This is a genomic window from Streptococcus catagoni (assembly GCF_011421425.1).
In the GTDB taxonomy this organism is placed as follows: domain Bacteria; phylum Bacillota; class Bacilli; order Lactobacillales; family Streptococcaceae; genus Streptococcus; species Streptococcus catagoni.
Genome location: NZ_WPCW01000004.1, coordinates 1 through 57671, shown reverse-complemented (window position 1 = coordinate 57671; position 57671 = coordinate 1). Strand labels below are relative to the sequence as shown.

Genomic DNA, 57671 nt, shown 5'->3' with positions numbered 1-57671 from the left:
CTCCGTCAAAAGATGGAACCCTGTGTTGACCGCATTGAAACCGACGGTTTAGGTGGGATTTTTGGTATCAAAGAAAGCAAGGCTGACAATGCCCCTAGCATTCTTGTTGCTGCTCATATGGACGAAGTCGGCTTTATGGTTAGTCAGATCAAGGAAAATGGTTGCTTTGGCGTTGTTGCCATTGGTGGCTGGAACCCCTTAGTGATCAGCTCACAACGCTTTACCCTCTACACCAGACAAGGACAAGCTATTCCAGTGGTTTCTGGCTCTCTTCCCCCACATTTTTTAAAGGGAGCAAATGGTTCTTCGCAACTTCCTTCTGTTGATGATATGGTCTTTGATGCTGGCTTTACGGACAAGGCCGAGGCCCAAGCCTTTGGCGTAAGTCCTGGTGATATCATCGTCCCTCAATCTCAAACGATTTTAACCGCCAACCAAAAAAATATCATTTCCAAGGCCTGGGACAACCGTTATGGGGTTCTTATGGTCACTGAACTGCTGGAAGCTCTCAAGGATCAACCACTGGCTAATAAGCTCATTGCTGGGGCTAATGTTCAAGAAGAGGTTGGGCTTCGTGGCGCCCGCGTGTCCACCAATAAATTTGATCCCGAACTGTTCTTTGCAGTAGACTGTTCACCTGCTGGTGACATTAATGGCGGCCAAGGAGCCATTGGCCAGGGAACCTTAGTTCGTTTCTATGATCCAGGACATATCATGCTTAAAAACATGCGTGATTTTCTCCTAAGTACCGCCGAAGAAGCTGGGGTCAAATACCAGTACTACTGCGGCAAGGGAGGAACAGATGCTGGCGCTGCCCACCTTCAAAATCAGGGTGTGCCTTCAACTACTATCGGCGTCTGCGCCCGCTATATCCATTCCCACCAAAGCTTATATGCAATGGATGACTTCCTAGAGGCTCAAGCTTATTTGCAAGCCATCGTCAAAAAACTGGACCGTTCTACTGTTGATCTGATTAAGAAATACTAGACTAGAAAGGCTTAGCATTAACTTATGAAAATTGGCTTTATTGGTGTTGGCAAAATGGCTAGCGCTATTATCAAAGGACTAAAAGAAACCCAGCATGAGATCATCATATCAGGCTCATCTCTGGATCGCTCTAAAGAAATTGCTGAGGATCTGGGCTTAGCCTATGCACAATCTCATGAGGATTTGATTGCCCAAGTAGACTTCATCATCTTGGGCATTAAGCCTCAGGCTTTTGAGAGTGTTCTCAGCCCCCTTGACTTTAAACAACCGATCATGTCTATGGCAGCTGGGCTGACCCTAGATAAAATCAGTCAGATTGTTGGTTATAATCTCCCCCTCTTTCGCATTATGCCCAATATGAATGCTAATATCCTGCAGAGTACCACTGCCCTGACCAGCAATGGTCTGGTTGATCATGCCCTTTTTCTGACTGTCAAAGAAATGATAGATAGTTTTGGATCTACTTTTGAAATGGAAGAAGAGGATTTCGACACCTTCACTGCCCTGGCGGGATCAAGCCCTGCTTATATTTATCACTTTATTGAAGCCATGACCAAGGCTGGCCTTAAACACGGCATCCCTAAGGATCTGGCTCTAGAAATCGTGACTAAAACTGTCCAGGCCAGCGCCCAACAAATTATTGATGAAGGCAGCAAACCTCATGATCTCATTGATACCATCTGTAGCCCTGGTGGAACGACCATAGCAGGCCTTATGGAACTAGAAAGCACAGGTTTCACCCACTCTGTCAGCTCAGCCATTGACAAAACCATAGAAAAAGCAAAAAACTTGTAGAATTTTTTTCTACAAGTTCAGAAGGTAGACAAAGTGATGATTTCTTTTGATCATCACTTTTTATCTTACACTACTATCAGTGGCTGCCCCCACCAGCTAAGAAGCTCAGCCAGAAAACAGCAAACTCAGGCATCTAAGCGAGCTAAAACAAGACTTTCTGCTGTGATAAAAACACCTGAAACAGCATAGTTTTAGGTGTCAGACTGTAGATAAACCAAATTTACCTAGACTAATAGGCTAAGAAACTCTGCAGGCTATCAATAAATTTCCTATTTCTGCGAGCAACCGCGAGCTTATTAACGATACCTTCGCCGTACTGAAAGTGTCTAAAATGCCTTTAATATCAACGTTTTAGATACTCGGAAGCTTTCGACCCTAAGGCTCACATCTTAGGTATGGAATTCCTCGGTTTTCTTAAATAGTCACTCCCCTGGCTGTTTAGCCTACCTTCCCCCACCAGCTAAAAAAGTATTAAAAAAGTTGAAGGAAAAATTTTTCTTTCAACTTTTTCATTTTATTTTAATGTTGTCATCAGTATCATGATGATTACAGCAATGGCATTGTTGAGGAAATGGATAATCATAGTGTACTCTAGTTTCTTGGTCTTATGGTAGACGAAGCCTAGCACCAAGCCCATACCTCCGTAGACAATCCAAGAGCCAAGGTCAGTTGGCATGTGAAGGGCTCCAAATAAGAAGCTGGAAACAATCAAGCCCAAGCAAGAATCTAAGCCAAAGATCTTATTAAAGAGTAGGCCACGAAAGACGACTTCTTCCACAATAGGTGCTAGTACAGCTACCAACGTAAAGAGTAAGATGGGTGGTAGTTTGGCCTGTTCTAAGGCCATTTGGTTGGCTGTGTTAGCGTGAATCCCATGTTCCAAGTATAAGACGATGCCTCCAAAAGCTTTGACCACAACAAGGGCTGCGTAAGCTAGGCCAATCCACAAAATAGCTGAGTCAACCTCTACTTTTTGGCCATTTCCAACTAAATTAATTTTCTTGGCAAAATATAAGGTTAAAACTGCAATCAGCACAAAGATAGCTGTAAGCACTAATACCTGCCAGAAAGGCTGCTGCTTTTTGATCAAAAGCATGGGTGCTTGTTCGATGATGATAATAAGTATAGCTACTAAAAACCATTTGATTCCTGAAAATATTATCTTCATTTCTTCCTCCTACATGAGTTTTCCTAGGATAGTTTTAACTGTTATAAGGCCAAATAAGATGAGATATAAATCAATGATTAAAAATTCTAGCATTGACCACTTAATGGACCATATGGCATAAAGGACTAGACCCAGACTAATGACAACGAGTTGTAAAGACAAGATCACAGCACTAGCCAAGAGAAGAATCTGATTGTTCCTCTCATCATAGGCCTTCAGATAGGCTTCTTTGAGTTTTTTATTATTCCTTAGGAGATAGAGATTTCGTCCAACAATAAGCAAAAGCCCACTGGCAACCCCAATCAAAAAACCTTTTCCAAAAGAATGGAGCTTTAATTTAAAGACTAAAAATAAGGTCAAAGTGGCAAATAAAAATAGGAGCAAAGACCAAAATCTAGTGCTTTTTTTGTAGTCGGCTAAGGTTTTTTTACGTCTCCTTCTTACTAGTAGGTTTTGCAGCATTACTTCAACTCCTCTTCTTCATACACAAAAATGTCCTCAATGGCTACATGAAAATATCTGGATAGCTTAAAGGCCAAGTCCAGCGAAGCATTGTAGCGACCTTTTTCTAAGGATATAATGGTTTGTCTGGTGACGCCCACTTCTTCTGCAAGTTCTGATTGACTGATTTTTCTTACTTTTCGGAATTCTTGTAATCTATTTTCCATAATTCCTCCTTTTGTCAACTTAACTTTACATTAAAAGTATAGTTCACTTTACATTTTTTGTCAATAATAAAAGTGTAAAAAAGTTAAAATCTTATAATGCTGAGGCCTAAAAAAAATATTTTTGAGCTCTGAAAAAATTTTTTCACTTGGTAAAAGTGCTCTGATAGCTTTGCCATGGCAAGGAAAAAGACTAGAAAAGTAGCTTAGTTTTTCTCTTAGACTCTCAGGTCTTTTTCCTTGCCCATCAGCTTGGAGACATAAAAATACCTCTTAAGTAGATTTTGATTATTTACCATGTCTACTTAAGAGGTATCATATCACAAAAGGGAAGGGTCGGATTTTTTATTTACTATTTTTCAAACGTTCAACGTCACGCGCAATGCAGAGCTCTTCATCAGTTGAAATAACAAGTACTTTAACTTTAGAATCTGGTGTTGAGATCTCTCCACGGTAACCAAAAACATTTTTCTCAGGGTCAAGCTTCATACCAAACCATGACAAACCATCAACAACGTCTTGACGCATCAATGGACCATTTTCACCCATGCCGGCTGTAAATACCAAGGCATCAGCTCCATTTAAGACAGCAAAATATTGTCCAAGGAATTTCTTAATACGATCAATAAAGATGTTGTAAGCTAAGATAGCATTAGGGTTGTTTTCTTCTAGACCTGCTTCAATATCACGCATGTCACTTGAAATACCTGAAACCCCACCTAGACCAGATTTTTTGTTAAGCATGTTAACAACATCTGCAGCGTCTTTCAACTCAGGATCACGTTCAATCAAGTAAGGGATAATAGCTGGGTCAATATCACCAGAGCGAGTTCCCATCATTGGACCAGCAAGTGGTGTGAAGCCCATTGATGTATCCACTGATTGTCCATAACGGTTAGCTGTGATTGACACACCATTACCAATATGAGCTGTAATGATTTTTAATTCTTCCAGTGGACGTCCTAGCATTTTAGCAGCTTCACCAGCTACATACTTATGACTAGTTCCGTGCGCTCCATACTTACGAACCTTGTGTTCTGTGTAATATTTTTGTGGAATTGGATACAAGTAAGCATAGTCTGGCATTGTTGTGTGGTAGGATGTGTCAAAGACACAGACACTTGTAATGTCAGGAAGTAATTTACGGAATGCACGAATCCCTGCTGCTGCACCTGGATTGTGTAGAGGAGCTAGGGCAGATAATTCTTCTACTTGTTCAACAACTTTTTCGTCAACTAATACTGATTCTTTGAAGTATTCTCCACCAGCGACGATACGGTGACCAACACCTGTAATTTCATCGTAGGATGAGATAATACCAAAATGGAGTAAATCATTCAATAAAATTTTTACAGCTTCAGTATGATCAGGGATATCAGCAATATCTTCTTCTTTTTGACCATTGTATTTTACTGTAGAAATTGAATTTTTCAATCCAATACGTTCGATAATCCCTTGTGCAAGGACTGTTTCTTCAGGCATTTGATATAGTTGCCATTTAAGACTTGAACTACCAGCATTAATTGCAATTGTTTTCGACATTTTTTACCTCTCTTGGAATCGTTTTCTGTAATAAATACTATAACATTATAGCAGAATTATTATGAAAAGACATTATCTAGTTTCCACTTTTTGAACTGACCTATAAAAGAATGAACACTTTCGGCCGATTGAAGATCTGTTATAGGATAAACAAAAGTATCCCCTTTATCTTGTCCTTGTTTTTGTAAAACGATAATAGACTTAGCATTGGCGGGATCTCCAAATAGGGTCGGTGGCAAGGTAATAACTGCCCTGATTTGAGCATAATCTTTTAACCACTTCTTCAATAAATCACTCTGCTCACTCTTAAGAAGGTTGGCTGGGGCTAAAAAGATTGCCAAACCATTGGTTTTCAAGTACTTCAAAGACTGTTCCATCAAGAGATGATGGGCATAGGTATGACCCTTTTGACTGGCAACCTGGTAGCGACTGGCTATTTCATCATTAGGATAATAACCAATAGGTAAGTCGCTGATAATAACATCACTTTCCTTCAAGATTTGCGGTCTGACAGCATCTTCTTGGATAAAGCTAGCAGAAGAACCGACCACTTCAGCAATGCTTTCGGAGAGGTCAATAAGCAGGTCATCAACTTCAACTCCCAAGTAATGGATCAGTTTTTGACTATTATTTAACAGGGTCTGCGCCAAATTACCAGTACCACTGCCCATTTCAAGGAGATCAATCTCCTTAGAAGGGTTTAATTCTTCAATGATGAACAAAAGGATAAATCCAATGCTATCTGGTGTGAACTGATGATTAGCTTGGAGTTTTTCTGTTTGTGAAGCCTTGATAAAAACAAATTGGAAGGCTCGGCGCCACTCTTCTGCGGTCAACTGCAAGCTCTTTAGTTCTTTATTGTTTTTATCTACCTGTTCACTAGCTCCATCTGCCCCCAAATAGTAGGAGTTTTGCTCAATTAGAGCGTCATAGATGTGGGTCTTTAACTCATTTTCAATGACTTGACTGTTTTCGAGGATAAGCTCATAGGCTCTTTCAATTTTTTCAAAATTCATAGTTCTATCATATCAGAATAAGCCTTAAATTGAAAGAATATTAGGGTTTCTTAGGGCTAGCTTTGTAAGTAACATTTACAAATTCGTAATAATAAGCAGAACCTAGGGTTATTTTAATATGGAGTTTTCCCTTATCCAAACTATAAGCAGCTGTGCCCTCTTTAAAATGTTGCACACCACTTTTTTCTAACCTAGCATGCTGAAGATAGGAAACCATCAGGTGGGCCTGTGTATTAGCTAGCTGTGCTCTATATTCCTCTTTAAAGCCATCAACCTGTCTCAAATAACTTTGTAAGATCAGGGTAAAAGCCGAAAACATGACTATGGCATACAAAAGAATACCAGCTTTAACTGACTTTTTAAAAACCATAGATAAAATCCCTTACCATTCCATCCTCCCAGACTATTCTGATTCTGATCTTTTCTTTGCCCTCAGAATGTATCTGCGCAGCTGCTAAGTTCATCAACATGGGATGATAGCCCCTGCCATTTGCAGACATTTTCCTAAAGTCACCTTTTTTAGACAGAGTAAAAATGGAAGCTTTCCCTTCTTTTATGATCTGTAATTTATTGCCTTCGACTTTATAAAGATCTGCACCTTCTAACTCTGCCCTTAGCTGATGGGAAAAAAGTAGCCAACGATCCTGGTTATTTTGATGAAGGTAGTGAATATTTGAAAAGAGAGACTTGGTTAGTCCCTGATACACTAAGAGACTTCCTGAAATAATGAATAAGGCAAGCAGGCATTCTAAGAGGGTAAAGGCCTTAAGGTTTGATTGCTTGGACTCTAAGAATCTTTTCATTCTTTTCAATGATTGCTATTCCTTTATGATTTCTTTCTATGTTTATAGTGACCCCGTTGACAGAGATATTGTTTTCTTTTGTTTGGACTGCCATAATAGCAGCTGTTAAAACTTCTTCACGTTGCCTGGTCTTGGCCATAAATTTCTGATTAACTCTCATTGCATCAAGAAAGAGGCTGACAATGATCAGCAATATCCCAAGTGAAATAAGGCCCTCAAGAACTATGTAGGCTTTTACTAATTGTTTTTTTATAGGTACCACTTCCTAGCTGTAATTGATAAGTGATTCGATTTTCTCTTGTTGCAAATTCTATCCTTGCCAGAGAATGATTGCCTCCCAGCTTATTCAGTCTAATCTTTCCACGGTAAGTGAGCTTGACCGTCTTAGGAAGCTTCAGCTTGCTAGACCCATAGCTAATGTAGGCTTCTGTAAAGTTAAGATAGTCCATTTTTTGCTTTAAAACACTGAGCTTTTGTGAATTTTTGTAGAAGTGTTCAAAGTCAATAAAAAATAATTTTTCTTCTACCTTTGAATAGATAGCTGAAACAGAGGGACTTAAGAGGCCAATGGTGAAGGTAAGAATAAATAAAGACAGCAGACTTTCCAAGAGACTAAAAGCTTTAATTTTTGATCTGAGGGGTTTCTGATGAGTGTTTTTTATAATAAGCATGGTAAGCATCTACTTGATTTTGTGTTAGGTGGCCATTTCCAACTAATTGGGACAATTTAGCTTTTGTCCCCTGACTGAGTTCAAAAAGCTCGGCCTGATTTTCTACAATTTTGACAACTGCCCGGTTTCCTGAGTCGGTCACATGTTCTTTGTGCTTACTTAAATTCGGTATAAATAATAGCATTAAGACACTGATGACGATCAAAACCAGTAACATTTCTAAAAGTGTGAAAGCTTGTGCCCTCTGGTGTTGACATTGTTTGATGGTATTTTTCATATTAGATTTTTCCTCCCATATTGTCATAGATCGGCATTAACATAGCCGCATAGAGTAAAAGGATGATGATTGCTACTGCTAAAAAGATCAGCGGCTGTATCAACTGTGTTGCCTTATGCATGCGGCTGAAAAAATTTTCCCAGCTCAGCTGTGCATAAATGCTAAGTTCCTTTCCTAATTTTGATTTCAGATCTCCATATTCTATCATCAGGCTTAATTCCCTAGTGAAAAAGGGATATTCCTCAACTTTTTGATAGAAGGAGCTACCTTCTACAAGTGATTCTTGCATGTCTTGTCCAATTTCTCGTACCAGAGCTGATTTTTCTTTTTCCATAATAGCTAAGATAGTTGTTAATTCTAGGCCTTGACTAATCAAATTGCCCCATTCTCTTGCATAGTAGGCTGTCATGTAAAGCTTGACAAAATTCCCAAGAAAAGGAAGCTTACTATACTGACAAACTTGGGGTTTTTGAGGGTATTTGCGCCACCTAAAACTAAGTCCAAGCACTATAAGGAAGATGAAAAAAGCAGCCATAAAAAATAGGAAGGGAAAATAGCTTAGGAAAGTACTAAGATTATTTTTGCCCTCTATTTGTGGCAGTAAATACTGTCTTAAGCCAAATAGCATAGCTAGTAAAAAGCTGAGTAAGATAAGAGGATAGGTCAGAACTTCCACAGCCCTCTTTTTCAATTGGGAGAGGTTTTCCAGATAGTCCTTAATTTTAGCCAGGCTATCTTCAGTATTGCCATGGATCTCTGCAAAGCTAATCTGTGTGACAATCCTATCAGGATAGCCTAGATCATCTAGTATCTTTGCTAGACTTTGTCCATTTAGCATGTTTTCCTTCATGATCCTGATCTGTTTTTCTTCAAGTAGATGACTCTTCTCCAAGAAGGCTACCATTTCTCCTAGGCTAAAGCCACTTGTCTGCAAGTTGTATAGTAGTTGGATCAATTGATACTGCTTCTTATGGGATAATCTTTTCCATTTGTGCTTCTTGCCAACTGATATGTCCTTCTTCAAGTAAGAGATCAATTTCTCTATTCCATTGGTCAGGGTCGTGTTTTTCAAAATCCTTCTTGGCAAAATCAATTAAGGCTCCTCCTCCAATTAAGCGTTGATAGGCAATAAACTGAAGACAGTTATTGAGTTCTTCTCTTTTAACACCTAATTCCATTAGGCGGGCATAAACACCTGAGATGCTTTTGGCATGTATGGTCGAAAAGACCAGGGCTCCTGTCAGGCTAGCTCTAATCACAGCCTTGGCTGTCTCACTATCTCTTATTTCTCCAATAATCAGTAAATCTGGGCGATGTCGTAAGGATAACTTGATCAAGTTGTCATAGCTTAGCCCGATGCTAGTATTGACCTGTAATTGTAAGAGTTTTTCATCTTTTATTTCCACAGGATCTTCAATGGTGAGTACCTGACTAGAAGCTGATACTTGGGTGATCAGTTGGTACATTAAAGAGGTCTTTCCAGAGCCTACTGGGCCTGAAAAGAGATATAAGCCCCGTCCTTGAACCTGGCTGGCCACTATCTCATCCCTATCAAACCAGAACTTTAAGGTTCTTTTTTGGGAATAGAGTAGGCGAATAACCATGCTTTCTTTACCACGGTAATCACCAACGGTGGATAGTCTGAGTGACATAGGCTGATCTTGACCAATCTGATAGTCACAGGATCCTAGCTGACAGCGCCTTTTTTCTCCGATATTCATACCGGCAACAAATTTAAAATGGCTGATTAAGCTTTCTACCTGCTGAGTATCCAGTGTGGCAAAGGGCTGCCTCTGATCTCCAATTCGCATAGATATTTTATAATGATCATTTGTAGCTGGAATAAGGTAGATATCTTGTGCCTTTAATACAGTGGCTTCTTTGATCAGTTCTTTTCCTAAATTTTGAACCATTTTGTTCCTCCCTAACTTAACATTCGAAAAAAAAACAAAGTTTAAGCAAAACTTCGTTTTTTTAATAACTTTTCCTAGATGGTGGCTAAACTAAAAAGTGATGAACACGAGAAATCATTACTTTTTCGATATTTTTCTTAGAAATAATCAACTAAAAAATGATGATTCAAAAAAATCATCACTTTTTATGTATTCTACATTAGTACTTCAATTTACAAAGATAGGGGGCCTGTGGTGTTCCATTTCGTTGTTCAAAAAAGGAAATATTTTGGTTTTTAGGAATAATATCCTTGTCCTTAAGCAATAAGATAGAGTGGTATTGCTGTAATTCATCATCACAGTCTTCGCACCACCTAGTTTCTTCCTTAGTCCAGAAGGTGGCTAGTAAGTTTTTCTGGCTATGATATCTGGGAAAGGCCGTTCTCATTTTTTCCCATTCTTTTCGGTAAAATTCCAAGGCTTCTTGCCAATCTTGAAAGCTTTTTTCAAGAACAATATCTTCTTGCCAGCCTTCAATGAACCACCAGGGTTCCCAATCTCCGTACATTTTTATCACTTGATACATATAATAGTTTCCTTTTCTTTAGCCTATTATATCTAAATACTAATCTTTTTGAAAAAAATTTGCTCATTTTATTAGAAAAGTAAAGAAACAGTTATTTTCAAGATTTTTTCATTTTGCTTTTATTCAAAAAGTTTACTTATCACTATCAGCTAAAAAGTAGGCAAGGAAAGCACTAAAAAAGGGCCTGAGCCCTTTTTTCTTAGTTTTCTGAAATGCTTGTTGCTTCGGAAACTGTTTCTTCTTCAATGATTTCAACTTCATTAATAGCTTGTGGTTCAATGTTGCGGTAGCGTGCCATACCAGTACCAGCTGGGATGATTTTACCGATGATAACATTTTCTTTAAGACCAAGTAGGTGGTCTTTCTTACCACGGATAGCAGCATCTGTAAGAACTCGGGTTGTTTCTTGGAATGATGCAGCTGATAAGAATGAGTTTGTTTCAAGGGAAGCTTTGGTAATACCCATAAGAACTGGACGTGATGTTGCAGGAATTCCTCCAGAGATAACAATGTCCTTGTTAGCATCTGTGAAGTCTGCAATGTCAAGTAGAGTTCCAGGAAGTAATTCTGTATCACCTGGATCCATAACGCGTACTTTACGAAGCATTTGACGAACCATTACTTCGATATGCTTATCGCCGATTTCAACCCCTTGGCTACGGTATACTTTTTGAACTTCGGCCAAGAGATAGGTTTCAACAGATAAGGTATCACGTACTTCAAGGAGACGTTTAGGTTGGATAGAACCTTCTGTCAAGAGGGCGCCACGGTTGATTTCATCTCCAACTTCAACTTTCATGCGAGCTGTAAATGGAACCAGGTATTCACCTTTACCAGTTTTTCCTTCAACAAAGACTTTTTTGGTTCTTGTTGCAGCATCTTCTTCAATGTCAACAACCTTACCTTTAACTTCTGTGATAACAGCTTCCCCTTTAGGGTTACGTGCTTCAAAGATTTCTTGGATACGTGGGAGACCTTGAGTGATGTCGGTATTTGAAGCCACACCACCCGTGTGGAAGGTACGCATGGTAAGCTGTGTACCAGGTTCACCGATAGATTGAGCGGCAATGGTACCAACTGCTTCACCAACTTCAACAGCATCACCAGTTGCCAGGTTAATACCATAACAGTGACGACATACCCCGTGACGGGTTGCACAGGTAAAGACTGAACGGATGGTTACTTCTTCAACACCAGCCTCAACAATCTTACGAGCAATATCTTCAGAGATCAATTGATCTGCTCCGATAATAACTTCACCTGTTTGAGGATCTTTAACAGACTTACGTGTGTAACGACCTTGCAGGCGTTCTTCAAGTGTTTCTGTAACTTCTTTGCCATCAGTAATAGCACGGATAACAAGTCCACGGTCTGTTCCACAGTCATCTTCACGGATAATAACATCTTGAGCCACGTCAACCAAACGACGAGTAAGATATCCTGAGTCGGCTGTCTTAAGGGCTGTATCGGTCATACCTTTACGAGCACCGTGGGTTGAGAAGAACATTTCCAAAACGGTCAAACCTTCACGGAAGTTAGATAGGATCGGAAGTTCCATGATGCGGCCGTTAGGTGCAGCCATCAAACCACGCATACCAGCAAGCTGTGAGAAGTTTGAGATGTTACCACGGGCTCCTGAGTCCATCATCATAACAATTGGGTTCTTAGGATCTTGTGTTTCAATCAGACGTTTTTCAAGAGCTTCTTTAGCTTCACGCCAAGTTGTTGTAACAGCAACATAGCGGTCATCTTCTGTCATCAAACCACGGCGGAAAGCTTTATTGATTTCTTCTACACGGTGGTGAGCGGCTTCAAGAATTTCAGCCTTGTTATCAATAACAGGAATATCAGCGATACCCACAGTCAAACCAGCCAAGGTTGAATGATAGTAACCTAGGTCTTTCAAACGGTCAAGGAAGGCTGATGTTTCAGTTGTACGGAAACGTTTGAAGGTTTCAGCAATGATATTTCCAAGGTTCTTTTTCTTAAATGGTACATTGATTTCAAGAGTATCAATAACTTCTTGGATATCTTGTCCTGGTTCAAGGAAGTACTTGTCAGGTGTACCTTCTGTTAGGTTGGCATTATTAGGTTCTTGCAAGTATGGCAGATCATCAGGCATAATTTGGTTAAAGAGGATTTTTCCTACTGTTGTTACCAAAATCTTATGTTTTTGACTGTCTTTCCATGGCTTGTCAGGCATTGAATCTACTGCAATCCCAACACGGCTGTGAAGATGGACATAGCCATTTTGATAGGCCATAACTGCTTCGTCACGGTCTTTAAAGACCATTCCTTCGCCTTCACGTCCAGCATCTTCCATGGTTAGGTAATAGTTACCCAAAACCATATCCTGTGATGGTGTAACAACTGGTTTACCATCTTTAGGGTTAAGGATATGCTCAGCAGCAAGCATCAATAGACGGGCTTCAGCTTGGGCTTCTTCTGAAAGTGGCACGTGGATGGCCATTTGGTCCCCATCGAAGTCGGCATTGTAGGCTTCACACACAAGTGGGTGAAGACGAAGGGCTTTACCGTCGATAAGTACTGGTTCAAAGGCCTGAATACCAAGTCTGTGAAGGGTCGGTGCGCGGTTAAGTAGAACTGGGTGTTCTTTAATAACTTCTTCTAGGATATCCCAGATGCGTTCATCGCCACGTTCAACCATACGTTTTGCTGCTTTGACGTTACCTGCAAATTCACGGGCAACGATTTCACGCATCACAAATGGTTTGAACAGTTCGATGGCCATTTCGCGAGGGACACCACATTGGTACATTTTAAGGGTTGGTCCTACGGCAATAACGGAACGTCCTGAGAAGTCTACACGTTTACCAAGCAAGTTTTGACGGAAACGTCCTTGTTTCCCTTTAAGCATGTGGCTCAAAGATTTAAGTGGACGACTACCTGGGCCAGTTATTGGGCGTCCACGGCGTCCGTTGTCAATAAGAGCATCAACTGCTTCTTGGAGCATCCGTTTTTCATTTTGAACGATGATTCCTGGAGCATTCAGTTCTAAAAGACGAGCCAGACGGTTATTACGGTTAATAACACGACGGTAGAGGTCATTCAAGTCTGAAGCTGCAAAGCGGCCACCGTCCAATTGAACCATGGGACGTAAATCTGGTGGGATAACTGGAAGGATGTTTAATACCATCCATTCTGGTTTGTTTCCAGATTTATTAAAGGCATCAAGCACGTCCAAACGACGAACTGCCTTGATCCGTTTTTGTCCTGTTGCAGATTTAAGTTCTTCTTTGAGCTCTGCGATTTCCGCATCTAAATCAACGCGTTTCAAGAGGTCTTGGATAGCTTCTGCACCCATTTTAGCAACGAAGGAACCATAGCCATATTCTTGAACTTTTTCACGGTATTCGCGTTCTGTCAATAATGATTTTGGCTCAAGTGGTGTGTCCATTGGATCAATGACAACATAGGCTGCGAAATAAATAACTTCTTCCAAGGCACGAGGGCTCATATCAAGGGTTAAGCCCATACGTGAAGGGATACCTTTAAAGTACCAGATATGTGAAACGGGTGCCTTTAATTCAATGTGTCCCATACGTTCGCGACGAACTTTTGCACGGGTAACCTCAACACCGCATCGGTCACAGACTATACCTTTATAACGGATACGTTTATATTTACCACACGCACATTCCCAGTCTTTTGTTGGCCCAAAAATCACTTCATCAAAGAGACCTTCGCGCTCTGGTTTCAACGTACGGTAGTTGATTGTTTCAGGTTTTTTAACTTCACCGTAAGACCATGAACGGACCTTACTTGGTGAGGCTAATGTGATTTGCATACTTTTAAAACGATTTACGTCAACCACTAGTTTTACCTTTCTTAGTTATATCAATATACTAAGTTCTAGAGCCCAAAGGCTCTAGCTTAGTAAAGCTTATTGCTTAAGCAGATCTTATTATTTTTCTTCTATTGTTTCAGAAAGTTCAGTGCTTTCTTGGACTTGTTTTTCACGCGCCTTTTCAAGATCATCAACGTGCATAACATCGTCGTCTTCGCCTTCATCAAGGTCACGAAGTTCAACTTCTTTGTCATCTTCATCTAGCACTCTCATGTCTAAGCCAAGAGATTGTAATTCTTTAACAAGTACTCGGAAGGATTCTGGAACACCTGGTTTTGGAATTGGTTTTCCTTTTGTGATAGCTTCATAAGCTTTCAAACGTCCAGTAACGTCATCTGACTTGTAAGTCAAGATTTCTTGAAGGACATTTGATGCACCGTAAGCTTCAAGGGCCCAAACTTCCATCTCACCAAAACGTTGTCCACCAAATTGTGCTTTACCACCAAGTGGTTGTTGGGTAACAAGTGAGTAAGGTCCTACAGAACGGGCGTGAAGTTTGTCATCAACCATGTGGTGAAGTTTAATCATGTACATGACACCAACAGAAACACGGTTGTCAAATGGTTCACCAGTACGTCCGTCATAAAGAACAGTCTTAGCATCTGAATCCATTCCAGCTTCTTCTACTGTTGCCCATAGGTCTTCTGCGGTAGCTCCATCAAAGACTGGAGTTGCCATATGAATACCTAGATTACGGGCTGCCATACCAAGGTGAAGTTCCATAACTTGTCCGATGTTCATCCGTGATGGCACCCCAAGTGGGTTCAACATGATATCAACTGGTGTTCCATCTGGTAGGTAAGGCATATCTTCAACGGGAACAATACGTGAAACGACACCTTTGTTTCCGTGACGGCCGGCCATTTTATCTCCGACTTTGATTTTACGTTTTTGGGCAATGTAAACACGAACCAGCATATTGACACCTGATTGTAATTCATCTCCGTTAGCACGGGTAAAGATTTTCACGTCACGAACGATTCCGTCACCACCGTGAGGTACACGAAGTGAGGTATCACGAACTTCACGAGATTTATCTCCAAAGATAGCATGGAGTAGGCGTTCTTCAGCTGAAAGGTCTTTTTCTCCCTTAGGAGTAACTTTACCAACTAGGATATCGCCTTCTTTAACTTCGGCACCAATACGGATGATACCCATTTCATCAAGATCTTTAAGGGCTTCTTCACCAACATTTGGTACTTCACGTGTGATTTCTTCAGGGCCAAGCTTTGTATCGCGTGTTTCTGATTCAAATTCTTCAAGGTGAACAGAGGTGTAAACATCTTCTTTAACCAGACGTTCACTCATGATTACGGCATCCTCGAAGTTGTAACCTTCCCAGGTCATATAAGCAACGACTGGGTTTTGTCCAAGGGCCATTTCACCATTTTCCATTGAAGGTCCATCGGCAATGAAGTCTCCTTTTTCGACCATATCGCCAACCTTAACAAGGGTTCTTTGGTTATAGGCAGTTCCAGAGTTGGAACGACGGAACTTGGTTACATGGTAAACGTCCAAGGAACCATCTTCACGACGAACTTCAACTTTTTCAGCATCTGAGAAGACAACCTTACCATCATGTTGGGCAATGATTGCGGCACCAGAATCATGGGCTGCTTGATATTCCATACCTGTACCAACGTAAGGTGCTTTAGGATCAATCAATGGCACAGCCTGACGTTGCATGTTGGCACCCATAAGGGCACGGTTGGAGTCATCGTTTTCTAAGAAAGGAATACATGCAGTGGCAACGGCAACTACTTGTTTTGGTGACACGTCTACAAAGTCAACGACACTTGCTGAGAACTCTTGGTTGTTACCTTGGTGACGTCCCATAACAATTTCTTCTGCAAAGGTGCCATCTTCATTTAATTTAGAATTAGCCTGTGCAACAGTATATTCGTCTTCTTCATCGGCTGTTAACCAGACAATTTCATTAGTCACGACACCATTTTCACGGTCCACTTTACGATATGGGGTTTGGATAAAGCCGTATCTGTTCAAGTGTCCAAAAGAAGATAAGTTATTGATCAAACCAATGTTTGGTCCTTCAGGTGTTTCAATAGGACACATACGGCCATAGTGAGTGTAGTGCACGTCACGAACTTCATATCCCGCACGGTCACGTGTCAAACCACCAGGTCCTAAGGCTGATAAACGACGTTTGTGTGATAACTCAGAAAGTGGGTTGTGTTGGTCCATGAACTGTGACAACTGTGAAGATCCAAAGAATTCTTTAACAGCGGCAGTTACAGGACGGATATTGATAATTTGTTGTGGTGTTAAGACGTCATTGTCTTGAACAGACATACGTTCACGGACATTACGTTCCATACGCGCAAGACCAATACGGAATTGGTTAGCAAGCAATTCACCAACAGCACGGATACGACGGTTTCCTAAGTGGTCAATATCATCTACCTTACCAATACCATCTGAAAGGTTTAAGAAATAAGACATTTCAGCCAAGATATCAGCTGGTGTTAGGGAACGAACCTTGTCATCAGGTGAAGCATTACCTACAATGGTTACCACTTTTTCTGGGTCAAGTGGGGAAACAACCTTGAATTTTTGTATAATAACTGGCTCAGTTACAACTGCATAATCATTTGGTGTGTAGGCAAATTTGTTTAAGTCACCATCAATGTGTTCTTCAATGGATTCAATGACACTACGTGTCATTTCTGTTCCAGCTTCAACTAGGATTTCGCCGGTTTCAGCATCAATCAAGTTTTCAGCAATGACTTGGTTTAAAAGACGGGTCTTAATGTTGAGTTTTTTATTAACCTTGTAACGTCCAACAGCGGCCAAGTCATAACGACGAGCGTCAAAGAAACGGGCAATCAATAAAGAACGTGAACTGTCAGCAGTCTTTGGTTCACCTGGTCTTAAGCGTTCGTAAATTTCTTTGAGGGCTTCATCAGTACGTGAATCACTTGGATTTTTATGGATGTCTTTTTCAATGGTATTACGGACTAAGGTGCTGTCACCGAAAATGTCGATGATTTCATCATCACCTGAGAATCCAAGAGCACGAACCAAGGTTGTAAATGGAATTTTACGGGTACGGTCAATACGTGTGTAGGCAATGTCTTTGGCATCTGTTTCTAATTCTAACCATGCACCACGGTTAGGGATAACAGTTGAGCCATAGCCGATCTTACCATTTTTATCTACCTTATCATTAAAGTAAACACCTGGTGAGCGAACTAACTGAGAAACGATGATCCGTTCACCACCATTGATGATGAAGGTTCCCATTTCTGTCATAATTGGGAAATCACCAAAGAAGACTTCTTGGGTTTTGATTTCGCCAGTTTCTTTGTTAACCAAACGGAAAGTCACAAAGATTGGTGCAGAATAGCTTGCGTCATGGATGCGTGCTTCTTCTAAAGTATACTTTGGTTCTTTAAATTCATAACCCACAAACTCAAGTTCCATAGTATCTGTAAAGTTTGAAATGGGAAGTACATCTTCAAAAACTTCTCTTAGTCCAGTATCTAGAAAGTCTTTGAATGAGTCAGTTTGAATTTCAATTAGATTTGGTAAATCAAGAACTTCTTTGATTCTTGAAAAGCTACGACGTGTACGGTGTTTTCCGTATCGAACTTCATGTCCTGCCAAGTTTTTAGCTCCTTTTTCTTTTTACGATTTGCTCTTTTAAGCAAATAGGCTTCATTTATCATTTGTCCCAAATGTGAATTTTTAGAATCTTTAAATATAAGTAACAATTTACTTTTAAAGCAAAAATAGGCACAAAAAGAGCAGCTAAATCTGACTTTATCAGTGTGATTTAACTGCTGTTCTTCCTAGTTGGACAATATTTCAACTAGATTGGACGACAAATAGTTATTAGTATTATACACTATTTATCATTAAATATCAAGTCATCTTTTACTAATGTTAAAGCTTGACCAGGCTTTTTGATAGTCGCTATCTGTTCCTCCAATAGCAAACCTATAGGTCATAGGACCTGGTCCGTTCTTAGCCCAGAGGCTTGTGGTTGTTTGGCCACCAATAGTGATCTTACGTCCATTGACAGTAACTGCTCCTTCTGGTAATCCAGTTGCTTTCAAGACCTTGGCATGGATAACGTCCTTGTCTAATCGGAAACGCTTGTTAATGCCAAAGATATTAGGATCGGCCTGGTGGATAGCATTGACTAAATTAGCCATGTAATTAGAGTTGTTATTATAACCACTCATAGGTGTGAGTGAACTGTTATCATCATGGCCAGACCAACCACCTAGGGTAACTCTCGGTGTTGATAGCATTAACCAGACATCAGAATAATTTTCTGTGGTCCCGGTCTTACCAATCCAATCGGCTCCAGCTAGGGAAGGATTAAGGCCTCTCAAACGGTTTTTAAAGGTTGTGGTTATCCCTGAATCAATAGGTCCTCTAAGCAATTCCTGCAGGATGGTAGCTGTTGGTGCTGAAAAGATCCTTTGTGCTTTGTTTTGATGCTTGTAGACCACCGTCCCATCACTGGCAGTGATCTTGTCTATGGTATGTTGCCTTTGGAAGTTTCCATTATTTGCAATCATCTGATAGGCACCGGTTTGTGTGGCCACTGAAACATCAATCCCTCCACCCAAGGGGAGGCTTTCAATGGAGTAGTCAGGAATCCTATATCCCATCTTGGACATGTAGGATTGCACATCCACTTTTTGCTCTCTTAGCATCTTTTGTGTCCAAAAGGCAGGAATATTCCAAGAGGTATTCAGAGCTTCTTGCAGAGGCATCATGGCTGTACCTTCACTGTCTACGTGCATGATTTTTTGCCCACTAGAATAGGTTGTTGGATAGTTAGATAAGATTGTAGCACTGCCCATTAGTCCTTGGTCTATGGCTGGGCCGTAGGAAATGATTGGTTTTATACTTGATCCTGGGGATCGAACAGTATTAAAGGCATGGTTATTTTGGTTGCTATTATAGTCTCGACCACCAATAAAGCCAAGAACTGCTCCAGTTGAATTGTCTGTTAGGACATTACCAACCTCCACTCTGCCTGAGCCATCATCTAAAAGTCTGCCGTATTGGTCAACGGCATTTTGCATAGCATTGTAAATGGTCTTGTTAATGGTAGAGGTTACGGTATAGCCACCTTCTTGCAATTCATGCCTTGCCATTTCCTCATAAGCGGCTCTTGTTTTATCATTTTTCAGGTCATGAGCTGATATCTTATCTCTTTTAATCAGATAGTCATACATGGCCTTTTTAGCATCAGCCATGAGGGTAAAGTAGAGGTAATCGTGTTTATTAACAGAGACACGTTCTGGTTTGATAAAATCCTTCTTAATAGAGTAGGTTTTATAGGAGTCATACTCCTTTTTATTAAGAAATCCTGAACGGTACATGCTATAAAGGACATTTTGTTGTCTCTTAATACCAAAGGCCATATCTTCATCAGACTTTAATTGACCTGTTGATAAATAGGGTGAATAAACAATAGGACTCTGAGGTAGCCCTGCAATAAAGGCTGATTGGGGTATGGTTAGATCCTTGGCAGAAACACCAAAAATTCCCCTTGCGGCCTCTTCAATACCAGCAATGTTTTGTCCCTTATTGTTACGTCCAAAAGGTGAAACATTAAGATAATCTGATAGGATATCATCCTTTGTACTATAACGTTCTAAGGCCAAGGCATAGATAATTTCCTTTGATTTTCGTTTGAAGGTAGGATCATCACCTAGAACTTGTTGTTTGATCAATTGTTGGGTCAAGGTTGACCCACCACTAGATTCACCAAGTCCCACAACTGAGGCCAGGGTCGCTCTGAAAACAGCCTTAGGAACTACACCCTTATGGTGCCTGAAATTTTCATCTTCTGTGGAGACAATGGCTTTTTTAATATTATCTGAAATGGCATTATTAGCGACTGGTGTCCGCAACAAATCGGTATCAATCGGTGATATCAGACTATTATCCGAAAACTTAAGCTGAGAAATACGGGTAATGGTATTAACCTGCTTGAGCAAACTCTCTTTATCAGGAACCTTGACAGAATCAATCTGACTGGCTAAATAGCCAAAGGCCATCCCCGCACCCAGCATTCCTATTAAAAAAATGACAATATAGATAAAGTTGGTTAATAACTTTACTGTTCTTAGGATCACAGCAGCAAGATCTTTCCATTCTAAGTGCTGCGTTTTTTTACTTCTACTTTCTTTTTTCTCGTTCACTATAAAATACCTCATCTTCTATTATATCAAACTTTAGGAAAGCTTGCATAGGACTAGGTATTTTTGATATAATAATTTGCAAAACTATAAGGAAAACGGAGAAAGCCTATGAATATTTTTGAAGAACTCAAAGCTCGGGGCTTGGTCTTTCAAACGACCGACGAAGAAGCCCTTGTCAAAGCATTAACAGAAGGGCAAGTATCCTATTATACAGGCTATGATCCAACAGCAGACAGCTTACACTTAGGTCACTTAGTAGCCATCTTAACCTCTCGTCGCCTGCAAATGGCTGGGCACAAGCCCTATGCCTTAGTGGGTGGCGCTACAGGCTTGATTGGTGATCCTTCTTTTAAGGATGCTGAGCGTAGCTTACAAACTAAAGAAACTGTCCTTGAGTGGAGCGACAAAATCAAAGGACAGCTCTCAAATTTCCTTAATTTTGAAAATGGGGACAATAAAGCAGAGCTAGTGAACAACTACGACTGGTTCTCACAAATTAGTTTCATTGATTTCCTTCGTGACGTTGGTAAATACTTTACGGTCAACTACATGATGAGTAAAGATTCTGTGAAAAAACGTATTGAAACAGGGATTTCCTACACTGAATTCGCCTACCAAATCATGCAGGGATATGATTTCTACGAACTCAATAACAAGCACAATGTGACCCTACAAATTGGTGGCTCTGACCAGTGGGGCAATATGACAGCAGGTACTGAGTTGCTGCGCAGAAAGGCCGATAAGACTGGCCATGTCATGACTGTGCCATTGATCACTGATTCAACTGGTAAGAAATTTGGAAAGTCTGAAGGTAATGCGGTATGGCTAGACGCTGATAAGACATCTCCTTATGAAATGTACCAATTCTGGTTAAACGTTATGGACGATGATGCTATCCGCTTCTTGAAAATATTTACTTTCTTAAGCTTAGACGAGATTGATGCCATCGAAAAAGAATTCGATGCTGCGCGACATGAGCGCTTAGCTCAAAAAACATTAGCTCGTGAAGTTGTGACTTTAGTTCATGGCAAGGCTGCCTATAATCAGGCTGTCAAAATCACGGAACAACTCTTTGCAGGTAACATCAAAGAATTATCAGCAAGTGAATTAAAACAAGGCCTAAGCAATGTTCCTAACTACCAAGTGCAGGCAGAAGACAACTTGAACATTGTTGAATTGCTGGTTTCAGCAAAGATTTCACCATCAAAACGCCAAGCCCGTGAAGATGTACAAAACGGAGCTATTTACGTCAATGGTGAGCGTGTTCAAGACCTAACTTATCAATTACAAGATGAGGATAAAATTGACGGCCAACTAGCAGTTATCCGCCGTGGCAAGAAAAAATATTTTGTATTAACATTTAACTAACCTTAGAGAAGGTCATTACGTCTCTTTAACTACTGACATAACAAGGTCTCTAGGATTTTGGGATATCTTTAAATATTCTTAGATATCCCTCAAAAATCCACAAAACATGAGCAAAGTTACCACAAAAAAGGTTATCAAATCAAGGTTTGACAACCTAAAATAGTAGGATAAGGCTGAACAGATTGTTAATATGTTCAGCAGGCAAGAACTAGCGTAGTCATCAGCTACGCTTTTTAGTTTGCTGTAAATCCATTATATCGTGTTATCACGTGCAAATGTGTGATTCCATATGCGAAATACCTTTAAATCAAGATCTTTAACCTTTGCGTGTGCGGATTCACGCAAAAAGCAAGCGGAACTAATTTTAAGCAAACCAAAACCCTGACACAGGAACTGGGAAAAGCATAATTGATAAAATGGAAATTATGATCGCATACGGACACAATAACTAATTAAAAAAGCAAGAGTCGCCAGTGTCTGCTGATTCTTGCTTTAATGTGGAGTCATTATTTCATGGAAAGTTACTTGTGTTCCTTCTATTCTTGTCGATTGGACTGACTCATTATAAGACAATAAACTGAGAATAGAGGAGTTAATAATAGACGATTCCAAAACGGCATCTAATTTTCCTAAAACCTTGTTTACTATTGCTAGTTTCTTATAAAGGTTCAAGGCTTGCTTATCTTCTAGCAAGATTGGTAATTTTTTATCCCCTGCAATGCCATAAATCTACTCCTTATGATATTTTTCACCTTTTTCTATATTATAATCATTTTTATTTCAAAAAAAGAAAAATTATAACAAGAAACCGCCCTCAATTAAGAGAGCGGTTCAAAAGCTAGATTTTTTAAGTTAATTTTTTATAAAGAAAGGAAATGATATTCACCAGCAAGAAGATACTAATAAAGATCATTGTAATAGTTGCACTTGCTGGCGTTTCCCAGTAGTAGGATAGGAAAATCCCAAAAAACATGCCAATAAAACCAATGATAATTCCGATAAAAATAACGGAGGTAAAGTTCTTTCCTAAACGCATGGCAATGCTGGCAGGTAAGACCATAATTGTAGAAACTAGGAGCGCTCCAGCTGCTGGAATGGTTAGGGCAATAGCTACTCCGGTCACCACATTGAAAAGAAGTGACATTAAGCGAATTGGCAAGCCATCTACAAAGGCTGTATCCTCATCAAAGGTCAAGATATACATGGGACGAATAAAGAATAGGGTCAAAAGCAAGATAACAACTGCAATCACAAAGAGAGCAATGACCTGGTTCATACTAATGGTGATGATAGACCCAAAAAGATATTGTTCCAAGCTGACATTTGATGAACTGGTTGACTTACTCATAATAATCACAGAAAGCGCCAAGCCCAGGGACATTAAGATGGCTGTTGAAATTTCCATATAATGCTTGTAAACAACCCGTAGGTATTCTAAGACAAGTGCAGCCACTACGACCACCAGAATGGTTGTCCAGGTTGGGTTGACACCAAGCACCACCCCAAAAGCTACCCCAGCTAGGGAAACGTGACTGAGGGTGTCACTCATCAAGCTCTGCCGTCTTAAAATTAAAAAGATTCCTAAGATAGGAGCAAAAATACTAATAGCAATGACAGCCATGACTGCCCTTTGCATAAAGTCATAAGATAAAATTTCAAGCACCTTCTAAACCTCCTCATTTTCACTGTCGTGAATGTTAAAACAACGCCAAGGAAGTTTCTGATTACGGACTAAGTGGATATTGCGATCCGCATAATTTTTGACTTCATCAGGATCATGAGTGATCATCAGAACGGCTTTTCCATGTTTGTGGGCACTATGGTTCATCAGATTATAAAAGGTTTCAGTTGTCCCACTATCCATGCCTGTTGTTGGTTCATCAAGGACAAAAATGTCTGGGTCTGAAGCAAACATCCTAGCTATAACCACCCTTTGTTTTTGTCCGCCTGATAGGCTACCAATTTTCTTATGACGATTATCCCACATGCCCACTGATTCTAGACTGGCCTTGATATGTTCAGCATCATGCTGGTTCAAGCGTCTAAACCAACCACTGCGTGGATAACGTCCTGATTTTACAAATTCATAAACTGTTGAAGGAAAACCAGCATTAAAACTGGCTACTTGCTGAGGCAAATAAGCAATTCTCAGCTTCTTTCCTTCACTATTTTTTTTTGAAAAGATGACCTGACCAACCTTTGGGCTTAAAATACCTAAGGTGGCTTTGATTAGAGTCGTCTTGGCAGCACCATTTTCACCAGTGAGCGTCACAAATTCACCACTGTCCAAGTGGTAATTAATGCCCTCTAAAACTGGATCGCTTTCATACTGGAAAGACAAATTTTCGACTGTTAAATATCTCAACTCTTACCTTTCTAATTCTTGTGCAAAAACTGTCAAGAACTTTTCGACCACTTTTTCTTCTTCTTCAGAAAAATGACTGAGAAGTCTAGCATAGACATCCAAGGTTTGATTGTGGTGTTCAGTGTGTTCTTGAGCAATGGGTTTAGCTAAAGCTGTCAATTCAAAATAGGTCACGCGCGCATCCACAAGATCTTTTGTGGTTGCTAGCATATTTTGCTTCACTAAGTTCTTAATAGCTTTAGTAACTGCGGCCTGACTAATGTTTAATTTTTTGGCCAAATCTGTGTTTGTCAATTTTTCTTGTGATAAGAGCATCAGGATATGTTCTTGAGTGTTGGTTAGTTTAACATCACTTTGACAAACGCCAAATAATAATTCATGCTGATTTTCAGCTTTTAATAAAATATGATTCACTAAGTGATCAATTTTCTTTTCTAAGGTTCCCATAGTATCCCCCCTTTATTAACCAGTTAATTATAGCAAAAAGAAAGCTCCTAAGCAAATTTCCTCCTAGACTTAGAGGGTTCTCACCTTATAAACTTCCTTACAGAATCCTTTTAAACTATTGACCACACGGTTGGCCTGTCTTTCGTTTCGACATAGCGCAAAGACTGTTGGTCCACTTCCTGTCATCAAGGCCAAATCAGCCCCTGAGGTCATCATCTTATCTTTTATTTTTTGAATAAAGGGTTTTCTTGCGATACTAATATCTTCAAGAGAATTACCAATGGAAGCCTTTAAGCCTTCGTAATCATTCTTTTCAAGGGAGCTTACAATCTTAGCAATATCCACTCTTGAAATCTGATCACAGTCAATGTCTGGAAAAACTGTCCGTGTTGAAATGCCAAAATCTGGTTTGACCAGAACAACCCAGGATGATAAGTTGGCTTTGATCGGGGTCACTAGTTCCCCCTTACCCTTAACCTTGGCATAGCCGCCATGGAGACAGTAAGGCACATCACTGCCAATCTGCATACCTACCTTCACCATCTCTTCCTTAGTCAGCTCCAAACCCCAAAGCTTATTTAAGGCTCTAATGGTTGCGGCCGCATCACTTGATCCACCGCCCATGCCAGCACAAACTGGGATCTTTTTAGACAGATAAATAGAGACCCCAGATTGGATATGGTACTGGTCCTTAAGTAATCGCGCAGCTTTAAAGACATCATTTTTTTGATTGTTTGGCATTCTTGGATTATCAGATTCAACAATAATCTCATTTTCTTTTCGATCAGTCACTGTGACATAATCACACAAGTCAACACTGATCATTACCATGGACAAATCATGATATCCGTCTACTCGTTTTCCTAGAATATCCAAGCCCAAATTCAGTTTTGCAGGGGCTCTTTCAATTATAGAAACCATATAATTCTCACTCCCGTATGATATATCTTAAAATATACACAAACTTTCTGAAAAATTCAAATTTTAACCTCCTCTTTAGAAAGGCTATTAATATGAGACTAAACATTATCAAGTCCTAAAAATCCAAAAATCATACTCTAGCATTCATTAGCTAATTACGGTAGAATAGTAAGGTATATCAGTCAAGGAGAAATAGAGATGGCACGTTATTGGAGTAAGTATCCTGAAATCGAGAAAGAGATTAATGAAGTTTGCAGCCTAATTGAAAGCCGAACACAGGTTCGAAATGAAGAGATTGAAGAAGCCATTATCCAGCTTAGTCAAGCAGGGGGGAAATATCTTCGCCCGGCCTTCTTTTTCTTATTTACAAGGTTTGGAAATCAGAAACAAGAAAACCAGACTAGACTTGTTAAGATCGCAGCTTCTCTTGAAATTCTTCATATGGCCACCTTGATCCACGATGATGTTATTGATGATTCTCCATTGCGCAGAGGGAAGCCTACCATTCAAACCAGCTTTGGCAAAGATGTAGCTGTTTACACAGGAGACTATCTTTTTACCCTCTTTTTTGAATTGATTTTAGAAAGCATGGAAGGCACTCCTTTTATGGGAAGAAATGCCAAATCCATGAAAAAGATCCTAATTGGTGAGCTGGATCAAATGCATCTCTACTATAATCAGGAACAAAGCATCCGTGATTATTTACGTTCTATTTCTGGGAAAACGGCCGAGCTTTTCAAATTGGCCAGCCAAGAGGGAGCTTATTTTGGTGGAGCCAGTGAGGAGATTGTGCAATTGGCAGGACGCATCGGCTACTACATCGGAATGACCTTCCAAATCCTGGATGATATTTTAGACTATACAGCAGATCAAAAACGTTTTAACAAGCCTATCCTTGAAGACTTAAGTAATGGTGTCTACAGCCTTCCCCTACTTTTTGCCATGAAAGAGAGCCCCCAAGCCTTCAGACCTCTTCTTAACAAAAAGAAAGACCTATCAGCTGAGGATATTCAAAGCATTTCAGATATGGTGCTTACTTACAAGGGTGTTGACAAGGCTCAGGATCTGGCAAGAAAATACACAGAAAAGGCTATTAGCCACATTAAGAAACTGCCAGCAAGTAAAAGTCAAAAACAATTGTTGGAACTAACAAATCATCTATTGAAACGAAAAATATAAAGTAAAAGCCCAGAAAGTGCACTTTCTGGGCTTTTGTGTCTTATAAGAATTCCATAGCTAAAAACTAGTAGCCATCATCAATGGCCTTGAGGCGACGGTAGCGTTCACTTTCTGCCTTTAGCTGGCTAGGGGAACCTTGAATTTCTAAATGACCATCCTCAATAAAGATAATCTGGTCTGCTTTTTCAATATCTTTTAGGTGATGGGTTATCCAAATGACAGTCTTCCCCTCTAAAACAGTCATAAAGGTGTCCAACAAGGCTTTTTCCGTGATGGGATCTAAACCAACTGTCGGTTCATCCAAAAGAACAATAGGGGTATCTTGCAAGAGGATTCGAGCCAAGGCCAGCCTGTGACGTTCACCGCCAGAGAAACGAAGGCCAGCTTCATCCACCATTGTCTGCAAAGCATTTGGCAGAGCTTCCACCATTTCTTTGAGGCCAACCCTTTCAAGAGCTTGCCAGACATCAGTAGTTGAGGCCTCTTGATTGCCCAGTCTGATATTATTAAGCAGACTAGTATTAAAGAGATAAGGCGTCTGCTGGATCACACCCATATAGGATGAAATGCTATCACCTAAGCTTGCAACATCAAGACCAGCCAAGCTAATCCTTCCAGAACTTGGCTTTAAATCGCCACGCAGCAAGCTTGCCAAGGTTGATTTTCCAGAACCACTTCGGCCTAAAATAGCTAACTTTTGCCCCTGCTTAATGGTCAGATTAATATCTTCTAGAATCAGCTTCTCCTTTGGACTGTAGCGAAAGCTGAGCTTTTCCACCTTGATATCATAAGGGGCTTCGGGGCTTAAGCTAGTAAGTTCCTTCACTTCTTGTTCTGGTAGGTTATTGAGGCGTTCCAAGGAGTCCGCATAGATAGTGGTCTCCTGAGCTGCCGCTGATAAGCCTGCAAAGGCTTCAATCAAGGGAAAGGCTGATAGGACAAAGGCTGCTATCCAATTGGCTGCTCCGCCTCTATGCCCTGGAAACTGGTAACTAGCCCAAAAAATCAGTAAAACTGTTAAAAGACCAAAGGATAATTCAAAATAGAGTGTTCTCTTATTATTGAACTGCTTCATTTCTAGTTGAAGAGCTGACAGTTGATCTTCAGACCCTTCATGTAAGCGGACATAGTCCTGACCTCTTTGGCTGAAAATCCAATCAGAAATTCCCAAGACATTATCTGTCAAATCTCTGTAGAGTAGGTTTTTTAATTCTTTTTCACCCTTTTGCCTTGCCCCATTGACCACAATAGACCAAAGGGGGAAAAGAAAGACTAAAATTCCTAGATAAAGCAGCATCATTAAGGCAAACCACCAGGAAAAGAATCCAAGTGCAATGATGACAAAAACATAGAGGATCCAGGCAATGAAAGTTGGGAAAATGGTTCGCAGGTAAAGGTTTTGCACATGATTAATATCTTCTGCTAGCAGACCCATAATATCGCCCAGACGGTAATTTTTCCTTAAAAAGATGGCATCTTGTTCAAGGGTATTATAAAGTTTGAGGCGCAGCTTAGAGGTCATCTTCAATACCCAGTTATGACTGGTTAGTCTCTCAAAATATCTAAATATAGGCCTGCCTATTCCAAAAGCCCTTGTCAGTACGATGGGAACATAAACCAGTAAGATGTTACTGGGCAGAGATGCTGATTTACTAATGAGAAAGCCGGAGTTGAACATGAGGGCGCTGGCTGCAAAAAAGGTGGCAAAGCCTAAGAAGAGAGCCAAGCAAAGGCTAATCTTATATTGCTTGAAAAATGGTTTTACCCAGCTGTCTTTTTGGAACTTTTCAAGTAAGGGGATTTTAATCATTTTGTCCTCCCATTGCGTTTTTCAAGTGGTACAAATACCCTTTTTGCTGGAGCAACCGCTGGTATTGTCCGACTTCAACAAGTTGTCCATGCTTAAGTACAAAGATGAGATCCATCTCCTTCAGCCAGTGAAGCCTGTGGGTGGCAAAAAAGACAAGGCGGTCTTCCATAAGAGGGACCATTCTTTCTTTTAATTCCAACTCCGTTTCAATATCCAAGTGGGCTGTTGGTTCATCAAGCAGCATTATTTTCCTTTTTTGATCTAAAAAGGCACGGGCTAAGGCAATCCTTTGAGCCTGACCGCCACTTAGAGGACGCGCTCCATTTCCGACCATGGTTGCAAGGCCATCTGGCAGTTCTGAAAGTAAGCCTTCAAGTCCAACCACTCTCATAGCTTCTAGGATCTGGTCTTTGCTGGCATCTGGTGTGTAAAAACGGATATTGTCTTCAAGAGACATTTCAAAGACATAGGGATTTTGAGGAATGTAGAGCAATTGCTTGCGCCAATCTCCCTGGTTCATATTGCTTAGAAGCTCATCATTAACCTTAAAATACCCACTGCTAGGAGAGAGAAAGCCACTTAGGAGATTAATAAGACTGGATTTTCCAGAGCCACTCATTCCAATGATGCCTATTTTTTGATAGCCCTTGATGGTCAAGTCTGAAATAGTCATAAAGCTCTTGCCATCATATTTTAGGTCAATATCTTTTAAGGAAAGGCTGCTATCTTTTGTCCAAGTCCCCAAGGCCAGCTGCTCTTTTTCTGTACTTGGTCTTTGTAAAATGTTTTGAACAGCTTGGAAGGCATTTTTCCCATCTAAGGTGGCATGGTAATCACTGGAAAAATCTCGAACAGGGATAAAATACTCCGGTGCCAAGATCAAAACGGCTAGAGCTGGAAAAAGGAAGATCTCTTGGTTGATCAATCTCAAACCTAGGAGAACTGCCACAATAGCAACAGATAGGGTTGTGAAAAAATCCAAGGCAAAGCTTGATAAGATCCCTATTTTCAAGGCACTCATAGTGGCTCTCCTAAAAGACTCACTGCTAGAGTAGATACTCTTAGCATAGGCCTTACTGAGTCCAAAAAAGCGCAAGGTATCAATCCCCCTTAAAGAATCCAAGAAGTGATTTGAGAGGACTTGATAGGAGGCATATTGCTTATCTGCTTTAGCCTTCGCGGCTAGACCCAGAATAATCATGAAAATAATGATCAAGGGGAAAACCAGGAGTAAAACAAGGCCCGATTGCCAATCCAAATAAAAGATGAAGGCAAGGAGCATTACTGGTATGACCGTCATATTGACCATTTTGTTAAGCACCAAATGAAGATAGTTTTCAACCAAGGAAATACCATCTAAGGCCAGGGTGATGACATTTCCAGAGCCTTCTTCTTGAACAATCTGTGGCCCTAATTTAAATAACTTGACCAGCAATTCCTGCCTTAAAGCCTTAGCATGTTGGGCTGAGAACTTGTCTAAATAGTCATCTTTAATGTAATTAATCATATGCCTACCCAGATAAGAAAGCATAAAATATAGGATCGAACTCAGTTGTCCTTTTAAGTCCTGTCCCTGCCATAAGGCTGTAATGGTGGAACTTAAGAAATAAGCTTGACCTATAATAAAGATTGCCTGTAGGAAATCTAATCCTGCAAGCAATCCTAATGTTTTCTGAATACCTGATAAGCGCATAAGGGCTTTATCTAGCATTATTTTCTCCCGTTACAATAACTGGTAAGCTAACCCGTTTTCTAAAGATATAATAAGCCCAAGCAGTATAGGCTAACACAAATGGTACTAGGGTAATAGCAACCAATGACATAATCTTTAGGGTATAGGGTGATGATGAGGCGTCTTTGATTAGTAAGTCATATTTTGAGCTGATTGAAGAAATCATAACGCGTGGGAATAGACCTTGGAAAAGTAAGACAACAACAGTTACAAGGCTAAGTCCACTAGCAATAAATGCTTGCATTTCCTTAGCTCTGAAAGTAGCAATATGTGCAAAGAAAGAGAGCGCAACAATGATGACAAGTAGTCCTAGTGTTGCCATTGGATGATAGGTAAAGAAATCTGTCTTAAAAAAGAGCAAGATTGCAAAAACCACAAGTCCAAGATACAAGACATAGTACAAGAAACGTGCATAGTTATTAGCTCTTTCTCTGATAGGTCCTTCAGTTTTTAAGGCAATATAATTCAAACCATGTAAATAAGTCAACAAGAGCATAGCTACCCCCCCTACAATTGAAAAGAGGTTGAAATAATCTGTAAAGCCAGCTGACATATTAGCCTTAGCATCTAGAGGCATCCCTTGAACCAGACTAACAAACATGAGACCAAAGAAGAAAGGAACAATGGCTGAACCAATGGTTAAGGTCCAGTTCCAAATGTTTTTTTGTTCAAGTGGCACACTATGCCTAAATTCAAAGGAAACTCCACGAATAATGAGACCAAACAAGATAAGTAAGAGAATCAAATAGTAGCCACTAAAAAGAGAAGCATACCAATAAGGGAAAGAAGCAAACATGGCTCCACCAGCTGTTAGTAGCCACACTTCATTACCATCCCAAACAGGACCTATTGTTGAAACAATTTGGTCTTTTTCTGCTTCATTGTGGGATAGGGTTTGAACTGCCATCCCGACACCGAAGTCAAAGCCTTCTAAAAAGAAGAATCCTGAGAAAAGAAGACCTATTAAGAAGAACCAAAAGAATTGTAAACCACTCATTTAAAATGCCCCCTTTTCAAATGGGTCTAATGAAGAATGTCCTAGCAACTGCAATTGCTCTTCTTCATATTCTGGACCTTTGTTCAATTCACGAATGGATAGGATGACCATCATGGCACCTAAACCACTAAAGAGTAGGAAATAGACAATATTTGACGTTAAGAGTGATCCCACTGAAACGTTTGGTGAGATACTGTCTTTAATCCTGAACAAGCCATAAACTGTCCAAGGATAACGTCCTTGTTCGGTGATAATCCAGCCAAAGGTATTGGATAAAAATGGTGCAAAGGTTGTCAAAGCAACTATCCAAAGCATCCATTTATGCTTATAGAGTATTGGATTTTTCTTACGGGTTAAGAAGAGCCCTAAGGCAGAGACGCCAAGCATCAAGGTTCCAAAGGCTGCCATGGTACGAAAACCATAAAAGAGCAGGTTAACCATTGGGTAGTAATTGTCTTTACCATATTTAGCCACTAATTCTTTATTAACTGTATCCATACCCTTTACAGAACCTGATGGTTTACCATAGGATAAGATACTGAGCATATAAGGAACCTGTACGCCAAAGACTTGTTTTTTATTGGCTTCATCAGCCCAAGAGATCATTGTCCAAGCTGCTGGGTCGCCAGAATCTTCATAGTCCCCTTCCATGGCCGCAAATTTCATAGGTTGGTCATGGAGTAAGGCTTTCATTTGCAAGTCACCAGCACCAAGCACTGAGATAGAACCAAGAAGCCCTATCAACAAACCAAGTCTGAGTGATTTCTTGTAAATAGCTTGTACAGATTCTGTTAACTTTTCTTTCTTTAATAATTTAAAGGCTGCCATACCAGCTATAACAATCCCACCCATGGTGATTGCGCCAGTGATAACGTGACTAAATTCAAAGTAGAATTGATGGTTGTTAATTAAGGCTAGAAAATCCGTCATTTGAGCTCTGCCATTTTTAAGCTCATATCCTACTGGATGTTGCATGAAGCTATTGGCAATCAAAATCCACATGGCAGACATGAGTGAGCCAAAAACTACCAGCCAAATAAAGCTGACGTGAAGCTTCTTGCTGATTTTTTTGTTGTCCCAGGTAAAGAGCCATACGCCCAAGAAGGTTGATTCCAAAAAGAAGGCTAACAAGGCTTCTACAGCAAGGGGAGCTCCAAAAATGTCTCCGACAAAACGTGAGTAGTCAGACCAGTTCATGCCAAACTGGAACTCTTGGATAATCCCCGTTACTACTCCGACAGCGAAACTAAGAAGCATGATTTTGCCCCAGAATTTTGCCATCTTTTTATATTCTTCTTTTTTGGTGACGACGTAACAGGTCTCCATAATTGCCACGGCAAAACAGGTTCCAATTGAAAATGGTACAAAGAAAAAGTGGAAAACTGTCGTCATCGCAAATTGAAACCGTGCTAATGTTTCAATAGTCATAAAAAATCCCTCCGATTTTTTGTTTTAGGTGCATAGGTGGTTAAGAATCCATAGGATACTAAGACCCTATCTTAATGGTAGAGGTCAAAGCGACCCTTAGCTAATAACTCTTTTAAGCCGCCAATATCAACAAGTGATTTATTCATGATGCTTTTTTTGACAACTGAAGCGGGATAACCTTTGACAGCTTGTTTACCAACTAGACCAAAGGCGCGTGTGTTCCCAACTGAAGCCACTGTTCCTAGTGATTTGTAGTTAAAGTCTACAACTTCTTGACCTTTTAACTGACGAGCTAGGTTTTTAGCCACATGAGCTCCCATACGTGTTGCAATTTGAGCTGTTGTTGGGAAAGGTCTATTTGAGTCCTTATCCATGAAGACTGAAACATCCCCAATGATATAAACATTATCATATTTAGGGTCACGTAAATCAGCATTGACAACAACACGTCCACGGCATTCTGCAAAACCTGAATCTTTCATGACAGGGCTACCACTGACACCAGTAGTCCAAATGATTGTTTCTGCTGCAATGGAGTGACGTTCGGCATTTTCTTCTGGGCTATTAGCATAGACAACTTCACCTGGCTTAATTTCTTTAATCATAGCACCAAGTAATAAGTTTACGCCAATTTTTTTAAGTAGGTTAACACCATGATTGGCAAGAGAGTCATCAAACATTGGGAGGAGGCGTGTTGCTGCTTCCACACAAATGATTTCAATCTGATCAGGGCTAACACCTGCAATAGCACCGTAGCGTTTTCTTTCATCAATTAGGGCACCAGCAAGTTCAATGCCTGTGAAACCAGCTCCACAAACCAAAATACGAAGATAGTTTTTATCCTGTGTTTCACGGTACTTTTCCATCATTTTAAGGATATGACGATGAATATTTTCTGCTGTTTCAATGTTTACCATGTCAAGAGCATTTTCTTTTGCCCCAGGGATGCCAAAGGTTTCTGAACAAAAGCCAAGTGAGACAACAACATAATCATAGTGCAAACTACCATTATTTTTTAAGTCAACTGTATTGCTTTCTGGGTTAACTTTTAAAACTTCATCTTGTAAAAATCTTACCTTCTTTTTATCAATGACTTCATTGATTGAATAGGAAATCTTCTCTTTTGGAACAGCTCCTGCTGCCACTTCATGTAATTCAGTCGCTTCATAGTGATATTCATTACGATCCACCAAGGTAATATGAAAATCTCCCGACTGTTTTTGAAGGTTACGAACGGTCTTTAAGCCAGCGTAACCAGCTCCTAATACTAATATTTCTTGCATAAGAACTAATTCTCCTCTAAAAAATAATACCTATAACATATGTAAGAACCTGGGTCAAAGATCCAAGGGCTAAAATGCGAATGGCACAAATGAAGGTTTGACGCTTAATTTGTTTTTGCCAGAGTAATTGACTTTGTTTATAAATAAAAGGTATTAATAACAAGGTCAATAAAAGGGTGCTTGGTGCCAGCCCAAATAAAACTTCAAGTACAATAGCTACTATTGCTAATACATTTGCCAAACTAAAGAGCCATAAAGCTCCGTTTTTGCCTGTATAATGAACAAGGGTGTAACGGTGGTTACTCTCGTCTTCTTCTTTATCACACAAGTTATTTGCTAACATCAGATTAGCTATCCACAGGGTATTGGGTAAGGAAATTAAAAAAATCTTACCAATGCTTTCAAAATCCCAAGTAAAGTGCTGATAAGTGTTCAAATAAACACAGATCAAACTAATCATGAATCCCATGGTCAAACCTGAAAAGACTTCCCCTAACGGAAGACTGGACAAGGGTCTTGGCCCGTAGGAGTATAAAACCCCGACAGCAAAACAAAAAGATCCCATTAGCAGTAAAGGCCACCCGACAAGAAGTGTCAGAAGTAAACCCAGGCTAGCTGAAATCACAAAGAAAGCAATCAATAAACCTTTAATTGTTTTCAATGATAAATGTTCTCGACCAATAATATTGGTATCTTCTCGATAACCCAAATTATGGGCATTCTTATAATCGTTAAAATTATCCCAAATATCAACAAACATATTAAAGAAAAACATAGCGATAAAAAACAAGAGAACCTGGCTTGGATTGATAGACCCGTAGTAATAGTAACTAAAGCATAATCCGATTAAAAATGGTAAAACACTGGCTGTCTTAGCCTTTATTTCCACAAGTTCTAAGAAGACAGGAATTGTCATCACTAAAACCAACTCTCTAAATATACTTTAACATTACTATTATAAAGCAAAAATAATCATTTGAACACTAATTTAACTGAATACTTTCAAAAATTGTAAGAATTCTCCACATCCCCCTCCTTTCCAAGCAAAAAATAAAGTGACCCAGTGGTCTTGCCAGCATCAAAAAAGGAACCAATTTATGATTGGTTCTAAATACTTTATTTGATTGTCTGCCCACTATTCAACCAGCTCCACTAGCAAGTTTGGCCAGATGGCTTTCCAATTCTTTTTCATAATTCTTTCCCTGTAAAGGGCTCGCCTTAAGCTATCTTTTCTAAAATGAGGCGTTGGACTAACAATAAATTCCAGAATATCTTTTTCTCCGTAAGGTAAGTAAATCTCTAGTCGGTCATTTTCATCCAGTCTGGCTCCTATTGCTGTACACTTCTCAGGAAACTTTGAAATGGCGTCACGTGAACTCTTATATACTTCAGTATGAGGTGAGTGTATGTTCATATAATATTCATTCTTTATTTCCCAGTCATATTGAGGGTAGAGGACTTTTACCCTTGTTTCAATTTCTAGTGTTTCTTCATAAGAAATCAGTTCATCATAGAAAATAAGATCAACATCTGTACTTAAGGTCTTATGCACTCCTGACTGATAATTCCAAACATAATTTCTCAAAGTACCAGCACATAGCCAAGAATCTTTTAGATTCAACCCTTTAATCACCTTTAAAAGTGCCATCATCTCTGAATTGCTTGATATTAATTCGTATACTTTAGACATAAATACTCCAAAATGCATTATTGAGTATTATAACATGAAAGAGACTGAAGACACATCTTCTCTAAAGCTAGACCAAGGAGGATAAGAAGTCTGACTAAAAACAAAGACAAGGCTGAATTGCCCTGTCCTTATTAGTGATATTCTTAAAAATGCTAGGGATTTTCAAGTGAGCCTGTCCTCATTTTGAAATATTTTGTCAGGAAACACTTACTTTGATAGCTAAGTCTTCTTGTATTAGATTCTTTTTGCGCAGTTCTCTCATTTGTTTTTCTATCACATATGGATTGATTTCCTCTTAAGCATAATCTATTCCTAGCTTTGTGCACTTATTCATTGCAAATTATTTAAAGCTGTTAACTTCTAGGCACCCACAGTTTTTTAAACGATATAGACCAGCTCAAACTCTTCACAAACCACTTCCATGTCTTCTTTAAACTCTAGATTCAGTACTTGCAACTCTTTGGTAAAGAAAGTTTGATGGGCTTTTTTCCAAGATGCAAGCGTCCTATCATCTTCTCCTTCTTTGTAAGCATGTTCACTACTTACCTTATTAAAGGGGGTTACATAGACCTTGGTCGTTTTTGTGATACAGACTGGGTCATTTTGAGAATTTAAGATGATGTTGTATTCATTAACCTGTGGTAAGTCCTCTTTTTCAAGCTCGTAAAAGAGATAGGCACTTGTCGTAGCGCTTTTCTTTCCATCAAGGACTAATTGAGATAGTAAATCTGCGTCAAATCCAAATTGCCAGGCTTCATATTTACCATTTTCAATAGAGTTTTCCGTTATAAATCTTTGCCAAAGTTCTTGAACTTTTTTATTTGTTGTCATTTGTCACCTCTTATAACTTAATTGATAAATTAGCAATGTAGTCTGATCCGTATTGACTCAAACGATTTTTCTCATCTCTAGACTCATAAAAATCTATCATAGCAAAGCCATTTTTCAATTGTCCCTGAATTTGTTCTTCAAGGGTATGGCTAAATTCATAACCATATTGAGGGTCAATCCTTAGCTCACCTGCTTCTTCTAATAACCTGAAATTAAATGGTAGGCTGTATTTTAAGGTCAATTCTTTTTCAGACTGATCCCAGACCTCATCGCTATCATACATATAGACCCAGGGGTTCATGTACCCAATCATGAGTAGGCCGCCTTTTTTAAGAACCCGATAAGCTTCACTATACATATTGTCCAAGTCTTCAATATAGACATTTGATACAGGACAAAACACAATATCAAAACTATTATCCTCAAATGGAAATGTCTTGGTCATGTCTGCTTGAATCGTTTCTATGGCTAAGCCTTCTCGCCTTGCTATTTCTCTATCTTTTTCCAATTGAGATTCTGAAAAATCCATAATGGTTGTATCATAGCCATGCATGGCAAAGACTGCCCCTTGTTGACCTCCGCCGCAAGCTAGACCTAGGATCTTATGGCCTGCTGCTTTTTCAAACCAAGCTAATGGTACTAATTTCCCAACAGTAAGTGCCACTTCGAGTGCTTTGTTTTTCAAGCTCTGCAATTCTTCATGACTATAGGGAATAGTGTAAGGATTAGCCTGTCTAGTTGACACCCTATCCCAGCGTTCTTGATTCTGTTCAATGTATGTTTTCTTTCTTAGTCTCCTTGGGAGGTTAGACTAGAAGACAACCTCCAGATATATTTGTTTTCATGTAAACGCCTCCTTTCGTAAAATTACTTTCATTATAGCATGTTATATAGTGACACACCATCACTATAGTGGAACTAAAGTAAAAGCCCCCTTAGTAAGGGAAGGCTTTGTTATATCAACTAAGAATTATTTTCTAACATAAAGATGATTATCATCCTCACCACTCTGGCCTATTACAATAGTATCTTGGCTATTTAGTTTGGCATTATGCGGGTTAGCCATATTGGCTGGAATAACAATAAATGCAGCTCCTCCACCACTTCCATCAGCTGAACCTATGTTACCAAAGTAACATCCTGAACCTACACTATTCAATGAAATCATTACAGGAGCATTATTAGAATTTGTTGTTACTTGTCCATTTGATGCAATAACTACAGTCTTTCCTAAATCATTAGACCAGGTTCCAGATACTGAACTAAAATCACCAGCCGAAATCTAGACTCTTCTTATCTTTAAGATGCCCTAACTGTTCAAAGAGGATATCATATTAAATTTTCCCCCACGGTTCTTGTAAATAGGTTTCATAGGCTACTATATTAACTGACAGAGTGATCTCCTTACAGTTTTCTTATTTTATAAAACATCCATTAACTATGTTTTTCATACCAATCCAAAGCATCTTGCTCCATTTGTTTGACAAAGGCATCTTTCCCATTACAGTAAGCATCGATGTCATAAGGATATGTCTTGGCTAGTTGACTTTTTAGTTGACTATAGTCCCTACTTACAGATGAATGAGTTCTCAGATAATCCCTAAGTGCTAGGTGGCGTTTAATATCATTCTGATTCGATTCTTCAAATACATGAATATGATGTGTTCTCAAATCTCCCCCCTTACGGAAAAATCGTCTGCCTGGTATCCCATTTTCCCCCAAAGATTGGTAACCCAGTGCCTCAAAATTTGGAATGACACTGTCAACGTCAGAAATCTTTTTGACAACAGGCATGATGTCAATAATTGGCTTTGCAGCTTGGCCCTCGACTGAGGTACTGCCAATATGGTGGCAAGCCAGTAGACTCTCGCCAAGGATGGCTTTAATTTTTTCTTCCTCAAGTAGGTAATCCTTTGCCCAAGTAGAACGATAAGGTACAACTTCAATCCGCATCTTTATCCCTTTCCCAATGATCTTTTTTCCTTAGTGTATCATAATTATAGATTGATTTGAAAAGAAAAAAAGACAAGTCTAAAAATCTTGTCTTTGTTGATTTCAAGTCATTTTAAACAGCTATTAGGAAATTGATCTCACAAAAGAATCCCTTGTGCTACCTACAGAGAAGACATACTTATGACCTTGTGTCATACTGTGGTAGAAGCCCTCGCCATCATAAATTTGGAAGGCCTGCATGCTATCACTATCATCATCTGAATAAATGAAATGATAGTAAGGATTATTAGCAAAAATTATTCTCAACTCTTCATTATTTATAGGACGTGCCAAGCCTTCAATACGCACAACCTGAGTGAGATATCCATCCTCCACCATAGTGGTCAAAGCAATCCGTTCATCACCCATTAGTTGTTGGTAAAAATGCGTTTTAGGACTTGTCATGAAAAATATCCCTTCTTCATTAGCAGCAACAATATGAGCATGCCGTGCATGTGGCTTCCCATCCTTGTCTACTGTCGCAAAAATACCAACCTCCATGTCCTCAATCAACTGCATCAATTCTTTAATTTCCATAAGCCATCTCCTGTAAGCGCTTTTATTATAGTATAGCAAATTCTTAAGAAAGATGTTAGAAATAAAGTTGATTCATTAGTACTTAGCTGAAGCATAAAAAGACAAAGTCTCTGTACTGCACCCCAAAAGTGAGACAAAAAATCAGGTGTTTCTTGGTCTCAACTAGCAAATAAAATAACTTCAAACAATAGAAAATACAGGTATTTCAATTCTATTTTTAATAAGTAATTTGACCTAAAATAACAGTCTTCTTTGCACCTGTTACTGAGGGTAAATTTGATGTCTGCCTATGAAATGTCTGATTACCTAAAATAACAAATGCGATGGCTTCTTTAGAATCACTGGAATAGCCTTTTTCCTCTTGAGTGAAGACATCAATATCCTTCAAATAATACTTCAACCAATTCATCAAGGTGATATTATGCGAACCACCTCCACCAACAATTAGTTCACTTATTTCAGTATAAGGTTTTATATATTGATTATAGTTAGAATAAATAGAAAAAGCAGTAAACCAAGTTAGTGTCGCAATAATATCTGCTTTTTTATGTTCTTTATATTTCTTAATTAACTTGCCGGTGAAGTCATCACCAAACATTTCTCTACCAGTTGTTTTGGGTGGAGCTATGGATAGATAAAAATGATTTTCTAATTCCATTTTCAATTTTGGAATAATATTTCCAATTTTTGCAGTTTTACCATCTTCATCAAACTCTTTTCCAAATAAGAGATGCATGGCTTCATTTATCATCATATTCCCAGGTCCTGTATCAAATGCATAAACATCTTTTGATTCAGAGTTTTTGGGTATAACTGTTATATTACCGATTCCTCCAATATTTAGCAAACTAATACCATGAGTTGAACTATTGTAAAGTAGGTATTCACTAAAAGGAACTAATGGTGCTCCCTGCCCACCTACAGACATATCCCTAACTCTAAAGTTTGAAATAACTGGGCAGCCACAATTCTCTGCAATTACTGATGGTTCTCCTAATTGTAAAGTGCTTTTTATAAAATCATTAGTATCTTCTGGCAAATGAAAAAACGTTTGTCCGTGGCTTGCAATAAAACCTAATTGATCTGTTTCTATATTTGCTTTATTACATAATTGAATAACACAGTCTGAGAAAAACTGTCCCAACTCAAAGTTTATAGAACACAGATCATCTAATTTTGACTCTTTTTTCAATAGAATATTTTTCAGCCTTACTTTTAGAGATTTAGGAAAAGGAAAAGTTGAAAAATTTAATTCTTCTATTTTTGTATCACTGTTCATTCCTTCAATATCACATAAAACAACATCAACTCCATCTAAGGAAGTTCCAGACATAATACCTACTGCTTTCATACTAAATGTCCTTCCCTTTCAGTTTTAATGCCATATTATGGGAGTAAAGTAAGTGATTCATTGTATTTTCAACATCTTGTGATGCAAGACCTAAATATAATAAGTCAGTCAGAAAGAATGACGAATTTCGAGATGTTATTGCTCCCAACCTAATTTCTTTTTCCACATTAGGTATAAATAAATTATAGTCACATATTTTTGATAATTTATTATTTTTTTGATAACTAGTGACACTAACTGTTTTTGCACCTTTTTCATTAGCTATCTCAGTAGCAAAAACAACCTCTTTTGTTTCACCAGAATAAGAAATAGAAAATAATAGATCATTTTTTGTGATATTTGAAAGGTTTGGTAATAAGGAATGGATATCAGGAGAGAATACTGCAACTTTGCCAATTTTAGAAATTTTTTGTAAGAAATCAAAAGCTATTGTGGCACTGGCACCAACTCCACATAGAAAAATTCTATCAGCATTTTTAATTTCAAAAATAACTTTTTCAATGATCTTTTCATCTATTAACTTAATTGTATTTTCAATAGAATAGTCATTAATTTTTTTATATTTCTCAACTAGGGACTCAATAGTATCATTGTCCTGTACCATAATGTCGGGATTAGTTTCTTCTTTAGGTTCTGTTTCTGCTTTTGCAATTTCAACCTTTAGTTCTACAATTCCCTTATAACCTAGTCTTTTCGAAAACCGGTTCCACGCTGAGGATGACGTCTTGGTCAAAGAAGCAAGTTCCATAGTATTGCTATTTAAAAATATGTTTTTATTCTCAAGTAAAAAATCTGCTATTTTTCTGTCATTTCCAGAGAGTTGATTTTGTAATTGACTAATCTTAAATATTAACCTATTCATTCTCATTATCTTTCTTTGCTAGTAAATAAGCACCATAAGTAGCACCTTGTTTTGGTTCACCAATTTGAATTCTTGAATCTAAATGTTCCTTAAAAGGTTTTTTGATATATTCTTCCGATTTCCATACACCCCCATACAAATATAAAAGAAGTGAATGACCTTTCAAACTTGCATTAGCCAAATTAGCCAGTTCTATACCTGCTTCTTTCATGATCTGAATACATTTTCTATTACCATTTTGGCAAAGCCACGTTACATCCTTAGCCATCTTAGCTACTTTTGTTCGATTTATGATTCCATTATCAAAGATATAATCATTAATATCAAGTGGACATTCAAGTTGATATTTTTCCAACATGTAATAATAAAGTTCTGTTTTTTCTCCTCTACCATCAGATTCACATGCAAACTCTTTTAAAAATCTTTGACCGATCCAATAAGCACTACCTTCATCACCAAAGCAGTAGCCCCATCCGCCAATTCTAGAAAAATCTTCTTGATATGTTAAACAAATTGATCCTGTACCTGCAATTAATAAGGAGCCTTTTCCTTCAATACTACCAAGTGCTCCAAGCAGAGCAATCTCAGCATCATTTGTAATTCTGTACTTGTATTTTTGCCCAAAGATTTCTTCTAAAATTTTATCAATAATATGTCTATTTTTTTTACTACCGTAGCCTCCAAGACCTAAAGAGATAAACAATGATTGTTGATTGATACTATATTTTTCAATAAAATAATTGACTCCTGAAAGTATTATATTTTTAATGTCATCAGTAGATTTTTGTAAAATATGACAACTAGGTTGAAGGAGGCTTTCAATCATTTTACCATTATCTTGAAAGAGAGTGAACTCAGTTTTTGTTCCACCTCCATCCACACCGATAATATAATTCATTTATTTTGCCTAACTTTCTTTTAATTTAAACTTTTGCCAAGGCTTTATTTCATCAAGAATAAAAATTTCATCTTCATTAATTCTTCCAACAACATTTGTTTTTCCTGAATTTTTCATATCTTTCAGGGCTATTTGAAGTTCTCCAGCATAATGACCACATTCACTACTTTCTATCAATACATCTCCACGTCTAATAAGGTCTGGTGTGTTCAATTTTGCAAAATGATGTCCTTTATATTTTACACGACTTTGAGTTGATCTAATAAAATATTCGTTTATATCTCCTCTATTGAAATGAAGTTCATCAAATAATATTGATCTTTCAACTTTAGGTAAAGCTGTAGTACAATTCATTTTTAAAGTTGGCAATGATAAATCTAAATTGGTTATACTTTTTAGCTCTTCTTCACTAGGATAGCAGTTTGAAATAATGATATCATCAATAACATCCATTGCTAGTAAATGTTGGATTTGTACTTCCAAAGGTAAATTTCGATGTTTTTCTAGAGTTGGAAGTCCATCTGAGACTGGCCAAGGACCAAAAGCAGATTTATTTTGACTTGTCACAAAGGCTGATGTTCTCACTCCATATTTCATAAAATTATAAGTTGTTTTTTTGAAAAAATCTACCTTCAAACCACTATAATTATGGGGATAAAAGTTATGACTTGCGATTACATTATACTTATTAGGGCAATAGTCAAAAATATTATCAATCATATGACTGTCATTACTCATATTTATTTCAATCTTTAAACCAAATGGATTAAAAGTCATCAGCGCTTCTTCTGCGCCACTAAAAGCCGCATCTAATCTAAGACCATCAGCTTCTATATCTTTAAAAAAAGATAAATCATTATATGAAATTCCAAGTTGCTCAAAAATTCGTGGTGAAACATCAACTATTATCTCAAAACCATTTTCTTTTGCAAATGCATTAATTTCTTTTAATTTAGATACAACTATATCAGCATCATCCCCAATCTGTAACAAGGAAGTAAACACTTTACTAAAACCAATTTCTTTTGTTTTTAGAATATATTTTTGCATATCCTCTAAATGACTCTTCTCTGGATACAAAGAAATTCCTAATCGTCTCATATTAATTGCCTTTCTAAACTAAAACTCCTATAAATTTTTATAGGAGTTTGAACCCCTCTTGGGGAATTTAAGTTTCTTCTGATTCTTGAGCTAGCAATTGATTATCATAAATTCTAAAGAATGGATAATACAATACTGTAGATAATACTATTAAGAAAATGCTTAATACAATAGCTCTCAAATCATTTCCTGTTGCTAAATAAGCACCAATTGGTCCAGGAAGTGTCCAAGGAGAATTAGCTACAATTTTACTTACCCAGCCAAATGAAAGTGCACAATATGAAATAGCAGCATTTAGTAGTGGGATAAAAATAAATGGCAACATCAAACTTGGGTTAAGAATAATAGGTGCACCAAAGATAATAGGCTCATTAATGTTAAATAATGCTGGTACAAATGCTGTTCTTCCTAGAGTTTTAGCATATTTTGATTTAGATACAAATGCTAACAAAATAGAAAGTCCGATTGTAGCTCCTGCTCCACCCGTCCAGATGAACCATTGATAAAATGGCTCTGGTGCAACATTACTAATTTTTTCTCCAGCAACCCAAGCCGTGGTATTAGATTCTAGTAAAATCAACCAAATTGGTCGAGCTAAAGATCCAACAATTGACATTCCATGGATACCAAATGCCCAAAAGAACTGAACCAGAAAGACGATGAGTAATACTGATGGTAGTGAATCTGTGGCTGTGATTAATGGACTGATTATCTTAGACATAATACTATGTAAGTCAATTCCAATAAACATAGTTATTGAAGAAACTACTAGTAAGATGATCACAGTTGGGGTTAAAGACTCAAATGATCTTGCTACTGATTCTGGAACCTGTGCCGGCATAGAAATTTTAAATCCACTTTTTTGCGTTAGACGATAAACTTCTATTGCAAAGAATGCTGCTAGTATCCCCACAAACATACCAGCAGAGCCAAGATTGGTCATTGGTAAAACAAATCCTGTTGGAAGTTGCGTCATAAAATCAGATAGCTCTTTATTTTTTTCTGCTAATTTTTGAAGACTTGGTGTAAGAACAGGTATCATGCGAGGAATTATGGTTAACAAATAAGCTAACTCTGCTAAAATTCCCCCAGATAATCCATCCAATTTATAGGATTTAGAAAGTGAATAACCTATTCCAAACACTGCATATAGAGTCATAATGTACATTGACATCCTATATGGTAGTAGTATTTTCAACTGATTTGCTGCAACAAATTTAGTAATCGCCCAATCTTTTGGTAATGAATTTGGTAAAAATGCTATTACCATAAACATTGAGGCAACAATTATTAATGGTAAAGTAGCTACAATACCATCACGAACCGCTCTCAGATGTCGTTGTTCTCCTAATTTAGCCATTGGCGTAGAGAATTTATTATCAATAAAAGCTGTTATTTTTTCAAACATGATCATCCTCACTCGTTAATTAATAATATCTGTTTCTTGCTTAATTTGTTTTAACAAGAATTCACCACCTACTGGAGAATATCCTTGTGGTTTAATTTGAATAATCGGAACATCAACTTCATCAGCTTGTGATTTTAATACGTCAAATCTATGTCGGATTTGTGGAGCAACTAAAGCTAAATCATACCCATTTCTAACTTCCTCTTCAAATGCTTGAGTTCCAACTTCTTGAACTTTCACATCAATATCATGCTTTCTAGCAGTGTCTTCAAGAGACTTTGCTGCAATAGCACTTGACATTCCACCAGCACAAACTAATAAAAATTTCATAATAGATCCTCCTAAAATATGATATTGTATCTAGCTACAAAATAAATTAAAACAAAAACGACACAAAATGTTGTTACCTTATAATACCTCCTCAATGATTTATTATTTATGGTTATTGGAAGTTGAGAGATTATAAAACTACTCAATAAGGAATAAATAATAATTGAATTAATATGAAGAAAGTTCAAAATAATAGGTAATAAAATGGTGATAAATAATAAGGATAAAAAAATTATCATTGATATTTTATAATTAAAAACAATTCCAAGCTTTTCATTTGCTTCGTCTTTATTCATCATATAAAGTTATTGAATTTTCCTTTCTAATTCATAGAGTCTTTTTGAATTCCTGATAAATACTTCAGCTAAATTTCTCACCTCTATTGATGTCATCAGATGGTCTTGTGCATGTACAAATAATACCGTTACATCATGATGTTTTCCAGATGCTTCTTCTTGAATCAGATTCGTTTGTATTTGGTGAGCCTCCTTCAATTCACTATCAGCCTCTTTTAGTAACTGCTCAGCTTTTTCAAAGTTTCCCTTCTCCGCTTCAGAGATGGCTTCATAAGCTAAGCCTTTTGCATTACCTCCTCTACTAATTATTGTGAAAATCAATAATTCAAAATCTTGCATTAACTATTCTCCTCAACTATTGGTCTTATATGGCCATTATTTTTAGCTATTAATTTTATAGATTCTTCGTAATTTACATTTAATAGTTTCATTACTAAAGCAGCTTTTACACTCGAATGAGCTTCTTCCAGAAGCTCTTCTGCTTCACTTTCACTAATATTCATAATATCAACTAACATTCTGACTGCTCTTAATTCCAATTTTTTATTAGTAGCCATCACATCAACCATATAGTTACTATAAACTTTCCCTAGTTTAGTCATGACACAAGTTGAAATCATGTTTAAAACAAGCTTTTGAGACGTACCAGCTTTTAACCTAGTTGAACCTGAAATTACTTCGGGACCAGTAATTAATTCAATAGGATAAGCTGACAATTTACTAATTTGACTGTTTCGTGAGCAGACTATACAACCAGTGGATACTCCTAATTTCTGAGCAAATTCTAGAGCTCCAACAACATATGGCGTACTACCACTAGAAGCCAATCCTATTAAAAAATCCTTTGAAGTGAGATTAATTTTTTGTAAATCACTCACTGCAAATTCTTTGCTATCTTCAGCACCTTCAATTGCATTTTCTAAAGCTTCTTTCCCACCTGCAATCAAACCAACTACAAGATTATTTGAAACCCCAAATGTTGGTGGGCATTCCGAAGCATCAAGCACACCCAATCTTCCTGAAGTGCCAGCACCAATATATATTAATCTACCACCCAACTTCATAGATTCTGTAACTTTATCAATTAATTTAGCAATGTTAGATAATTGATCTTCAACGACAACTGGAACAAGCTTGTCTTCTTGGTTTATTAACTCAAGCATTTTTATTGTTGAAATGTTATCAAAATCTTTGGTATTTGGATTTCTGAGTTCAGTTTCTCTACACTCCTTAGCCATTTAAAACTCCTTTGTTAACGTTTACAAAAACATTTTATATTTTGCGAACTTTTTTGTCAATACTTTTTGAACAAATTTGATAAAAAAGTTTACTCGTCCTAGATATATTTATTACTAAATCTTATTTTCATGTAAAAAAAGAGAGAACAAAATTTGTTCTCTCTATATATTAGGATTTGGCTACCCCCTGCAGTTGACAAAAAAACAAGGTCTAATAGCCCTGCCTTTTCTCTATTCTATACCTGGAACTGGGGTTCAACTGGCACGTCCGTGAGGACACTGGATTTTGAGTGCTATCGAATACTTTTTAAATTCAACAAACCTTGATTTAACAAGGTTTGAGTTTTAGAAATTAACTTAAAAGCTATGTGTTTTTGAGATTTTAGTGATTTTGGAGTGACTCAATTCACTTAGAATAACTTAGCGATATGATCAATTATTCCAATTATTAATCCACAAAGAGAAAACAACAACCACCAATAAGAATGAAATAAATTTATTAGTTTATCAAAACGTTCTCCTCTTCTTTCAGTATCTCGTTTTTCAATCTCATCATACTTGAAGTTTCTACGCACCAATCATCTTCGAAATTTTTTCCAAAAAGTAGAAACTCTGTTGTTACACCAAAAACTACAGCAATTTGTTCAATCTTAGCTAAATCAGGGGTTACTTCTCCTCTTTCCCTTTTAGATATTGCTTGTCTACTAATAAAAATTTTCTCCGCAAGTTCATCTTGAGAAAAATTATTTTCTTTTCTTAATTTTACAAGTTGCTGTGAGAAAATTAACTTCATTTTGTACCTTTCTTTACTACCAAATATGTTGAATAGATAATAACATGTAATAGTTTAACATTAAAGCACTTTATAATTATATCAAGCAACTGTTGTTTGATAATAACTTTGTGGCTATTCTTAAATGAGAGTCTTTACTACTCATTTAAATTATTTTTTTGTGTATAATTAAAGGATTTACTTTTTCTTAATAGTAAGAATATGAAAATAATCACCAAAAAACTAGCTATTATTGACATTTCCCTATATATCATGGGTATTTTTTCTGAAATATTTTTTTGAAAACCGATAAACATTATCAGTACACCAGGAATTGCTATATTAAGAATTTGTGAAATAATATAAAATTCTTTTAATTCATTTTCATTTAAGTGAGTCTGTGTGTAGTTATTTTCAACAATCCCAGATATTGTTTGACCAATTGCTAATAAAATATAGCTAAATAATATCCCTAAATAATCTCTTGCATAAGCAAAAGTTAATAAATAACCCAAATAGATTACTGAAGAAAGAGAATATACATATGCATATTTACTAATTGTTTTGATAAAACTAAATAATAAACTTGTAACCAAAAAAGCAATAGCTAAAAAAGAAAGCGAGTAAGAATAAAGTACATCCGATATCCCTAAATTTTTTGTTATGAAAGACACCTCATAAGTATCGAAAACTACTCCTACACTACCTAACAATGTTGTAATTAGAAGCATAAACAGAATTATTGGATTTTTAAAAATATCACTTTTCAATAATGTGCTATTTTTATTTTGAACAGTCTGGGTTTCATATTTGCTTTCACTCCTTAATGGAGGTAGTAATGTTAATGACAGAGCACCTAAAAATACCAGTCCTCCATATATAACAAACAAAATTTTAGGATGAAAATTTATGAATATTCCAACAATCAATGGGGAGACAAAATATGAAATTGAGCCAATACTAGTATAGACTGAATTAAATTGAATTAAATTGTTGGTAGAAACAACTCTTGGCACTATAGAATAAAGTTGAGCATTAAAAAGTATATTCATTATTTCAATAGCAAAGACTAAAGCTAAAATAATAATATTATTATTAGACAGAGACAATGAAATTAACAATATCGCTTTAGTAATTTCAAGTATAATTAATAATATTTTTGGAGAATGATTTGCTATTAAATTTTTTAATTTAGAAGAAAATAACGCAGCTAAAACCTTCACAAGCCAGAAATACATTATTGCTTTTAAGGAGACTTTCGACAATAAAATATTTAATAAAATCGTATAACCATACTCAGAAATTAAAGAAATAAATCTATTAGTGTATATTGAAAAAATAAATTTTTGCTCTGCCTTGATATTTATTTTCCTAAACATTTTTCTAACTCCAACAAACAGTTTTGAACGAATTGGAAAAATAAATAAGCATTATCTTTACCAATCATGGGATTGTATTCAACAATATCACAAAAAAATACTTTTCCCGTTTGAATTATCTTATTAAGATAAAACAATAAATCTATCATCTGAATACCGCCAATTAAAGGGTACGACACAGAATCAAATACACTTGGGTCTAGAATGTCCATATCAATTGATAGATAAATTTTTTCGATACTTTCTAATTCCTTTTCTAACATAGTTAAAATGATATCTTTTTTAAATACTAAGTCAAAACTTGAGATCATAATAATATCTTTATGTTTCATATTTGGGTCTAAAAAGTTTCTTTCACCTAAAATAATTATTTTTTCGTAATCTTCTATTAAGAAATTTAAAAAATTCCAGTTTAAAATTTTGCCACTCTCTTTTTCATAACAATCAACATGTGCGTCAAATATAATAAGACAGCTACCTTTAGAACTAATATTTACTATTTTACTTATATAGTAGGTCGATGTGTGATCACTTCCAAGAGCAAAGTTAAATTTATAGTGATTAAATAACTCACAAACCTCTTTGTAAGAATTTGTTTTTAGATTTGCTATATCAATAGAAACTAGTTTATCTTTACGTTTTGAATGTATTTGTGATTGTTCGTAATATTTAATTGGTTCGAATCGTGCTCCAGGTATTCTACTACCTGTATCATTTTTTATACATAGAATATTCATATATGTTTTTTCATAGAAGTAGGTAAGATACCTGTGATTTTGTATGCTAATTTACACTCTTGAATGTCTGGGCTTCCTATATCTCCGCTAAAAAATTCACCCCTACTTCTACAACCTCCTTGACAAAAATAATTAACTGGACATTCACTATAATATCTACATCTAACACCTCTTATATGGTTAAAAAATGTAGAATCATTCCATATTGTGGATAATTTTTCACTAAAGATATTTCCACCACAAAAACCACTAGAAGATAATGTAGGACAGAATACAACATCCCCGTTAGATCTAATATATACATATGAATTACCGGCTTCACAATAATAACTCCCTAAGTTAGAACTTTCTACTGTCACTGAACTACACTGTTTTTGAAACCCCTCAATCTTTGTTATTGTATTAATATATTCTTCATCAGTAATAGATAAAAAATCATTTCTTACAAATGGTAAAAATCTATCATAAATGAAAGGTGTATTTAATTCCTTTGATAATTCTTGAAACTTATTAACCCCGATAATATTTTTTGAATTCAAGACTACATTAATGCTTACAGGAACATTACTGTTTTTTATTGTTTTAATATTTTCTAGGGTTTTTTTATAAGTTCCTCTCCCCCTAATATAGTCATGACTCTCGGCATCCCAACCATCGAGACTTACCTTAAATTGTATGCCATAATATTTGTCAATTAACAGTTTTACCTTTTGAGGAAGTCTTACTGCATTTGTAAATATTACTATTTTCATACCCATCTCAAGAATCTTGCTTAAAATCTTTTCTATCTCTGGGTATAGGAATGGTTCACCACCTGTAATATCAAAGTTAACGACTCCCATATCTTTTGCTTGGGAAATAAGGCTTTCAACCATTATATAATCTATATTTTCTTCATATTCCCCTAAATAACAGTGTTTACATCTTAAATTACACTTATTTGTAATTTCTAACTGTATTGTTTGCAAAGGAATCTTAGCATAAAATTCATTTATTTTTATAAAATCTCTTGTTAAAGGAATTCGATTATCTTTGCAAAATTTTTCAACAATCTTTAAAGATTTTATAGATATTGACGAATTATTTGTATCTTTTTTATTGAGTAAAAATAAAAAAGACATATATATTGGTTTACTAAGAAAATATTTTCTATTTGTCTCATTATTATAAATATAACCAGTCTCTGAAAATTTATTATAAAAAATAGATAAAATATTGTTCTTTCTCATAAATATATCCTCAAAATTCTAAAAAATAATGGGTAATTCTTCAGAATTACCCATACCTACTCTAGCTTATCCTGTAGGAGGACAACGACCTTTAAGCTCATCCACTATTTCAGAAGAAACTGAAGGTTTAATTTCCATAATATCAATTGATATTCCTTTTAGTTCAAGTTCTTCTTCTGCTAATGAAATTGCTTTTAAAGCTTCACACATAGGTAATACTCCTTTCTTTATTTTAATTTATAGCTTTAAGAAAACTAACCTTAGATATTCTTTTTAAAAATTCATTTGAAACAATCAAATATTTATTCATTTGATTAAAAAATCAATAAAAAAACATATTTTATATAACAATTTATAAAATTTATATTGAAATTAATGCCTAATATGTTTTAAAAATTTTACATACTAAAATCACTTTCTTGTTAAAAGCTCTTTTAAAGAAAATCTCTTTATTTCTTCTCTATAATAATATCCAAATATTGGATCATATTCGTCAAGGTTGTCACTAATAGTCTCTTTTAACTCATTAATCTTATTGTTAAAATCATTATCTAGTTTAATTTTTATGATATTTCGTTTTTCCTTATCACTAATAGCAAGTTCGCCACCTAGTATTAAATTTAAATCATCTGAACTTAATGTTTCTTTCTCTAGTTCAAATCTTACTATTTTATATAAAAGAGCCGTTAAATTTACATTATTTATGGCATCAGAATAATATGGATTTTTTTCAGCCTTTTCTAAAATATATCCTGCAAGTAGTCGATCTTCTATTTTTTTATTATTCCCAACCATCTCGTCTAAGGTCATCTCAAGTGCTGATGCTATGAGTACCATTGCATCTCCGGTTGGAAATGTAGAACCACTTTCATAATTTTTTATTGTTGATAAGCTTGTGCCAACTATACTAGCTAATTTTCTCTGACTTAACTTTTTTTCAACTCTTTTTACTTTCATATTTTCTCTAAAATTAGTTAAAGCCTCTGAATAGTCATATAGTTCATCGTTTTGTGATTCCATTATTTTCTCCTATATGGTTAAAATTTTGACCTTTTAGTTGACTGGGTCAAAAATATGTCCTATAATGTACTTGTGGTTAAATTGTTGACCACTTTGTAAGTTATTGCCCACATATATTGTATCATATTCTATTATAGGTGGAAAGAAAGGAGGAAAAGCATATTGATTACAAGTTAATCTCAAGTAAAACAGGCAAATCAGTATCTACAATAAAGAAGTGGCGTTTACGAATAGAAAAGCTTTCAGGATATAACTTCAAGAAAGCTAAACATAAAGTAAGTCGCTATTCAACACAAATCTTTTATAAATTTACTGATGAGGAAGTATCTAAGTTTATTGAAGTGAATCTTCTGGTTAATAAGACTAATAACTTAGATCAAGCTATCAAACAGGTTTGGGGTGACCTTGAAACCCAGCTCGAACAAGATTCAAAAGAAATGATTAATGACTTAAGAAAAGACTTTCAAGCTTATCAAAAGAAAAGTTTAAGCTTGATCCAAACTCTTGATCAAAACAATCGTTTCTTATCGCAACGTCTAACCACTATGAGGGAACGGTTAGATCAACTAGAAGAGGAAAAAATAAAGGATTCCTCTCAAAATGGAAAAAATAGAAAGAAGAAAAATTATGAGTTTAAAGAACACAGATATTGCCGTTAAAAATTGGGAAGAAAAAGATTACCAATTAGTCGAAGTCCAAGAATGGTTTGAATACAAAGAAAATGAACGAGAACATGCTGGTTGGAAATATGTTATTGTACTTCCACGTTTACGTTATGAGAAAGTTGCCGTTAAAATACCTAACCCAGATGGTGAAGTTCCATTTATTTCAAGTGAGAAGTTGGCGGAATTAGGTTCTGCTACTGTTACCTTCACTAATCTTAATGTCGGTATGTATACTCGTACTGCTAAGAATTCAGAATTTGTATTACTTGAGTTAAGTGCAAAGGCAGATGGGATTTCATTAGCTAAAGAACCTACTAAATAATCTAAGATTTTTCATGTGAATGCGGAGAGTTCACTCACTACGAGCGAGACGACGAAGTCATAGCTCGTAAGGGGGTGAGAAACGTGTCCGCATGAGCAACAATGGAAAATCTTAGATTGACTTTGTAAAGAGTTTTCTATGATTTAATTTACCCAATGCCCAATTGTGACGGGCACACCATTCAGGGCTTGTCGACAGAATGGTGTTGTAACCCAATAATACCAATGCTTTCAGCGATTTTCGAAAAAACAAGAATCCTTGAAAATCTTGGGCAAATTGATGGGTAAATTAATGGGCAAATTAAACTAATTTGCCCAAGAATGATAAAAATTTTCTATAGAAAGGAGATAAATGAGTCGAAAAAGAACTACAACTTATATCTTTGAGCAACAATTGCATGCGGAATATTGGGATTGGGAAGATGATAAAAAGACATTTTTTTCCGATTGGGAAAAAAATAAAACTGAAATCTTTCAAGAAATTCACCGTCGTATTAAAACCCTTGAAGAAGACATTCCAGCAAAGGTCGCTTTTATTGTTCATGATAAAGATATCAAGAATGGTATTAAGCCTGTAGAGCCTCATATTCATGCTTATATTGAATTTGCTAGTCGTAGAGACCTATCGGTATTAGCTAGTGCTCTTGGTCTCCTACCACAATATATTGAACCAAGTGGTCAAGGGAAATATGGAAAGGTAAATTCCAAAGCCTATTTAATTCACGCAAAGAGTCCAGATAAACATCAGTATGCCCCTAACGAAGTGGAAACCTTTGGAACATTTGATTATGAAGCTTTCATTGAAGATAACAAAGCAGACTTTTCTAAACGCTATGCCGTTGCAAAAAGAGAAAAATCAGATGAAAGTCTAGATAAAGTCTTCCAAGAAATCATTAATGGTAATATAACAGAAGATGATATCTTTGCGGATGAAAAATTAACTTTTCTTTGGTCTTATAATCAAACAAGACTTGATGAAGCATTTAGAGCCTATGGTAAGATTGCTTCCAAACGAACTTTAAGAGAACTTGAGCATGGCGAGTTCAAACCTACTATTATTTATGTACATGGATCTTCAGGAATTGGTAAAACAACTCTAGCACTGGAAGTGATTAAAGAGATTATTAAAAGAGCTAAAGAACAAGGTCTCAACTGGAAAATGTATAGTGCTGGTGCTAAGAATATTTTTGATGAGTATTTTGGTGAAGAGGTTATTCTCTTAGACGATCCAAGATCTGACAGTTTATTACCTGCAGATTGGTTAAAACTTTTAGATCCGCTTAATAAGTCTTACCTATCAGCTCGATATAAAAATAAATTGGTAATTGGTCGGCTGATTGTAATTACCAATTATCAATCTCTAAAGTCTTTCTTTGGAAAGATTCAAAATGAAGATTTAAACCAGTATATCAGGCGGTTTAACAACGTCCTAGAGATTTCTAAGAAAAAAGGAAATCACGATATAGACAAAGATAGATTCTACAATCTATCAGAAATTAAAGAGTTAAGTTATAAGGATTATTACCAAACAAGATATGATCAAGAAATTCAATTACACTTTGGGGAAGAAGATATCTATTGCACCGACAATAAAGCAGATTTTATTAATCGTGTTTTAGATGAACATATTCTTCCTCGCATTTTACCACAAATAAAAAAAGCGCATCCAAATCCCGACGAAGAAAAAGGAAACGCTTAGGACAAGCCGAGGAGCTGGAACTCCTCAACCTGTCCTTAATTATACCATAGTTATTAAGGAGAATACACATGATAGCAACCGTAACAAAAGATGATTTAGTAGCCTTAGGCTTTTCAGAAGGAACCTCACGTTCTATTATTCGTAAGGGGAAACACCTCCTCGTTCAACGTGGCTTCTATGTTTATGACAATAAACGTATAGGAACAATACCTGCAACAATTGCGGAGGAATTATTAGATTTAAAATTATCCTCTAAGGTATAAAGTCATGGCAATACGTAAAGCAAAGAATGGTGGATGGATTGTCGACGTCAGTAATGGCGTTGATCCCATTACCTTAAATCAACGAAAGATTGTCAGAAAAGGCTTTAAGACAAAAAAAGAAGCAATTGAGGCTGAACAATATATTCGAGGTGTGGAATTAAAATCAAAAATTTCAAACGGACGAATCACTATCGACATATTATATCAATTACTCAAACAAGAAGATGTTATCAATCATAGAAAACAAAGTTATATCAATACTCAAGATAATAATTATAATCGACATATAAAAGATTATTTTTTAAAAGTAATAGACGTCAGTAGACTAGATTATGATGATATCTATAAGTTTAGAGAATACTTACGAAATACAATTGCCCAGAATAGTAATGAGCCACTTAATCCAAATACAATTAATAAAATTATTGTACTTCTTAAGAAGATACTTGATATCGGTATCAAAAAAGGTTATTACACAAATAACCCTATTAAAATGTTAAAGAAACTTCCAATTACAAAAGCTCAACTTAATTATTGGTCAATCGAAGAATTTAAAGAATTTCTGAATTTATTTGAATCAGAAGAATATAATTATCAATTATTATTTACTTGCTTGTTCTTTACTGGAATGAGACTTGGCGAAGCCTTAGCATTAACGTGGAATGATATTGACTTTACTACTCAGACAATTCACATTACAAAATCCATATATATTAGCAAAGGTATTAGCTACTTATCAACCACTAAAACTAAAGCAGGAATGAGACGTATCACAATACATAAAAAACTAAATGACGAGTTAATAGATTGGAAAAAGAATCAATATAAACTACTTGATAATTTTGTTACTGGTGATATAAATGAATTACAGTTATTCCAGAACTCTCCAATTGTGATTACTAAGAATGCGACTGAGAAGTTTTATAATAAGATATTAAAAAGAGATCCTAACCTTAAAAGAATTAGGATCCATGATTTTAGACACTCTCATGCTTCTTTACTAATCAATCAAGGTGAAGATTACTTAGTAGTAAAAGAACGCTTAGGACACGCTTCTATAACTACTACAATTGACACCTATTCACACTTATACCCGTCTAAGCAGAAGAGTTTAGCAGATAAATTGGATAATTTGGTATAAGTAAGTTAGAAGTAAATGTTATAATAGAATAAAAATTCAATTGAGGTTAAATATGTCTATAATTACATTTTCAATTTGGCAATTAATAAAGCAAAATAATAATAATGGTTTAAGATGGATAGTACCCAATAAGCAAGATTTCCCGACTGAATTTGATGAAAATTTAGATTCTGTAAAAGGAATAAATCATGTAACAATTTCCAATAATAATGACTATTTCTTTTTGACTGTTGAATCAGGAACTCTAGAACCTAGAGATGAGTATGTTATTGATAAAACATCTAAAATGAAAAGAAAAAATCCTAAAAAGGAAACCGAAATTGAATTATTAAAACAACTATTTGCATTCTATGATTATAAAACAAATTTACTATATTTGTCAGATGTAAGAAATAAGAAAATATTCGAAGATATTATTCATGAAATTACTGAACAAAAATTTAAGCTTAAGGGCATCTACGAAGATAAAGAAACTTTTCTTGATTTATTGAGCAATGTTGAAGAAATAAAGTTCACGTCAAAAGAAGATTTATTCTCATCAGATTCAAAAAAGCGCAGTTCCTTAATTGATTTAGTTGGTACATCAGAAATTACAGATTTAACATTAGATATAAAAACCAATTCGCATCAATTTAACCCAATAAATTTATTAAAAGACCTAATGACTGAGGAGAGAGAGTATACTCTAAAAGGTTTATTAATAAGGGGGAAAGACGAGACAGGATTTGAGCATGTATACAATCAACAAACATTCATAAAAAAGATTATAATTGACGCTGAAAAATACTCCGGAAAATATGACTCAGAAGAAATCAAACTTAACCTTCAAAAGAAAATTGAGGAATTAAAAGATGTTACAGTTAAGCAAAAGAGATAAGATTTTATATGGTATTATAATCACTATCTGTCTAATTATATCATATTTTTTTAAAGGAATATTTTATATTAGTAATGAAGCTATAATTAATATCTTGACAGTAATTATTGGTTTCATATTATCTGCAATTGCAATTATATTTTCCTCTTCTTTACGAACGGTATTATATGATCATAAAACTAAAGGATATGAATCTCTATGGCAGAAACTCATTTCTATCTCTTTTAATACTTTTATATTTAATCTTCTCTTTGTTACATTTGTTGCAATACAGCCAATATGTTTCCCAAGTTGGATTATTATGGGATTATTCATGAATGCCATAATTGAATTAATCATTGTAATTGATATATTATTTAAATTACTCTCTATTGAAATCATATAAACAAATATTATAAGTAATTTTAAGTAACTTTCCACAATAAATTTTCTAACAAAACAAAAAAGACAAGGTCTAGAAACCTTGTCTTTAATAGTATACCGGCGGCCGGGGTCGAACCGGCACGTCCGTGAGGACACTGGATTTTGAGTCCAGCGCGTCTGCCAATTCCGCCACGCCGGCATTTAAAATTTTCATTTAAAACTGGGGTAGCTGGATTCGAACCAACGCATGAGGGAGTCAAAGTCCCTTGCCTTACCGCTTGGCTATACCCCAATAAAATAGGCGAGTGATGGGAATCGAACCCACGAATGTCAGAGCCACAATCTGATGTGTTAACCACTTCACCACACCCGCCATATTCCAAACACGGGCAGTAGGAATTGAACCCACACTGAAGGTTTTGGAGACCTTAGTTCTACCTTTAAACTATGCCCGTTAGGATGGAAAGAGAGGGATTCGAACCCCCGAACCCGAAGGAGCGGATTTACAGTCCGCCGCGTTTAGCCTCTTCGCTATCTTTCCAAAAAATATTAAATTGTTATGGCGCGAGACGGAATCGAACCGCCGACACATGGAGCTTCAATCCATTGCTCTACCAACTGAGCTACCGAGCCAACTCTACATAACTTATGTATATTGCGGGAGCAGGATTTGAACCTACGACCTT

57 protein-coding genes, 6 tRNA genes and 1 pseudogene (1 of these 64 running past the window's edge) are annotated in these 57671 nt (G+C 36.8%); 10 read left to right on the top strand and 54 right to left on the bottom strand.

Features of this window, described 5'->3' with window-relative positions; all coding sequences use genetic code 11:
• Both pepA and proC read left to right on the top strand, forming a co-directional pair.
• Positions 1 to 987, top strand: partial view of a glutamyl aminopeptidase gene (gene pepA, locus HBN42_RS07765; RefSeq protein WP_165994489.1) — the 3' portion only. It extends 81 nt beyond the left edge of the window; only the last 987 of its 1068 coding nucleotides appear in the window; the start codon falls outside the window, past its left edge; its stop codon occupies positions 985 to 987.
• A 24-nt stretch (positions 988 to 1011) separates the two neighbouring features.
• Entirely contained in the window at positions 1012 to 1782 is a 771-nt protein-coding gene (gene proC, locus HBN42_RS07760; protein ID WP_165994488.1) for a pyrroline-5-carboxylate reductase, read from the top strand.
• Between the two features lie 514 nt (positions 1783 to 2296).
• Here proC and HBN42_RS07755 read toward each other — a convergent pair.
• The 16 genes from HBN42_RS07755 to pbp1b all read right to left on the bottom strand — a co-directional run bounded on the left by HBN42_RS07755 (position 2297) and on the right by pbp1b (position 20470).
• Entirely contained in the window at positions 2297 to 2950 is a 654-nt protein-coding gene (locus HBN42_RS07755) for a CPBP family intramembrane glutamic endopeptidase (protein ID WP_165994487.1), read from the bottom strand.
• A 9-nt stretch (positions 2951 to 2959) separates the two neighbouring features.
• Positions 2960 to 3412 carry a hypothetical protein gene (locus HBN42_RS07750; RefSeq protein ID WP_165994486.1) on the bottom strand — a complete coding sequence of 151 codons (453 nt, stop codon included), beginning with the start codon at positions 3410 to 3412 and terminating at the stop codon, positions 2960 to 2962.
• The gene (locus HBN42_RS07745) at positions 3412 to 3618 is read right to left on the bottom strand and encodes a helix-turn-helix transcriptional regulator (RefSeq protein ID WP_165994485.1); all 207 of its coding nucleotides are present in this window, start codon (positions 3616 to 3618) and stop codon (positions 3412 to 3414) included. Before HBN42_RS07745 ends, HBN42_RS07750 begins: the two co-directional genes overlap by 1 nt.
• Positions 3619 to 3960: 342 nt before the next feature.
• Positions 3961 to 5157 carry an acetate kinase gene (locus HBN42_RS07740; RefSeq protein ID WP_165994484.1) on the bottom strand — a complete coding sequence of 399 codons (1197 nt, stop codon included), beginning with the start codon at positions 5155 to 5157 and terminating at the stop codon, positions 3961 to 3963.
• A 59-nt stretch (positions 5158 to 5216) separates the two neighbouring features.
• A complete protein-coding gene (locus HBN42_RS07735) occupies positions 5217 to 6173 on the bottom strand; it encodes a class I SAM-dependent methyltransferase (RefSeq protein WP_165994483.1) in 957 nt (318 codons plus the stop codon).
• A gap of 40 nt (positions 6174 to 6213) precedes the next feature.
• Entirely contained in the window at positions 6214 to 6543 is a 330-nt protein-coding gene (gene comGG / locus HBN42_RS07730) for a competence type IV pilus minor pilin ComGG (protein WP_165994482.1), read from the bottom strand.
• Positions 6533 to 6976 (bottom strand): competence type IV pilus minor pilin ComGF, encoded by a 444-nt coding sequence (gene comGF, locus HBN42_RS07725; protein WP_165994628.1) that lies wholly within the window; start codon positions 6974 to 6976, stop codon positions 6533 to 6535. The genes comGG and comGF overlap by 11 nt, the downstream gene beginning before the upstream one ends.
• Positions 6939 to 7238 carry a competence type IV pilus minor pilin ComGE gene (gene comGE, locus HBN42_RS07720; protein ID WP_165994481.1) on the bottom strand — a complete coding sequence of 100 codons (300 nt, stop codon included), beginning with the start codon at positions 7236 to 7238 and terminating at the stop codon, positions 6939 to 6941. The genes comGF and comGE overlap by 38 nt, the downstream gene beginning before the upstream one ends.
• The gene (gene comGD, locus HBN42_RS10225) at positions 7192 to 7647 is read right to left on the bottom strand and encodes a competence type IV pilus minor pilin ComGD (protein ID WP_268895596.1); all 456 of its coding nucleotides are present in this window, start codon (positions 7645 to 7647) and stop codon (positions 7192 to 7194) included. Before comGD ends, comGE begins: the two co-directional genes overlap by 47 nt.
• Positions 7598 to 7924, bottom strand: a complete 327-nt coding sequence (gene comGC, locus HBN42_RS07715) for a competence type IV pilus major pilin ComGC (protein ID WP_165994480.1) — start codon at positions 7922 to 7924, stop codon at positions 7598 to 7600. The genes comGD and comGC overlap by 50 nt, the downstream gene beginning before the upstream one ends.
• A 1-nt stretch (position 7925) precedes the next feature.
• Positions 7926 to 9011 (bottom strand): competence type IV pilus assembly protein ComGB, encoded by a 1086-nt coding sequence (gene comGB, locus HBN42_RS07710; RefSeq protein ID WP_207927426.1) that lies wholly within the window; start codon positions 9009 to 9011, stop codon positions 7926 to 7928.
• Positions 8893 to 9837, bottom strand: a complete 945-nt coding sequence (gene comGA, locus HBN42_RS07705; protein ID WP_165994479.1) for a competence type IV pilus ATPase ComGA — start codon at positions 9835 to 9837, stop codon at positions 8893 to 8895. Before comGA ends, comGB begins: the two co-directional genes overlap by 119 nt.
• 199 nt (positions 9838 to 10036) lie before the next feature.
• The gene (locus HBN42_RS07700) at positions 10037 to 10402 is read right to left on the bottom strand and encodes a DUF1033 family protein (protein ID WP_165994478.1); all 366 of its coding nucleotides are present in this window, start codon (positions 10400 to 10402) and stop codon (positions 10037 to 10039) included.
• 199 nt (positions 10403 to 10601) lie between these two features.
• Positions 10602 to 14237, bottom strand: a complete 3636-nt coding sequence (gene rpoC / locus HBN42_RS07695) for a DNA-directed RNA polymerase subunit beta' (protein ID WP_165994477.1) — start codon at positions 14235 to 14237, stop codon at positions 10602 to 10604.
• 90 nt (positions 14238 to 14327) lie between these two features.
• Positions 14328 to 17894: a DNA-directed RNA polymerase subunit beta gene (gene rpoB, locus HBN42_RS07690; protein ID WP_165994476.1), complete on the bottom strand. Its 3567-nt coding sequence runs from the start codon at positions 17892 to 17894 to the stop codon at positions 14328 to 14330.
• A gap of 263 nt (positions 17895 to 18157) precedes the next feature.
• Entirely contained in the window at positions 18158 to 20470 is a 2313-nt protein-coding gene (pbp1b, locus tag HBN42_RS07685) for a penicillin-binding protein PBP1B (protein WP_165994475.1), read from the bottom strand.
• Between the two features lie 93 nt (positions 20471 to 20563).
• On the opposite strand from pbp1b, the gene tyrS reads away from it, so the two are divergent.
• Positions 20564 to 21823: a tyrosine--tRNA ligase gene (tyrS, locus tag HBN42_RS07680; RefSeq protein ID WP_165994474.1), complete on the top strand. Its 1260-nt coding sequence runs from the start codon at positions 20564 to 20566 to the stop codon at positions 21821 to 21823.
• A 492-nt stretch (positions 21824 to 22315) separates the two neighbouring features.
• Here the strand turns inward: tyrS and HBN42_RS10340 are convergent, their stop codons facing one another.
• From HBN42_RS10340 to ispE, 5 genes are all read right to left on the bottom strand, one after another.
• Entirely contained in the window at positions 22316 to 22435 is a 120-nt protein-coding gene (locus tag HBN42_RS10340; RefSeq protein WP_235925361.1) for a Fic/DOC family N-terminal domain-containing protein, read from the bottom strand.
• A 235-nt stretch (positions 22436 to 22670) separates the two neighbouring features.
• Positions 22671 to 23486, bottom strand: coding sequence for a metal ABC transporter permease (locus HBN42_RS07670; protein WP_165994473.1), 816 nt, complete (start codon positions 23484 to 23486; stop codon positions 22671 to 22673).
• A gap of 3 nt (positions 23487 to 23489) precedes the next feature.
• Positions 23490 to 24188: a metal ABC transporter ATP-binding protein gene (locus tag HBN42_RS07665; RefSeq protein ID WP_165994472.1), complete on the bottom strand. Its 699-nt coding sequence runs from the start codon at positions 24186 to 24188 to the stop codon at positions 23490 to 23492.
• 3 nt (positions 24189 to 24191) lie between these two features.
• Entirely contained in the window at positions 24192 to 24635 is a 444-nt protein-coding gene (locus HBN42_RS07660) for a zinc-dependent MarR family transcriptional regulator (protein WP_165994471.1), read from the bottom strand.
• A gap of 69 nt (positions 24636 to 24704) precedes the next feature.
• Entirely contained in the window at positions 24705 to 25556 is an 852-nt protein-coding gene (gene ispE / locus HBN42_RS07655) for a 4-(cytidine 5'-diphospho)-2-C-methyl-D-erythritol kinase (protein WP_165994470.1), read from the bottom strand.
• 198 nt (positions 25557 to 25754) lie between these two features.
• Between ispE and HBN42_RS07650 the strand changes: the two genes are divergently transcribed.
• Positions 25755 to 26735, top strand: a complete 981-nt coding sequence (locus HBN42_RS07650) for a polyprenyl synthetase family protein (RefSeq protein WP_165994469.1) — start codon at positions 25755 to 25757, stop codon at positions 26733 to 26735.
• Positions 26736 to 26799: 64 nt separating this feature from the next.
• Here the strand turns inward: HBN42_RS07650 and cydC are convergent, their stop codons facing one another.
• The 27 genes and pseudogenes from cydC to HBN42_RS07520 all read right to left on the bottom strand — a co-directional run bounded on the left by cydC (position 26800) and on the right by HBN42_RS07520 (position 51656).
• Positions 26800 to 28545, bottom strand: coding sequence for a thiol reductant ABC exporter subunit CydC (cydC, locus tag HBN42_RS07645; RefSeq protein ID WP_165994468.1), 1746 nt, complete (start codon positions 28543 to 28545; stop codon positions 26800 to 26802).
• Positions 28538 to 30256 carry a thiol reductant ABC exporter subunit CydD gene (gene cydD / locus HBN42_RS07640; RefSeq protein WP_165994467.1) on the bottom strand — a complete coding sequence of 573 codons (1719 nt, stop codon included), beginning with the start codon at positions 30254 to 30256 and terminating at the stop codon, positions 28538 to 28540. The genes cydC and cydD overlap by 8 nt, the downstream gene beginning before the upstream one ends.
• Positions 30246 to 31274 carry a cytochrome d ubiquinol oxidase subunit II gene (gene cydB / locus HBN42_RS07635; protein ID WP_165994466.1) on the bottom strand — a complete coding sequence of 343 codons (1029 nt, stop codon included), beginning with the start codon at positions 31272 to 31274 and terminating at the stop codon, positions 30246 to 30248. Before cydB ends, cydD begins: the two co-directional genes overlap by 11 nt.
• Entirely contained in the window at positions 31275 to 32702 is a 1428-nt protein-coding gene (locus HBN42_RS07630) for a cytochrome ubiquinol oxidase subunit I (RefSeq protein WP_165994465.1), read from the bottom strand.
• A 71-nt stretch (positions 32703 to 32773) separates the two neighbouring features.
• Positions 32774 to 33985: an NAD(P)/FAD-dependent oxidoreductase gene (locus tag HBN42_RS07625; RefSeq protein ID WP_165994464.1), complete on the bottom strand. Its 1212-nt coding sequence runs from the start codon at positions 33983 to 33985 to the stop codon at positions 32774 to 32776.
• A gap of 16 nt (positions 33986 to 34001) precedes the next feature.
• A complete protein-coding gene (locus tag HBN42_RS07620) occupies positions 34002 to 34901 on the bottom strand; it encodes a prenyltransferase (RefSeq protein WP_165994463.1) in 900 nt (299 codons plus the stop codon).
• A 219-nt stretch (positions 34902 to 35120) separates the two neighbouring features.
• Positions 35121 to 35675, bottom strand: a complete 555-nt coding sequence (locus HBN42_RS07615) for a nucleotidyltransferase family protein (RefSeq protein ID WP_165994462.1) — start codon at positions 35673 to 35675, stop codon at positions 35121 to 35123.
• Between the two features lie 378 nt (positions 35676 to 36053).
• Positions 36054 to 36506 carry an ASCH domain-containing protein gene (locus HBN42_RS07610; RefSeq protein WP_165994461.1) on the bottom strand — a complete coding sequence of 151 codons (453 nt, stop codon included), beginning with the start codon at positions 36504 to 36506 and terminating at the stop codon, positions 36054 to 36056.
• A gap of 10 nt (positions 36507 to 36516) precedes the next feature.
• Positions 36517 to 37251: a class I SAM-dependent methyltransferase gene (locus tag HBN42_RS07605; RefSeq protein WP_328804292.1), complete on the bottom strand. Its 735-nt coding sequence runs from the start codon at positions 37249 to 37251 to the stop codon at positions 36517 to 36519.
• A gap of 225 nt (positions 37252 to 37476) precedes the next feature.
• Entirely contained in the window at positions 37477 to 37674 is a 198-nt protein-coding gene (locus HBN42_RS07600) for a hypothetical protein (RefSeq protein ID WP_165994460.1), read from the bottom strand.
• 45 nt (positions 37675 to 37719) lie between these two features.
• Positions 37720 to 37788: pseudogene (locus tag HBN42_RS10335) on the bottom strand (DUF6287 domain-containing protein); the annotation flags it as partial.
• Between the two features lie 152 nt (positions 37789 to 37940).
• On the bottom strand, positions 37941 to 38459 hold the full coding sequence (locus HBN42_RS07595) for a GrpB family protein (protein ID WP_165994459.1): 519 nt from the start codon (positions 38457 to 38459) through the stop codon (positions 37941 to 37943).
• Between the two features lie 123 nt (positions 38460 to 38582).
• Positions 38583 to 39035: a pyridoxamine 5'-phosphate oxidase family protein gene (locus HBN42_RS07590; protein ID WP_165994458.1), complete on the bottom strand. Its 453-nt coding sequence runs from the start codon at positions 39033 to 39035 to the stop codon at positions 38583 to 38585.
• 217 nt (positions 39036 to 39252) lie between these two features.
• Positions 39253 to 40386: an anhydro-N-acetylmuramic acid kinase AnmK gene (anmK, locus tag HBN42_RS07585; RefSeq protein ID WP_165994457.1), complete on the bottom strand. Its 1134-nt coding sequence runs from the start codon at positions 40384 to 40386 to the stop codon at positions 39253 to 39255.
• A 1-nt stretch (position 40387) separates the two neighbouring features.
• On the bottom strand, positions 40388 to 41254 hold the full coding sequence (locus HBN42_RS07580; protein WP_165994456.1) for a MurR/RpiR family transcriptional regulator: 867 nt from the start codon (positions 41252 to 41254) through the stop codon (positions 40388 to 40390).
• A complete protein-coding gene (locus HBN42_RS07575; protein WP_165994455.1) occupies positions 41241 to 42146 on the bottom strand; it encodes an N-acetylglucosamine kinase in 906 nt (301 codons plus the stop codon). The genes HBN42_RS07580 and HBN42_RS07575 overlap by 14 nt, the downstream gene beginning before the upstream one ends.
• A 9-nt stretch (positions 42147 to 42155) precedes the next feature.
• A complete protein-coding gene (locus HBN42_RS07570; protein WP_165994454.1) occupies positions 42156 to 43247 on the bottom strand; it encodes a DUF871 domain-containing protein in 1092 nt (363 codons plus the stop codon).
• 67 nt (positions 43248 to 43314) lie between these two features.
• Complete coding sequence (locus tag HBN42_RS07565; protein ID WP_165994453.1) at positions 43315 to 44655, bottom strand: PTS sugar transporter subunit IIC; 1341 nt, start codon at positions 44653 to 44655, stop codon at positions 43315 to 43317.
• A gap of 15 nt (positions 44656 to 44670) precedes the next feature.
• Positions 44671 to 44985, bottom strand: coding sequence for a PTS sugar transporter subunit IIB (locus HBN42_RS07560; RefSeq protein WP_165994452.1), 315 nt, complete (start codon positions 44983 to 44985; stop codon positions 44671 to 44673).
• Positions 44986 to 45290: 305 nt separating this feature from the next.
• The gene (locus tag HBN42_RS07555; protein WP_165994451.1) at positions 45291 to 45620 is read right to left on the bottom strand and encodes a PTS lactose/cellobiose transporter subunit IIA; all 330 of its coding nucleotides are present in this window, start codon (positions 45618 to 45620) and stop codon (positions 45291 to 45293) included.
• Positions 45620 to 46519 (bottom strand): N-acetylmuramic acid 6-phosphate etherase, encoded by a 900-nt coding sequence (gene murQ, locus HBN42_RS07550; RefSeq protein WP_165994450.1) that lies wholly within the window; start codon positions 46517 to 46519, stop codon positions 45620 to 45622. The genes HBN42_RS07555 and murQ overlap by 1 nt, the downstream gene beginning before the upstream one ends.
• Before the next feature lie 499 nt (positions 46520 to 47018).
• The gene (locus HBN42_RS07545) at positions 47019 to 47312 is read right to left on the bottom strand and encodes a helix-turn-helix domain-containing protein (protein ID WP_235925355.1); all 294 of its coding nucleotides are present in this window, start codon (positions 47310 to 47312) and stop codon (positions 47019 to 47021) included.
• Between the two features lie 137 nt (positions 47313 to 47449).
• Entirely contained in the window at positions 47450 to 48670 is a 1221-nt protein-coding gene (locus tag HBN42_RS07540; protein ID WP_165994449.1) for an MFS transporter, read from the bottom strand.
• The gene (locus HBN42_RS07535) at positions 48655 to 49407 is read right to left on the bottom strand and encodes an arginase family protein (protein ID WP_165994448.1); all 753 of its coding nucleotides are present in this window, start codon (positions 49405 to 49407) and stop codon (positions 48655 to 48657) included. The genes HBN42_RS07540 and HBN42_RS07535 overlap by 16 nt, the downstream gene beginning before the upstream one ends.
• Positions 49404 to 50636 carry a radical SAM/SPASM domain-containing protein gene (locus tag HBN42_RS07530; protein WP_165994447.1) on the bottom strand — a complete coding sequence of 411 codons (1233 nt, stop codon included), beginning with the start codon at positions 50634 to 50636 and terminating at the stop codon, positions 49404 to 49406. Before HBN42_RS07530 ends, HBN42_RS07535 begins: the two co-directional genes overlap by 4 nt.
• A gap of 66 nt (positions 50637 to 50702) precedes the next feature.
• Positions 50703 to 50846 (bottom strand): KGR family RaS-RiPP peptide, encoded by a 144-nt coding sequence (locus HBN42_RS07525; protein WP_165994446.1) that lies wholly within the window; start codon positions 50844 to 50846, stop codon positions 50703 to 50705.
• 201 nt (positions 50847 to 51047) lie between these two features.
• On the bottom strand, positions 51048 to 51656 hold the full coding sequence (locus HBN42_RS07520; RefSeq protein ID WP_165994445.1) for a helix-turn-helix domain-containing protein: 609 nt from the start codon (positions 51654 to 51656) through the stop codon (positions 51048 to 51050).
• A gap of 137 nt (positions 51657 to 51793) precedes the next feature.
• Between HBN42_RS07520 and HBN42_RS10120 the strand changes: the two genes are divergently transcribed.
• The 6 genes from HBN42_RS10120 to HBN42_RS07490 all read left to right on the top strand — a co-directional run bounded on the left by HBN42_RS10120 (position 51794) and on the right by HBN42_RS07490 (position 56622).
• Positions 51794 to 52315, top strand: coding sequence for a hypothetical protein (locus HBN42_RS10120; protein WP_235925356.1), 522 nt, complete (start codon positions 51794 to 51796; stop codon positions 52313 to 52315).
• Positions 52284 to 52643: a hypothetical protein gene (locus HBN42_RS07510; protein WP_165994625.1), complete on the top strand. Its 360-nt coding sequence runs from the start codon at positions 52284 to 52286 to the stop codon at positions 52641 to 52643. Before HBN42_RS10120 ends, HBN42_RS07510 begins: the two co-directional genes overlap by 32 nt.
• 351 nt (positions 52644 to 52994) lie before the next feature.
• Complete coding sequence (locus HBN42_RS07505; RefSeq protein WP_165994444.1) at positions 52995 to 54341, top strand: Rep family protein; 1347 nt, start codon at positions 52995 to 52997, stop codon at positions 54339 to 54341.
• 68 nt (positions 54342 to 54409) lie between these two features.
• Complete coding sequence (locus HBN42_RS07500; protein WP_165994443.1) at positions 54410 to 54604, top strand: DUF3173 family protein; 195 nt, start codon at positions 54410 to 54412, stop codon at positions 54602 to 54604.
• A 4-nt stretch (positions 54605 to 54608) separates the two neighbouring features.
• Positions 54609 to 55745, top strand: coding sequence for a tyrosine-type recombinase/integrase (locus tag HBN42_RS07495; RefSeq protein ID WP_165994442.1), 1137 nt, complete (start codon positions 54609 to 54611; stop codon positions 55743 to 55745).
• A 52-nt stretch (positions 55746 to 55797) separates the two neighbouring features.
• A complete protein-coding gene (locus tag HBN42_RS07490; RefSeq protein WP_165994441.1) occupies positions 55798 to 56622 on the top strand; it encodes a hypothetical protein in 825 nt (274 codons plus the stop codon).
• Between the two features lie 478 nt (positions 56623 to 57100).
• Here the strand turns inward: HBN42_RS07490 and HBN42_RS07485 are convergent.
• From HBN42_RS07485 to HBN42_RS07460, 6 genes are all read right to left on the bottom strand, one after another.
• Positions 57101 to 57184 (bottom strand) — tRNA-Leu (locus HBN42_RS07485).
• Between the two features lie 21 nt (positions 57185 to 57205).
• Positions 57206 to 57277, bottom strand: a tRNA-Gln gene (locus HBN42_RS07480).
• Positions 57278 to 57285: 8 nt separating this feature from the next.
• Positions 57286 to 57358 (bottom strand) — tRNA-His (locus HBN42_RS07475).
• A gap of 11 nt (positions 57359 to 57369) precedes the next feature.
• Positions 57370 to 57440: transfer RNA gene (locus HBN42_RS07470), tRNA-Trp, on the bottom strand.
• Between the two features lie 5 nt (positions 57441 to 57445).
• Positions 57446 to 57526: transfer RNA gene (locus tag HBN42_RS07465), tRNA-Tyr, on the bottom strand.
• 19 nt (positions 57527 to 57545) lie between these two features.
• Positions 57546 to 57618, bottom strand: a tRNA-Phe gene (locus tag HBN42_RS07460).
• Positions 57619 to 57671: the final 53 nt, after the last annotated feature.

Bases quoted from the DNA above. Each gene is read 5' to 3' on its own strand.
- proC (WP_165994488.1), top strand. From the start codon at position 1,012: ATGAAAATTGGCTTTATTGGTGTTGGCAAAATGGCTAGCGCTATTATC.
- HBN42_RS07755 (WP_165994487.1), bottom strand. From the start codon at position 2,950: ATGAAGATAATATTTTCAGGAATCAAATGGTTTTTAGTAGCTATACTT.
- HBN42_RS07750 (WP_165994486.1), bottom strand. From the start codon at position 3,412: ATGCTGCAAAACCTACTAGTAAGAAGGAGACGTAAAAAAACCTTAGCC.
- HBN42_RS07745 (WP_165994485.1), bottom strand. From the start codon at position 3,618: ATGGAAAATAGATTACAAGAATTCCGAAAAGTAAGAAAAATCAGTCAA.
- HBN42_RS07740 (WP_165994484.1), bottom strand. From the start codon at position 5,157: ATGTCGAAAACAATTGCAATTAATGCTGGTAGTTCAAGTCTTAAATGG.
- HBN42_RS07735 (WP_165994483.1), bottom strand. From the start codon at position 6,173: ATGAATTTTGAAAAAATTGAAAGAGCCTATGAGCTTATCCTCGAAAAC.
- comGG (WP_165994482.1), bottom strand. From the start codon at position 6,543: ATGGTTTTTAAAAAGTCAGTTAAAGCTGGTATTCTTTTGTATGCCATA.
- comGF (WP_165994628.1), bottom strand. From the start codon at position 6,976: ATGAAAAGATTCTTAGAGTCCAAGCAATCAAACCTTAAGGCCTTTACC.
- comGD (WP_268895596.1), bottom strand. From the start codon at position 7,647: ATGCTTATTATAAAAAACACTCATCAGAAACCCCTCAGATCAAAAATT.
- comGC (WP_165994480.1), bottom strand. From the start codon at position 7,924: ATGAAAAATACCATCAAACAATGTCAACACCAGAGGGCACAAGCTTTC.
- comGA (WP_165994479.1), bottom strand. From the start codon at position 9,837: ATGGTTCAAAATTTAGGAAAAGAACTGATCAAAGAAGCCACTGTATTA.
- HBN42_RS07700 (WP_165994478.1), bottom strand. From the start codon at position 10,402: ATGTATCAAGTGATAAAAATGTACGGAGATTGGGAACCCTGGTGGTTC.
- pbp1b (WP_165994475.1), bottom strand. From the start codon at position 20,470: ATGAGGTATTTTATAGTGAACGAGAAAAAAGAAAGTAGAAGTAAAAAA.
- tyrS (WP_165994474.1), top strand. From the start codon at position 20,564: ATGAATATTTTTGAAGAACTCAAAGCTCGGGGCTTGGTCTTTCAAACG.
- HBN42_RS07660 (WP_165994471.1), bottom strand. From the start codon at position 24,635: ATGGGAACCTTAGAAAAGAAAATTGATCACTTAGTGAATCATATTTTA.
- ispE (WP_165994470.1), bottom strand. From the start codon at position 25,556: ATGGTTTCTATAATTGAAAGAGCCCCTGCAAAACTGAATTTGGGCTTG.
- HBN42_RS07650 (WP_165994469.1), top strand. From the start codon at position 25,755: ATGGCACGTTATTGGAGTAAGTATCCTGAAATCGAGAAAGAGATTAAT.
- cydC (WP_165994468.1), bottom strand. From the start codon at position 28,545: ATGATTAAAATCCCCTTACTTGAAAAGTTCCAAAAAGACAGCTGGGTA.
- cydD (WP_165994467.1), bottom strand. From the start codon at position 30,256: ATGCTAGATAAAGCCCTTATGCGCTTATCAGGTATTCAGAAAACATTA.
- cydB (WP_165994466.1), bottom strand. From the start codon at position 31,274: ATGAGTGGTTTACAATTCTTTTGGTTCTTCTTAATAGGTCTTCTTTTC.
- HBN42_RS07630 (WP_165994465.1), bottom strand. From the start codon at position 32,702: ATGACTATTGAAACATTAGCACGGTTTCAATTTGCGATGACGACAGTT.
- HBN42_RS07625 (WP_165994464.1), bottom strand. From the start codon at position 33,985: ATGCAAGAAATATTAGTATTAGGAGCTGGTTACGCTGGCTTAAAGACC.
- HBN42_RS07620 (WP_165994463.1), bottom strand. From the start codon at position 34,901: ATGACAATTCCTGTCTTCTTAGAACTTGTGGAAATAAAGGCTAAGACA.
- HBN42_RS07615 (WP_165994462.1), bottom strand. From the start codon at position 35,675: ATGTCTAAAGTATACGAATTAATATCAAGCAATTCAGAGATGATGGCA.
- HBN42_RS07610 (WP_165994461.1), bottom strand. From the start codon at position 36,506: ATGACAACAAATAAAAAAGTTCAAGAACTTTGGCAAAGATTTATAACG.
- HBN42_RS07600 (WP_165994460.1), bottom strand. From the start codon at position 37,674: ATGATTTCATTGAATAGTGTAGGTTCAGGATGTTACTTTGGTAACATA.
- HBN42_RS07595 (WP_165994459.1), bottom strand. From the start codon at position 38,459: ATGCGGATTGAAGTTGTACCTTATCGTTCTACTTGGGCAAAGGATTAC.
- HBN42_RS07590 (WP_165994458.1), bottom strand. From the start codon at position 39,035: ATGGAAATTAAAGAATTGATGCAGTTGATTGAGGACATGGAGGTTGGT.
- anmK (WP_165994457.1), bottom strand. From the start codon at position 40,386: ATGAAAGCAGTAGGTATTATGTCTGGAACTTCCTTAGATGGAGTTGAT.
- HBN42_RS07580 (WP_165994456.1), bottom strand. From the start codon at position 41,254: ATGAGAATGAATAGGTTAATATTTAAGATTAGTCAATTACAAAATCAA.
- HBN42_RS07575 (WP_165994455.1), bottom strand. From the start codon at position 42,146: ATGAATTATATTATCGGTGTGGATGGAGGTGGAACAAAAACTGAGTTC.
- HBN42_RS07570 (WP_165994454.1), bottom strand. From the start codon at position 43,247: ATGAGACGATTAGGAATTTCTTTGTATCCAGAGAAGAGTCATTTAGAG.
- HBN42_RS07565 (WP_165994453.1), bottom strand. From the start codon at position 44,655: ATGTTTGAAAAAATAACAGCTTTTATTGATAATAAATTCTCTACGCCA.
- HBN42_RS07560 (WP_165994452.1), bottom strand. From the start codon at position 44,985: ATGAAATTTTTATTAGTTTGTGCTGGTGGAATGTCAAGTGCTATTGCA.
- HBN42_RS07555 (WP_165994451.1), bottom strand. From the start codon at position 45,620: ATGCAAGATTTTGAATTATTGATTTTCACAATAATTAGTAGAGGAGGT.
- murQ (WP_165994450.1), bottom strand. From the start codon at position 46,519: ATGGCTAAGGAGTGTAGAGAAACTGAACTCAGAAATCCAAATACCAAA.
- HBN42_RS07545 (WP_235925355.1), bottom strand. From the start codon at position 47,312: ATGAAGTTAATTTTCTCACAGCAACTTGTAAAATTAAGAAAAGAAAAT.
- HBN42_RS07540 (WP_165994449.1), bottom strand. From the start codon at position 48,670: ATGTTTAGGAAAATAAATATCAAGGCAGAGCAAAAATTTATTTTTTCA.
- HBN42_RS07535 (WP_165994448.1), bottom strand. From the start codon at position 49,407: ATGAATATTCTATGTATAAAAAATGATACAGGTAGTAGAATACCTGGA.
- HBN42_RS07530 (WP_165994447.1), bottom strand. From the start codon at position 50,636: ATGAGAAAGAACAATATTTTATCTATTTTTTATAATAAATTTTCAGAG.
- HBN42_RS07525 (WP_165994446.1), bottom strand. From the start codon at position 50,846: ATGTGTGAAGCTTTAAAAGCAATTTCATTAGCAGAAGAAGAACTTGAA.
- HBN42_RS07520 (WP_165994445.1), bottom strand. From the start codon at position 51,656: ATGGAATCACAAAACGATGAACTATATGACTATTCAGAGGCTTTAACT.
- HBN42_RS07510 (WP_165994625.1), top strand. From the start codon at position 52,284: ATGAGTTTAAAGAACACAGATATTGCCGTTAAAAATTGGGAAGAAAAA.
- HBN42_RS07505 (WP_165994444.1), top strand. From the start codon at position 52,995: ATGAGTCGAAAAAGAACTACAACTTATATCTTTGAGCAACAATTGCAT.
- HBN42_RS07500 (WP_165994443.1), top strand. From the start codon at position 54,410: ATGATAGCAACCGTAACAAAAGATGATTTAGTAGCCTTAGGCTTTTCA.
- HBN42_RS07495 (WP_165994442.1), top strand. From the start codon at position 54,609: ATGGCAATACGTAAAGCAAAGAATGGTGGATGGATTGTCGACGTCAGT.
- HBN42_RS07490 (WP_165994441.1), top strand. From the start codon at position 55,798: ATGTCTATAATTACATTTTCAATTTGGCAATTAATAAAGCAAAATAAT.